The sequence below is a fragment of the Pseudomonas sp. Irchel s3h14 genome (genome assembly GCF_900187425.1).
Taxonomy (GTDB): domain Bacteria; phylum Pseudomonadota; class Gammaproteobacteria; order Pseudomonadales; family Pseudomonadaceae; genus Aquipseudomonas.
The window spans coordinates 489015-537541 of the sequence record NZ_FYDJ01000003.1 but is presented as its reverse complement, the minus strand read 5'-3'; the positions used below and the strand labels follow the sequence as shown (position 1 = coordinate 537541).

The following is a 48527-nucleotide window of genomic DNA, read 5'->3' as shown; positions in this document are numbered from 1 at the left end:
TTGCTTTTGATTTTGATCTGTTGCCCCTTTCCCAGAGGCCGAACGCAGGCGTTGCGCAGGGGGCACCGCGGCAAGGATGCCGCGGTAGCCGCCCCCGGCCATGGATGGCCGATGGCGGCGGGCCCCCGGAGCAATGCCGGAGTGAGGGCATGCCGAGCCTAGGCGAGGCACCGAATGGCGGGGCAAGAGCCCTTGGTTACTTGGGGCTTTTCCAAGTGACTCGCTGTAAAAGCGAAACCGTAATCAGCCATAACCGCAGAAACGGATATGTACCCCACCAATCCCAATCCCCAATCCCAAAACTTTCTCGGGCGAACAGCATTCCCATCGTCGTCTGCTTGTAAGAACCGCTTTACAGCGGCACTCTCTAACTCAAGAGCATGGACACCAAGTCACCCGGATTTTCGCTGGAGAACTGCTGATGACCGATATTGATGCACGCTTGCGCGAGGACGTTCACCTATTGGGTGAGCTGCTGGGCAACACCATTCGTGAACAGTACGGGGACGGTTTTCTCGACAAGATCGAGCAGATCCGCAAAGGCGCCAAGGCCGACCGTCGCGGTTCGATGGACGCTGAACTGAGCGCCAGCCTCAATCAATTGAGCGAAGAAGAGTTGCTGCCGGTGGCGCGGGCGTTCAACCAGTTTCTCAACCTGGCCAATATCGCCGAGCAATATCAGCTGATTCACCGTCGCGAAGAGTCACAGCCTGCGCCGTTCGAAGCGCGGGTACTGCCGGAACTGCTCGCCCGCCTGAGTGCTGAAGGTCATGGCGCCGAATCCCTGGCCCGGCAACTGGGACGGCTGGAGATCGAACTGGTCCTCACCGCGCACCCGACCGAAGTGGCGCGCCGTACGCTGATCCAGAAGTACGACGCCATTGCCGCTCAACTGGCCGCCCAGGATCATCGCGATCTGACCACTGCCGAACGTGAGCAGATCCACACGAAGTTGCAGCGCCTGATCGCCGAAGCCTGGCACACCGAAGAAATCCGTCGCACCCGCCCAACCCCCGTGGATGAAGCCAAATGGGGCTTCGCGGTGATCGAACATTCGCTGTGGCAGGCGATCCCCAATTATTTGCGCAAGGCCGATAAAGCCCTGCATGACGCCACTGGCCTGCACCTCCCACTGGAGGCAGCGCCGATTCGCTTTGCCTCGTGGATGGGCGGCGACCGGGACGGCAACCCCAACGTGACCGCTGCCGTGACCCGTGAAGTCTTGCTGCTGGCGCGGTGGATGGCCGCGGACTTGTACCTGCGCGATGTCGATCACCTGGCGGCCGAGTTGTCGATGCAGCAGGCCAGCGACGACTTGAGGGCCAAGGCCGGGGACAGCGCCGAACCTTACCGTGCGGTGCTTAAACAGCTGCGTGAACGCCTGCGCGCGACGCGTAACTGGGCTCACGCCGCTTTGACGACGACCACGCCGGCACCTGCCGATGTGTTGCAAAGCAACCGCGAGCTGCTTGATCCGCTGGAGTTGTGCTACCACTCGCTGCATGAGTGCGGCATGGGCGTGATCGCTGATGGTCCGCTGCTCGATTGCCTGCGCCGGGCGGTGACGTTCGGGTTGTTCCTGGTGCGGCTCGATGTGCGTCAGGACTCGACGCGACATACCGCTGCCATGACCGAGATCACCGATTACCTGGGCCTGGGGCGGTACGAGGACTGGAGCGAGGAAGAGCGCATCGCTTTCCTGATGCGCGAACTGAACAACCGCCGGCCGTTACTGCCGGCGTACTTCAAGCCATCGGCCGACACCGCCGAAGTGTTGGCGACCTGTCGGGAAATCGCTGCCGCACCGGGCGCATCGCTCGGTTCTTATGTGATCTCCATGGCCGGCGCCGCTTCCGACGTGTTGGCCGTGCAACTGCTGCTCAAAGAGTCTGGCGTGTTGCGGCCGATGCGCGTGGTGCCGCTGTTCGAAACCCTTGCCGACCTCGACAACGCCGGCCCGGTGATTGAAAAACTGTTGCTGCTGCCCGGTTATCGCTCGCGCCTGCAAGGGCCGCAGGAAGTGATGATCGGCTACTCCGATTCGGCCAAGGACGCCGGCACGACGGCGGCGGCCTGGGCGCAGTATCGGGCGCAGGAGCGCTTGGTCGACATCTGCCGCGAGCAGCAAGTGGAACTGCTGTTGTTCCACGGTCGCGGTGGCACCGTGGGTCGCGGCGGTGGCCCGGCACACGCGGCGATTCTGTCGCAGCCGCCGGGCTCAGTGGCGGGGCGTTTCCGTACCACCGAGCAGGGGGAAATGATTCGTTTCAAATTTGGCCTGCCGGACATCGCCGAACAAAACCTCAATCTGTACCTGGCAGCGGTATTGGAAGCGACCTTGCTGCCGCCACCGCCACCAGAGCCAGCCTGGCGCAATCTGATGGACGAATTGGCCGCCGACGGTGTCAGCGCTTATCGCGCCGTGGTGCGGGAAAACCCGCAGTTCGTTGAATATTTCCGCCAGTCCACTCCAGAGCAGGAACTGGGACGCTTGCCGCTGGGCAGTCGCCCGGCCAAGCGCCGCGCCGGCGGGATTGAAAGCCTGCGAGCGATCCCGTGGATCTTCGGCTGGACCCAGACGCGTCTGATGTTGCCAGCGTGGCTCGGCTGGGAAGCTGCGCTGAGCAAGGCGCTGGAGCGCGGCGAAGGCGAGTTGCTGGGGCAGATGCGCGAGCAGTGGCCGTTCTTCCGCACGCGCATCGATATGCTGGAAATGGTGTTGGCCAAGGCCGATGCCGATATCGCCCGGTCCTACGATGAGCGTCTGGTCGAGCCGGAACTGCTCCCTTTGGGTGCGCATTTACGCGACCTATTGTCGCAGGCCTGCTCGGTGGTCCTTGGGTTGACTGGTCAGTCGCAGCTACTGGCACATAGCCCAGCCACGCTTGAATTCATCCGCTTGCGCAACACTTACCTCGACCCTCTTCATCTATTGCAGGCTGAGTTGTTGGCGCGTTCGCGACTACAGGAAGTGGCGCAGGGCAGCCCGGTAGAACAGGCGCTGCTGGTGTCTGTGGCGGGGATTGCCGCCGGTTTGCGTAATACCGGCTAAGGTTTTCGTCGTGGGACAAGGCACTCGGCGCGAGCGTCGGGTGCCTGTGGGCGAGGGGGTTGAAAAGTGCTGCCAGGCGACAGTTAGTGATGGGGTTGCGACTAGGGTTACCCCGACGAAAGGTCACATCAGGCGTGGGTTTCTCCGACTTTCGGCGGCTTGTGTGCGTAGGATCTGCTGTGTATCTTGATCAGCCTTTGACCGTTTGGGCGGTCACGACCCTTATTTTGAGATTGGCCCCACGAGGCGAATCTGACGTTATCCATATAAAAAATTGAGGAGCACATCGATGCGCGTCATTCTGCTGGGAGCTCCCGGGGCCGGTAAAGGTACTCAGGCTAAGTTCATCACCGAAAAATTCGGCATTCCGCAAATCTCCACCGGCGACATGCTGCGTGCCGCGGTCAAGGCCGGCACCGAGCTGGGCCTGATCGCCAAGAGCGTCATGGACAGCGGTGGTCTGGTTTCCGATGACCTGATCATCAATCTGGTCAAGGAACGCATCAGCCAGGCTGATTGCGCCAACGGTTTCCTGTTCGACGGTTTCCCGCGCACCATTCCTCAGGCTGAAGCCCTGGTGAAGGCCGGCGTCGAGCTGGACCACGTGTTGGAAATCGACGTTAAAGACGAAGACATCGTTCAGCGTATCGCTGGCCGTCGTGTTCACGAGGCCAGCGGCCGCGTGTACCACATCGTCTACAACCCGCCAAAAATTGCCGGTAAAGACGACATCACCGGCGACGAGCTGGTGCAGCGCAAAGACGACACTGAAGAAACCGTGCGTCATCGCCTGTCGGTCTACCACGCCCAGACCGAGCCTCTGGTGAAGTTTTACCAGGAGCTGTCCGCCGCTCAAGGCAAACCGAAGTACAGCCACGTCGAAGGTGTTGGCTCGGTTGAAGCGATCACCGGCAAGGTGCTTGAAGCGCTGAGCTGAAAAGTCTGAATCGCTTCATCTTCTACGGCCCGCTTGCGGGCCGTAGTTGTTTATACTGGCGCACTTTTTCTGACCTCTCTTACGGAAACATCGATGAGCACCTTGCTGGCCCTGGACACCGCGACTGAAGCTTGCTCCGTTGCCTTGCTGCATGACGGTAAAGTCACGAGCCATTACGAGGTGATCCCGCGCCTGCATGCGCAGAAGCTGCTGCCGATGATTCAGCAACTGCTGGCGGATGCCGGGACCACCCTGCAAGCGGTCGATGCCATCGCGTTCGGACGTGGTCCGGGTGCGTTCACCGGCGTGCGGATCGCCATCGGCGTGGTGCAGGGGCTGGCGTTTGCGCTGGATCGTCCGGTGTTGCCGGTGTCGAACCTGGCCGTGCTGGCGCAGCGGGCCTATCGCGAACATGGCGTGAGCCAGGTCGCGGCCGCCATCGATGCGCGCATGGACGAAGTGTATTGGGGTTGCTACCGCGAAACAGCGGGGGAGATGCGGCTGGTCGGCAATGAAGCGGTGCTGCCACCGGAAGTGGCCGCGTTGCCGGCTGACGCCAGCGGTGAGTGGTTTGGCGCCGGCACTGGCTGGGGTTATGCCGAGCGAATCGCCGTCAGCCTGACCGGTCAGGATGCGGGCATGCTGCCTCACGCTGAGGACCTGCTAACCCTGGCGCGTTTTGCCTGGGCGCGAGGCGAGGCGATCGTGGCTGATGAGGCTCAGCCGGTGTATTTGCGCGATAAAGTGGCGACGCCGAAAGCACGATAATCCGCATTGCTTTTGTGGCGAGGGAGCAAGCTCCCTCGCCACAAAGTGTACCAACGCAGCCAATCGTCGTTTTGTATCCCCAGCTTTTAAACCTTTTCCATTTTCTGTGTTCTAGTTATCACTCGGCGGTTTGCGAAGTGGGCTATGCGCCACTAAACTGCCATCATTGATACCGGACATGTACTCATGCGTATAGACGGCGTTCCCTCTCAGTCCTACCCCATCAAACGCAAGCCTCGCAAAGGGCCTGTGGCGGATGACGACTACGTCGATATCGACGGCGAGCTGGAAATTCCATCCGAAGAGCAAATGGCTGCCCGCGCAGCCAAAGCCTCTGCGCAACGCTTGAGCAATCTCCCCGCCCGTCAACAAGACATGCTTTATCACCGAGCCATGAGCAACAGTGTCGCGAAGGCCCTGGCCAGCTACCTGAGCACCGCCGGTTTTGTCGATTGGGATTCGGATGTACTGGGCCTCGATCTGTACATCTGATGCGGCTGCCTTACTACCTGGGCTGTCCATCCTGGAGTGAAAACGCCTGGCGCGACTACCTGTATCCGCAAGACGCAAAACCCGCCGAATTTCTGAGTCTCTATTCCCAAGTGTTCAATGCCGTGGAAGGCAATACGACCTTCTACGCGAGCCCGGCTGCGACCACCGTGCAGCGTTGGGCTGAGACCATGCCCGAACACTTTCGCTTCACGGCCAAGTTCCCCGGCGACATCAGCCACAGCGGCGACCTGCGCGAACAATTGACCGCGGCCGAAACCTTCCTGCAATTGCTCAGCCCCCTCGGCGAACGGGTTTCACCGCTGTGGCTGCAACTGTCCAAAAGCTTCACGCCGCAGCGGCTGTCGGAGCTTGCCGGTTTTATTGATGCTGTGGACCGGCCTCTGGCGGTTGAAGTGCGGCATGACGAGTTTTTCGCCAAGGGCGATGCCGAGAAAATGCTCAATCGCCTGCTACTGGATCGCGGTGTCGAGCGTATCTGCCTCGATCCCCGCGCGCTGTTCAGCTGCACATCGACCGATCCCTCGGTACTTCACGCCCAATCGAAAAAGCCCCGGGTGCCGCCGCGTCCGGCCGCCTTCACGCAATGTCCGCAGGTGCGCTTCATCGGCCATCCGCAGCTTGAGGCCAACGACCCGTTCCTGGTGCCGTGGGTCGAGAAAATCGCCGTGTGGATCGAAGAGGGCCGTACGCCTTATATCTTCCTGCACACCGCCGACAATTTGCTGGCCGCCAAACTGGCGCAACGTTTTCACGCAAAACTGATGCTGCGTTTGCCTGGCCTGCCGCCGCTGCCTGAGCTATACAGAGAGCCCGCTGCCGAGCAACTTGGCCTGCTCTGAAGCGGATTCCTTGTCTTTTTCAGGAGCCTGCCAATGGATGCGCAAACCCTTCGAGCCCAAACGTTCAAAGCACTGCACGAACGCGCGGGGGCTTTTGTCATTCCCAACCCGTGGGACGCCGGCTCGGCGAAAATGCTTGCCAGCCTTGGTTTCGAAGCGCTGGCGACCACCAGTGCCGGTTACGCTTTTTCCAACGCCCGCCCCGATGGCGCGCTGACGCTGGACGACACCCTGGCAAACGTTCGGGCGATAGTCGCGGCAACTGATCTGCCCGTCGCCGTCGATCTGGAAAACGGCTTCGCTGACGATCCAGCCGAATGCGCGCAGAGTATTTTGCGTGCGGCAGAGGCCGGCGCTGTCGGCGGCTCGATCGAAGATGCCACCGGCCGTGAAGAATCCCCTATTTACTGCTTCGAGCATGCTGTCGCGCGCATTGAGGCTGCCGTGGCAGCGGCTCGCAGCTTGCCGTTTTCCTTTATGTTGACCGCTCGCGCGGAGAACTTTCTGCACGGCAATCCTGATCTCGCCGATACCATTCGCCGCTTGCAGGCGTTTGCCGAGGCGGGTGCCGACGTGTTGTACGCGCCGGGTCTGCGCAGTGCTGAAGATGTGTTGGCGGTGGTTCGTGCCGTGGCGCCGAAACCGGTCAATGTGTTGATGTCCGGTGGGCTCAAACTGACGGTCGAGCAGTTGAGCGAAATGGGCGTCAAACGTATCAGTGTCGGTTCGGCACTGGCCCTGGCGGCGTATGGCGAGTTCTTCCGCGCTGCCGAAGAGATCAAGACGTCGGGCACGTTCGGCTTCACATCGCGATCCATGCCGTACGCCCAGGCCAATCAATTGTTCAAAGGCTGACGATGCGGTTTCGGTGGTGGCTGCTGTTGATGCTGTTGATCATCGGCACGGCGGCGGTGAGCGTCTGGCGCGGCTGGATCTCACTGCCACCACAGTGGAACCCTTGGGCGCCGCTGGACGTGAAAGCGGCGCCCAATTTTCTGACCCGCTACAAACTGATGCGCTTGAGCGATGATCCGCAGTTGTGCGATCAAGCCCTGAGCAGCTCTGGATTGCGCGTAACCCATCAGGCCGACAGCCCCGACGTGACGTGCCCGTTGATCAACACCCTGCGTGTACAAGGCGGCGAGGTGGCGCTGAGCAGCAGCTTCCTCGCCAGTTGCCGCCTGGCGGTGTCGTTCGCCCTGTTCGAACACCACGCCCTGCAACCAGCGGCACAGGCGGTGTACGGTCAAGCGGTAACGCGCGTCGACCATCTCGGCAGCTTTGCCTGTCGCAACGTCTACAGCCGCGAAAATGGCAGACGCAGCCAGCATGCCAGCGCCGATGCGCTGGATATCGCCGGTTTTCGCTTGGCCGATGGCCGCTCCATCAACGTGCTCAAGGATTGGCCGAAGGATAATCAGGGCGCGCGGTTTTTACGTCAGGTCCGCGATGGCGCCTGCGACATGTTCAGTGTGGTCTTGAGCCCGGATTACAACGCCGCCCATCGCAATCACTTTCATGTGGATGTCGGGCCATGGTGGGTGTGTCGCTGAGGGCTTGTTATTGAAAGTCAGGCGGCGATGCGCAGGTTCTGCAGGACGATCGGGCGAGCCCAGCCGTTATCGAAATCGAGTTGTTTCTGTTGCTCCACCAGCTCTTCGGGCGAGAACGGCGGGAAGGGCTTGTCCAGCAGATCGAGTTCGAATTCGGCGATCGGCAGGTGCAGCGGACGCGGTTGCGGCGCCGGGCCTGCTTCCGGCACAGGCTGACCTGCGGTGAGCACGATCGGGCGCACCCAGCGACTTTCGAAGTCCTGTTGCTTCTGTTGAGCGACGATTTCTTGTGCCGGGAACGGTGGGAAAGGTTTGTCGGCCAGGTCCATTTCGAACTCGGCAATCGGCAGGAACAGTGGCTCGGGCGGGCGGACCTCGGTTTCTTTCACATCGCATTCGCGCTGGGAAATGATGTGCGCCAGCAGTTCGCTGCCAACGGTGGGTTCGACCGGGCTGTCGAGATCGACCGGTGGAAAGTTGAGAGAAGCCGGTACGACATCGCCCGACTGATCGGCCAGGGCCTGGGCAAAGAAATCCTGCCACAGGTGACTGACGCCGCTCAGTGCTTGGGAGTTTCGTAGACCAAAATCGCCGTGGGGCGAGATGTAGCCTATCGATGTGCGTTGAATGTCTGACATTTCTCTCGGTCGACGCTCAGCTCTGGCAAAATGCTCGATAGTTTTGTTATCGGCCGTTTTTGCCGATCATTAATTTTTTGAGTGTGTTTTCTCATGATTGAGCAACCTGCGGCCTGCCGCATCCACGTCGAGGCCTTGGCCGCGACTTTTCAGCCACAGGCCGAACAATGGGCCGAGCGCCTGGGTTTGCCGATGCAGGTGGATGACGGTGAGTTTGCCTTGCAGGTCGGCGACCAGGGTTTGCAGCTGCAGCAACTGGGCCCGGACGCGCCGGGGCCGGTGCGGGTGGACTTTGTCGAGGGCGGTGCGGCCCATCGCCGCTTGTACGGCGGCGGTAGCGGTCAGATGATCGCCAAGGCTGTCGGGGTTGCCCAAGGCGTGCGTCCGCGCGTGCTGGATGCCACGGCGGGGCTGGGCAAAGATGCGTTCGTGCTGGCGAGCCTGGGCTGCGAGATGAGCCTGATCGAGCGTCAGCCGCTGATTGGTGCGTTGCTTGAAGATGGCCTGGCACGCGGCGCGGAAGACTTTGAGGTGGCGCCAATCGTGGCGCGGATGCGCTTGCTCAAGGGCAACTCGATCGAGGTAATGCGCAATTGGGAAGGCGAGCCGCCGCAGGTGATCTACCTCGATCCGATGTTTCCCCATCGTGAGAAAACGGCCTTGGTGAAGAAGGAAATGCGCCTGTTCCGGCCGCTGGTAGGCGATGACCCGGATGCGCCGGCACTGCTCGAAGCGGCGTTGGCGTTGGCCAGCCATCGAGTGGTGGTCAAGCGCCCGCGCAAGGCGCCATGCATCGAAGGACCGAAACCGAGTCATGCGCTGGATGGTAAATCGAGCCGGTATGACATTTATCCGAAAAAAGCGCTGAAGCCTTAAGACCGAGTCGCCCCTATCGCGAGCAAGCTTTGCTCCTACGGATTGATGTCGTTTACACATTTTGTGATCGCTTCAAACCTGTAGGAGCAAGGCTTGCCCGCGATGGCGTCGGTCCTGGCGCTACAAATCCATCAGGCTGTCTCTGGCCGATACGCCCGCATAAACAACTCCACCACTTCCTGCACATGGCTCTCGGCCGCATCCCCGGTCAGCGGCTCGCCACAGCCATAAAGCAGCCTGAAATTCCCCGCACCCTTGAGCAGGCAGAAGAAGTGCTCGGCCGCATTGCGCGGTTTGTCGATGCTCAACGCGCCGCTCTGATCAACCTTGGTCAGCAACCGCTCCATGCCATGCAGCATGCGTTCAGGCCCGGCCTCGAAGAAGATCAGCGAGAGTTTCGGGTCCTGGCTGCCCAGCGTCATCATCAGCCGATGCAGGTTGACCGATTCGTCGCTGTTGATCAGCTGATGAAAGCCACGCGCGATGTTCAACAGCACGGTTTCTACGGCAGTGCCGTCCGGCAATTCGAAAAACAGCGTCGGCAATTGCTCTTCGCACTTGGCCATCACAGCGGCGGAGAACAGCGTCTCCTTGTCGTTGAAATGGCTGTAGACCGTCAACTTCGACACACCGGCCTCGGCCGCGACGGCGTCCATGCTGGTATTCGCATAACCCTTGCTCAGAAACAGAATTTTCGCCGCATCGAGGATCGCCTGGCGCTTGGCCAGATCCTTGGGACGGCCCGGGCCGTTGGGTACTGAAAGATTGTTAGGCATATGCGCTTTTATTACTGGACTGGTGAGTTTGCTATTAATAACATACTGCTCAGTATAATTATTCCAAGCACCATTAGCGAAAGGTCCTTCACCATGTTCCGCTATGCCTTGCCCCTCGCGTTGCCGGTCAGTCTGGCGTTTTTATTGTCTGCGTGTGGTCACGAAGAGGCGCCTCAAGTCACCGTTCGCCCGGCCATGGTCGTGCAGCCAGAGCCTTCGGCCCAGGCGATGGAAAGTTTTCCCGGTGAAGTCCGCGCACGGTATGAGCCGGACCTGGCGTTTCGCATTGGCGGTAAAGTCAGTCGACGACTGGTCGAAGAGGGGCAGCGGGTCAAGGCCGACCAACCTCTGGCGGAGCTCGATCCTCAAGACGTGCGCCTGCAACTGGAAGCCACCCGTGCCCAGGTCGCCGCTGCCGAGGCCAATCTGAGCCTGGTGCGCGCCGAACGTGATCGTTACAAGACCCTGATGGACCGTCAGATGGTCAGCCGTTCGCAGTACGACAATTCCGAAAACCTTTACCGATCCGGTGAAGCACGTCTCAAGCAAATCAAAGCCGAATTCAACGTTTCGACCAATCAGGCCAGTTATGCCGTGCTGCGTGCGCCTCAGGATGGGGTTGTGGCTAAACGCGCGGTTGAAGTCGGGCAAGTGGTGGCGGCGGGGCAAACCGTATTTACCCTCGCCACCGATGGCGAACGTGAAGTGTTGATCAGCTTGCCGGAGCAGAGCTTTGGCCGCTTCAAGGTCGGTCAGCCAGTGTCAGTCGAACTCTGGACCCAACCTGACCAACGTTTCGCCGGGCGCATCCGTGAGCTGTCGCCCGCTGCCGATCCAAAATCGCGCACCTTTGCCGCCCGCATCGCCTTCACTGCCGGCAAGGTCCCCGCTGAACTTGGCCAGAGTGCCCGGGTGTTCGTTCAGACCTCCGATGTGGTGCCGCTGTCGGTGCCGCTTTCCGCACTGACCGCAGAAAACGGCGCGACCTACGTCTGGGTCGTCAACGCCAACAACACCCTGAAGAAAACCCCGGTACGGGTCGGAGCCTTCGGCGAGAAAACCGTACCGGTGCTCGAAGGCCTGAATGCCAGCGACTGGGTGGTGGCCGCTGGCGTCCATGTGCTGCTTGAAGGACAACAGGTGCGTCCGGTGGATCGCTCCAACCGCGTGGTCAATCTGGCGGGCAAGGAGTAATCCCCGATGGGTTTCAATCTTTCCGAATGGGCGCTGCGTAATCGCCAGATCGTACTGTTCCTGATGCTCTTGCTGGCGGTTGTCGGCGCACTGTCCTACACCAAACTCGGCCAAAGTGAAGACCCTCCGTTCACCTTCAAGGCCATGGTGATTCGGACCAACTGGCCGGGGGCCACGGCGCAAGAGGTATCGCGCCAGGTCACCGAGCGCATTGAAAAGAAGCTGATGGAAACCGGCGAGTACGAACGCATCGTTTCGTTCTCCCGTCCGGGTGAATCACAAGTGACGTTCGTCGCCCGCGATTCCATGCACTCGGTGGAAATCCCGGACCTCTGGTATCAGGTTCGCAAGAAGATCGGCGACATTCGTCAGACCCTGCCACCGGGCATCCAGGGGCCATTCTTCAATGATGAGTTCGGCACAACGTTTGGCAACATCTACGCGCTGACCGGCGAAGGTTTTGATTACGCGGTACTCAAGGACTACGCCGACCGCGTGCAGATTCAGCTGCAACGGGTCAAGGATGTGGGCAAGGTCGATCTGCTCGGGTTACAGGACGAGAAGATCTGGATCGAACTCTCCAACGTCAAACTCGCCACCCTCGGCCTGCCTTTGTCGGCGGTGCAGCAGGCCCTTGAAGAGCAGAACGCGGTGTCCACCGCCGGGTTCTTTGAAACCAGCAGTGAGCGCTTGCAACTACGCGTCTCGGGGAATTTTCAGACCGTCGAAGAGATCAAGAGCTTCCCGATCCGCGTCGGTGATCGTACGTTCCGCATCGCCGATGTGGCGGATGTGCGTCGGGGTTTCAACGATCCGCCGGCGCCGAGCATGCGCTTCATGGCGGAAAACGCCATCGGTCTGGCCGTGGCCATGAAGGACGGTGGCGACATTCTGGTGCTGGGCAAGGCGTTGGAAATCGAGTTCGACCGGATCCAGAAAAATCTTCCTGCCGGTATGCAGCTGCGCAAGGTCTCCGACCAGCCCGCCGCTGTGAAAAGTAGTGTCGGCGAATTTGTTCAGGTGCTGGTGGAAGCGCTGGCAATCGTTCTGTTAGTGAGCTTTTTCTCCCTCGGTGTGCGCACCGGCATGGTGGTCGCGCTGGCGATTCCATTGGTATTGGCGATGACGTTCGCCTGCATGTATTACCTGGGAATCGGCCTGCACAAAATTTCCCTCGGGGCATTGGTACTGGCGCTGGGTTTGTTGGTGGATGACGCGATCATCGCCGTGGAAATGATGGCGATCAAAATGGAGCAGGGCTTCGACCGGATCAAGGCGGCCAGTTACGCCTGGACCAGCACCGCATTCCCGATGCTCACCGGTACGCTGATCACCGCCGCTGGCTTCCTGCCGATTGCCACTGCGCAATCGGGCACGGGTGAATACACCCGTTCGATCTTCCAGGTAGTGACCATCGCGTTGCTGGCCTCGTGGGTTGCCGCCGTTGTATTTGTGCCTTATCTGGGGGAAAAACTTCTGCCGGATCTGGCGAAGATTCATGCAGCCAAACATGGCACCGGCGACGGCCAGCCCGACCCTTACGGCACGCCGTTCTATCAGCGCGTCAGACGCCTGGTGGAGTGGTGCGTACGGCGGCGCAAGACGGTCATTGTCCTTACGGCCGTGTTGTTTATCGGTTCTGTCATCCTGTTTCGCTTCGTGCCGCAACAGTTCTTCCCGGCATCGGGTCGCCTGGAGTTGATGGTCGATCTGAAACTGGCGGAAGGCGCCTCGTTGAGCAACACCCGCGATGAGGTCAAACGCCTCGAAGCACTGCTGAAGGATCACGCCGGTATCGACAACTATGTCGCTTATGTTGGCACCGGTTCGCCACGTTTTTACCTGCCGCTGGATCAACAACTTCCTGCAGCAAGCTTCGCGCAGTTTGTAGTCCTGGCCAAAACCATTGAGGAGCGCGAAGTCCTGCGCACCTGGCTGATCGAAGCCCTCAAGGAACAATTCCCGGCCCTGCGCGCGCGGGTGACACGTCTGGAGAACGGGCCACCGGTTGGCTATCCGGTGCAGTTCCGGGTGACCGGTGAGCACATCGAGGAAGTCCGTGCGCTGGCCCGTAAAGTCGCGGCCAAGGTTCGCGAGAACCCGCACGTGGTCAACGTCCATCTGGATTGGGAAGAACCGAGCAAAGTCGTTTATCTGAACATCGATCAGGACCGCGCACGGGCGCTTGGCGTGAGCACTGCGAACCTGTCGACGTTCCTGCGAAGCTCTCTGACCGGTTCCAGCGTCAGCCAGTACCGTGAAGACAACGAGTTGATCGAGATTCTGTTGCGCGGCACGTTGCACGAACGCACCGAACTGTCGCTGCTGCCAAGCCTGGCGGTGCCAACTGACAACGGTCGCAGCGTAGCGTTGTCGCAAATTGCGACCCTGGAATACGGCTTCGAAGAAGGCGTCATCTGGCACCGCAACCGCTTGCCGAACGTGACGGTGCGTGCCGACATCTACGGTAAGGAGCAACCGGCGACGCTGGTGAAGCAGATCATGCCGACCCTCGATCCGATTCGCGCCGAACTGCCGGACGGGTATTTGCTGGAGGTCGGTGGCACGGTGGAAGACTCGGCTCGCGGGCAGAATTCGGTGAAGGCCGGTGTGCCGCTTTTCATCGTGGTGGTGTTGACGTTACTGATGCTGCAACTGCGCAGTTTCTCACGCACGGTCATGGTGTTTCTGACGGCGCCTTTGGGTTTGATCGGTGTGACCTTGTTCCTGATGGTGTTCCGTCAGCCGTTCGGTTTCGTCGCCATGCTCGGGACGATCGCGCTGTCCGGGATGATCATGCGTAACTCGGTGATTCTTGTGGACCAGATCGAGCAGGACATTGCTTCCGGGCTCAAGCCTTGGCAGGCGATTATTGAAGCCACGGTGCGGCGCTTCCGGCCGATTGTGTTGACTGCACTCGCGGCGGTGCTGGCGATGATTCCGCTGTCGCGTAGCGTTTTTTTCGGTCCGATGGCGGTGGCGATCATGGGCGGGTTGATTGTGGCGACGGCGCTGACATTGCTGTTTCTGCCGGCGCTGTATGCGGCGTGGTTCCGGATCAAGAAAGACCCAGCCTGACCTCTGTAGGAGCAAAGCTTGCTCGCGATGGCTGCACCTCGGTCAAACATTTGAACCGAGGCGCCTGCATCGCGAGCAAGCTTTGCTCCTACAGTTATTTCAGAACCTTCTGATATTGAGTCAGAGAGGTCTGAGTGCTGTACTCAAGACTCAGTTTTACGAGTTTTTGAGACAGCAATAATGAAAAAGCCGCCCATTTTGAGGGGAAGGACCGACCCGGTATTCGACCTGTTGGGGAAGTCGCCCCACAAGGAACGCCTCTCGGACTACCTTGGCCTGCTCAAGCCGCTGGACGATCAGGGGCGCTATCTGCCTTTCGATGAGTTGCGCTACCGCTGGGCGCCGGGGCTGGATTCGAATCTGTGCTGGGCGCTGGTGAAGAAAGCCCGGACTGCGCAGTACTCAAGTCTTTTGCCGCTGGGCGAGCCGCTTCAATGGGGCAAATTCATGCTCACGCCGTTGGCGCAGAAAGCTATTTCCGCCGTCGATCGGCAAGCCACAACGGCCGCGTTGGAGTACATGACCAGTCAGATTGGTGAGCACGCGCACTTCAGCTATCTGCTCAACGATTTGATCGAAGACGAAGCCATCAGCAGCAGCCAGCTCGAAGGCGCGGCGACCACCACGCGCGTGGCCAAGGACATGCTCAAGCGCAATCGCCTGCCGCGCACGCCGGATGAGCGAATGGTGATCGGCAACTTCAAGATGATGAATTTCGCCTGGGAAAAGCGTCATGACGCCCTGAGTGTCGAACTGATTTCAGCCATGCACCGGGTGGGTGTCGAGGGCATTGATGACACGCAATATTCGCCGGGGGCGTTCAGGGGCAACGATGATGTAGTGGTGCAGGACGGCGAGGGCAACACCGTGCATACACCGCCGCCCGCAGCAGGGCTGGTGTCACGATTGCGGGTGCTGTCGATGTGGATCAATCAGCCCCACAACGATCCCGATCAAGTGGATTACCTTCATCCACTGATCAAAGGCATCGCACTGCATTTTGCACTGGGCTATGAGCATCCTTTCCGCGACGGCAACGGCCGGGTGGCGCGGGCGCTGTTTTATTGGTTCATGTTCAAGAATGACTACTCTGCCTTTCGCTACATTGCGATCAGCATTTTGCTGCGTAGTGCGCCGGTGAAATACGGACGGTCTTATCTGAACACTGAGGCTGATGACCTCGATCTGACTTATTTCATCGACTTTCAATGCTCGGTGATCCTGCGGGCTGTCAGCGGTTTCACCGAGGCATATCGGAAAAGTCTGGCGTATGCCGAAAGCTTTGATCGCTGGTTGTTGGAGTCCGGCTTTTTTGACCGATTGACCGAGAAGCAGCGAGCCGTGTTCCAAGTGGCCAAGAGCGGGATGGCCAAGGAGTTTACGGCGGTCAATGTGAAGGAGAATCTGGACTGTTCTTACAACACCGCGTCGGCCACATTGAATGGGCTGGTCGAATTGGAGGTGTTTGAGAAGCGGAAGATGGGGCGGGAGTGGGTGTTCTTTCTGCGGGCTCAAAACACAACCCCGCTCTGATCGTTCCCACGCTCCGCGTGGGAATGCCGCCACGGACGCTCCGCGTCCGCTGTGACGCAGAGCGTCACGGGATGCATTCCTTTGCTGCGCGTGGGAACGATCAGCGGGAGAGTGTATTAGAGGGTGCCAAACACCTTCTTCGCCAAACTCGTCGCTGCCGCCGCAGGATTCTGGCGAATGGCTTCTTCCTGTTTACCAATCATTTCGAACAAACCGTTCAACGCCTGCTCGGTCACATAACTTTCGATGTTGGCGCTCTTCGCATCCACCACACCCATCGTCGCGGCTTGTCCGGCGAACGAGTTGTACTGCTTGGCCAGGCCCACCTGGTCGGTAGCTTGCTTGACGATTGGCAGGAACTTGACGCGGATCTGTTCGCGGCTGGTTTTGCTCAGGTACTGAGTGGCCGAGTCCTTGCCGCCGCTGAGAATGCCCTTGGCATCCTCCACGCTCATCTTCTTCACCGCGTCCACCAGGATTGGCTGGGCCTGGGTCACGGCGGTTTCAGCCGCTTTGTTCATGCTGGTTTCCAGCTGATCGACCTGGTCGCCCATGCCGAACTGTTTCATCTTGCTGGCGACTTTGCCCAGTTTGCCCGGCAGTTCGATTTTCACGTCCGGGTTGTTGCTGAACCCGCCCGGCGTGCCGAGTTGTTTCACGGCCAGTTGCGCACCTTGAGTCAGGGCATCCTTGAGGCCGCCGGTGGCGTCGTTTTGCGACAGGTCGTTGAGCGACAGCGCCAGTGCGCTGGCAGAGATCATCAAGCCTGCGCACAGGCCGGCGAAGCGAAGGGTAGGGCGGAACATGGCAGCTTCCTTGTTCAAAATAGAGAATTAGCGGGCGGAGTCGACGCGGATTTTCAGTGGCTGCGGGTCGCTGCCATCAAGCTGCACGGCGTGATGTTCGGTGGTGATGAACATCAGTTCGCCATTCACTTCGATCCGTGCGCTGACCGAATAACGATGGCCTGGTTTGACCTGCGTTGGATCGTAACTCAGATGAAACGGCAACGGCACCTGGCCCTTGACCGGGCCTTTCTGTTCGTCGAGGACCACGGCAGGCGCATCGGCCAGGGAAACGTCCTGCAAACTGACGCTTAAGGTAGCGCTCGGCGGCAGGGCAATGCGTTGCAGGTAGAAGACTTCACCATCGAGGCTGGTTTTGGCGGCAGGTTGCATCGACTGACAGGCGCCCAGCAGGGTGGTCATGGCCAATAGAGAGAGTTTTTTCATCGCAGATCTCCAGTAAATGTGGGAGCGGCGGTGCGACGTTTCGACTTGCTCGCGAAGGCGGTGTGTCAGACAACAGAGATGTTGAAAGTTAAACCGCTTTCGCGAGCAAGTCGAAACGTCGCACCGCCGCTCCCACAGGTATTGCATTAAGCCTCCGGCTGTGTGGCGACCTGATCCGCCGCATCCTCACTGCGATGCAACGCGACCTGACGGATCGACAAGCGAATCTCCGCCGGCAACACTCGCTTGGCCGCGCCTTCGGCCAGTTCGCCGAGCAATTCGTGATAGCTCAGCTTGCCGGCCTCGTCGCGCTTGAGCACGTCGAGGTCCAGCATGGTCTGGATGAAGTGGCGGAACAGGCTCTTGTCGAAGAATTCCGGGGCGTTGAGTCCATGGAGGATCGACAGGCGCTGGGCCATGACCGTGCACAGGTCTTCCAGCTCTTCGGCGCTGATGCTGTTCTGACCGCTGTTGAGCAGCAGCGAGACCGTCATGTAAAAGCGTTGCAAAGTCTGGGCGATGCTCTTCGACAGCAAGGTCAGCAGCACGAAATGCCGCGAGCTCGGCGCCGGACGCAGGTAGACGTCATTCTCAAAACGCAGCAGACCTTGCTCGACGAAGGCTTCAAGCCATTGGTCGATCACCGCATCCAGCTCGTCCATCGACCAGCGAATGAACAGCTCCGATTGCAGGTACGGATAGAGCGCGCGAGTGTAGCGCAGGATCTGTTCGCGGCTCATGCGCGAGGCGCTCTGGAAGAAACTTGCCAACAGCGCCGGCAGGGCGAAGATGTGTAAAACGTTGTTGCGGTAGTAGGTCATCAGGACGGCGTTCTGCTCGTCCAGGTACAGAATCTTGCCCAGGGCATCGCTCTGCTCGGACAGCAGATCCATGTCCTTCACATGCTCGATCAGCACCCGGCCGTCACCTTCCGGCAGCGTGGTGTGCGGCGAATACGGGACCTTGCGCAACAGCGCCAGATACAGATCAAGCACCCGCGCCATAGCGCGATCATCCAGCGCCAGACGGCTGGTGGACAGCAGCGCCAGGGCCACGAGGTTGACCGGGTTGATCGCCGCCGCTTCGTTCAGATGCTGCGCGACTTTCTCGCCCAACCGGTTGGTAGTTTCGTTGAGCCAGGCCGGTTTGAACTGCGGGCCGAGTTCCTGTTTACGCCAGTCCGGCTGCTCGCTGTCGAGGAATTCCGCCAGTTTGATCGGCTCGCCGAAGTTCACCGCCACTTGGCCGAAACGCTGCTTGAGCGCGCCGATGACTTTGAAAATGTCGAAGATCGATTCTTTCTTCTTGGTCGCGCCACGCAGTTCGCCGAGGTAGGTCCGGCCTTCCAGCACACGCTCGTAACCGATGTAGACCGGGATGAAAACGATCGGCATCCGCGACGAACGCAGGAAGCTGCGCAGGGTGATTGCCAGCATCCCGGTTTTTGGTTGCAGCATGCGCCCGGTGCGCGAACGGCCACCCTCGACGAAGTACTCCACCGGGAAACCTTTGGTAAACAGGGTGTGCAGGTATTCGTTGAACACCGAGGTGTACAGCGGGTTGCCCTTGAAGGTGCGGCGCATGAAGAACGCACCGCCGCGACGCAGCAGGCCGCCGATCCCAGGCATGTTGAGGTTGATCCCGGCGGCAATGTGCGGCGGGGTCAGGCCGTTGCGAAACAGCAAATAGGACAGCAGCAGGTAGTCGATGTGGCTGCGGTGGCAGGGTACGTAGATCACTTCGTAACCCGGGGCGACCTTTTGCACGCCTTCGATGTTGTTGACCTTGATGCCGTCGTAGATTTTGTTCCAGAACCAGCTCAGCACTACTTCCATGAAGCGGATCGCGGTGTAGGTGTAGTCGGAGGCGATCTCGTTGCCATAGCGCAGGGCCTGGGCCTTGGCTTTCTCCGGGGAAATGTTTTCACGCTCGGCTTCGTCGAGGATCGCTTGCTTGACCAGCGGCTGATTCAGCAGGCCTTTGACCAGGTTGCGACGGTGGGAAATGTCCGGACCGATCACCGCCGCTTTCAGGTTGCGGAAGTGCACCCGCAGAATTCTCTGGGCCATGCGCACGGTGCGCTCGTGGCCCTTGTTGTGGTCGATCAGCTCGCGCAAATGGATCGGCGCGGAGAACTGCACCCGGGTTTTGCGCCCCAGGACAATGATGCTCAACAACCGACGCAGGCGCCCGGTGACCGCCCAGCTGTCGGCGAAGAGCAGTTTCCACGGGCTCGATTCGCTGTCTGGCGACTGACCCCAGAACACGCTGACCGGGATGATCTGCGCGTCTTCGACGGCGTTTTGGCTCAGGGCACTGACCAGACGAGTCAATGTCGGCGGTGCACCACGCTTGTCCTGACGGCCGAGCCAATCGGGCTCTGGCGTCAGGTAAAAGAACGCCGCGGGTTCCTCCAGCGTACCTACCGATACCGGCAACACCGGGCGCGGCAAACCTGCCTTGCTGCACTCGGTATCGACCACGGCCAGGTCGGTCAGCGAAGGGTTTTGCAGGACGTAGAACACCGGACGGCTGCGGTCGAGGTTGAGGGTGAACGACGACTGATTGATCGTCTCCGAGCGAACCCAGAGGTAGAGCAGTCGGCGCAGGGTGCCAAACACAAGACGGCGGAACGGGGAACGGGTCATACGGCATCTGCATGAGTGAATAAAACCGAGCGTTTGCTCGGGCGGCCGATAGTGTGCCGTATTCGCCGAAAATCGGCAAAAAAGCGGCTAAGTAAACTTGAGTTGAGAGTTTTGGCGGCTGTCATATACTCGGCCGTTCAAAATAAAAACAAGGGGGTACTGACATGGCTACGCGCGAAACCGGCAATGTGAAGTGGTTCAACGATGCCAAGGGTTACGGCTTCATTCAGCGCGAGGACGGGGTAGACGTGTTCGTGCATTACCGCGCGATTCGCGGCGAAGGGCACCGCTCGTTGGCTGAAGGTCAGCAGGTTGAATACGGCGTGGTGACCGGCGAGAAGGGTTTGCAGGCTGAGGATGTTGTAGGCCTGTAAAGATCGTTCCCACGCTCTGCGTGGGAATGCAGCCCGGGACGCTCCGCGTCCCTTTCAAGCCGAACGCAGAGCGTCCGTTGAGGCATTCCCACGCGGAGCGTGGGAACGATCAGCGTGTCAGACGGTTTTCCAGGTGATTTCTTCTTCACCATCAGCGCTGATGCGCATCCAGCGATCAGCTGTCTCTTCACCTTCTTCCTCGACCCAGCTACCCGGTGCGCAACGCACTTCAACGTTCAGCGCGGCAAACGCGGCGCGGGCGCAGGCGATGTCGTCTTCCCACGGGGTCTGGTCGCTGTCCAGGAACAGGCTGTTCCATTTGCCCACGGCTTTCGGCAGCCAGGTGACCGACACGTTGCCGGCCTTGCACTTGTAGGTCTGGCCTTTCTGGACCCAGTCGGTGCATGGGCCCAAAGCAGTGCCGAGCCAGGCCGCGACGGCCTTGTAGTCGACGTCGGCGTCTTTCAGGTAAATCTCGATATCGGGTTGGCGCATGGATGTCCTCACTGCGGGTCTGAAAAATCCATTCGCGGATTTAGCCGGCCTACGGCAAATGCCGAAGACCAAAAAATTAAAAATTATTGAAGTACGAAGTAATCGTAGCGCATTGAAACAGTGACCTCGAACGGCTCGACCTGTTCGATGACCGCCGCCCGGCGTTCAGCACTGGCGCGCCAGCCGTGGGGCGTCATGGCCAACAGGTTCGCACGGTCTTGACCCTTTTCCAGCGTCAGTTTGAACTCCAGGGTTTCGCTGTGCTGCAGCGTCATGCCTTCCGGCACCAGGGCCAGATGCTTGTCATCGGTGTATTCACGGACTTCGTCGTACAGACGCTCGCGCAATTCCATCAGATGGCCACTGGTCGGCCCGACTTTCATCAAACCGCCACCGGGGCTGAGCAGGCGCTTGGCTTCCTCCCAATCCAGCGGGCTGAAGACGCTGGCGAGAAACTGGCAGCTGCCAGAGGCCAACGGCACCCGCGCCATGCTGGCGATCAACCAGGTCAGCTGCGGGTTGCGTTTGCAGGCGCGTTTGACCGCTTCCCGGGAAATATCCAATGCGTAACCGTCGGCGTTCGGCAAAGCCTCGGCGATTTGCGCGGTGTAGTAACCCTCGCCACAACCGATGTCCAGCCAGCGCTGCGGTGCGTACTGAGCGGCCAGTTCCGCCAGACGCTTGGCCACCGGCGCGTAATGGCCGGCGTTCAAAAAGTCGCGTCGGGCTTCGACCATCGCCAGGTTATCCCCAGGGTCGCGGCTGTTCTTGTGCTGCACCGGCAACAGGTTCAGGTAACCCTGGCGCGCACGGTCGAAACGATGCCCGGCGGGGCAGGCCACGCCGTTGTCCACCGCATTCAGCGGTTCGCTGCAGATCGGGCAGGCGAGCATCAGGCGAGCAACTTGATCAGGGTCTGGTAGTAAATTTCGGTCAGCACGTCGAGGTCGGCAGCCAACACACGCTCGTTGACCTGGTGGATCGTCGCGTTGACCGGGCCCAGTTCAACAACCTGAGTACCCATGGTCGCAATGAAGCGCCCGTCGGAGGTGCCGCCGCTGGTGGACGCCTTGGTTTCACGACCGGTGATGTCCTTGATGCTCGACGCGACAGCATCCAGCAACGCACCCGGTTCGGTGAGGAACGGCAGACCGGACAGCGCCCAGTCGATGTGCCAGTCCAGGCCATGCTTGTCGAGGATGTCAGCGACGCGCTTTTGCAGGCCTTCCACAGTGGATTCGGTGGAGAAGCGGAAGTTGAACACCGCCACCAGGTCGCCCGGGATTACGTTGGTCGCGCCAGTGCCGGAGTTCACGTTGGAGATCTGGAAGCTGGTTGGCGGGAAGAAATCGTTGCCGTGGTCCCAGTGCTCGGCGGCCAGTTCGGCCAGCGCCGGGGCGGCGAGGTGGATCGGGTTCTTCGCCAGGTGCGGATACGCCACGTGACCTTGCACGCCGCGCACGGTCAGCTTGGCACCGAGGGAGCCGCGACGGCCGTTCTTGACCACATCGCCCACCAGGGTGGTGCTCGACGGTTCGCCGACGATGCACCAGTCCAGACGCTCCTTACGGGCGGCAAGGCGTTCGATCACGGCTTTGGTGCCGTGGTGCGCCGGGCCTTCTTCGTCGCTGGTGATCAGGAAAGCGACCTTGCCCTTGTGATCCGGGTAGTCGGTGACGAAACGCTCAGCCGCCACGGTCATGGAAGCGAGGCTGCCTTTCATGTCCGCCGCGCCACGGCCGCAGAGCATGCCGTGTTCGTCGATCACCGCGTTGAACGGGTCGATCTGCCACGCGGTCACCGGGCCGGTCGGCACCACGTCGGTGTGGCCGGCGAAGCACAGTACCGGACCGTCGTGTTTACCGTGGGTCGCCCAGAAGTTATCCACATCTTCGATGCGCATTGGCTCAAGCGCAAAACCGGCATCGCCCAGGCGCTGCATCATCTGCTTCTGGCAATCGGCGTCGACCGGCGTCACGGACGGACGGCGGATCAGGTCGATGGCGAGTTGAAGGGTCGGCGAAAGGTCGGCGTGGGCCGTCATGGAAAACTCCGAAAACATAAAATATGGGCGCGGGCTAAATGTGGGAGCGGGCTTGCTCGCGAATGCGGTGTGTCAGTCAGCATAAAAGTTGATTGTTACACCGCATTCGCGAGCAAGCCCGCTCCCACAGGTTTTGAGTACGGTCAGAAAGACCGTATATCACGCCAAGCCCTGCAAAATGGCGGTTATCTTAAAGCAAAACGGCGGCCATTGGCCGCCGTTTAGTGCATCTGGAACGATTTAGACCGCCGGTGCCGGTTCGGCCTCGACCGAAGGTTTCGGCAGCGAAGACAGGAACGCCATGATCAGCGCCGCCAGGTATGGCAATGATTGCACAAGCAACATCGTCACCCAGAAGCGCATGTCGTTGCTCGGCAGGCCGTTCACCAGGAAAATCCCCAGCGCCGCGCTCCACAACAGCAGCATGATGAACATTTCTTCGCGAGCTTCCGAAATCGCCACCCAGAAGCCGTGGTTATCGGCGTTTTTCGGGGTGCGGAAGAACGGAATGCTGCTGGTGAAGAAGCCGTACAGCACCGCTTTGGCGATGGTGTGCGACAACGCCAGCCCTGCCAATGCCGCGCAGAAAGCGTCCTTCAGGTTGACCCCGACCGCACGGCGGTACAGGAAGATGATCTTGCCAACCTTGAACACGAACAGCGCCAATGGCGGGATTGCGAAAATCAGCAACGGTGGATCGACCCGCTGCGGCACGATGATCATCGCCGCCGACCACAACAACGCGCCAACGGTGAAGAAGATGTTCATGCCATCCGCCACCCACGGTAACCAGCCCGCGAGGAAGTGGTAACGCTGGCCACGGGTCAGCTCGGTGTCCTTGCCGCGCAGCAAACTGGCGGTGTGACGCTTGATGATCTGAATCGCACCGTAAGCCCAGCGGAAACGCTGTTTCTTGAAGTCGATAAAGGTATCGGGCATCAGGCCTTTGCCGTAGCTGGTGTGGTAATACGCCGCTGACAAGCCTTTCTCGAACACGCGCAGACCCAACTCGGCGTCTTCACAGATGCACCAGTCAGCCCAGCCCAGTTCCTCGAGCACCGAGCGCCGGGTCATGGTCATGGTGCCGTGCTGGATGATCGCGTCACGGTCGTTACGGGTAACCATGCCGATGTGGAAGAAACCTTTGTATTCCGCGTAGCAGAGCTTCTTGAAGGTGCTTTCGTTCTGGTCGCGGTAATCCTGTGGCGACTGCACCACGGCGATTTTCGGATCGGCGAAGTGCGGCACCATGTGCTTGAGCCAGTTCGGGTCGACGCAGTAGTCCGAGTCGATCACCGCAATCACTTCGGCATCCTTGGCGGTGTGCGGAATCAGGTAATTCAGCGCGCCACCCTTGAAGCCGGCCAGTGGTGCAACGTGGAAGAACTTGAAGCGCGGGCCGAGGGTTTCGCAATAGTCGCGCACCGGCTCCCAGACCGCCGGGTCCTTGGTGTTGTTGTCGATGATCAGGACTTCGAAGTCCGGATAATCGAGATTGGCCAGGGCGTTGAGGGTCTGTTTGACCATCTCCGGCGGCTCGTTGTAGCAAGGCACGTGAATCGAGACTTTCGGTCGGTAGTCCGAATCGCCGACCACTGGCAGGAATTCACGTCGACGCTTGTGAGTCCAGACCGCTTCGGCCAGTTCATGCGCCTCGGTCAGCAGCACGATAAACACCCCGAGTGCGCCGAGCGCGAGTAAGAAGCCCACCGTCAGGCTGAACCAGGTGCTGTATTGCTGACTGTAGTCGTAACCGATCCACACCAGCACCGAACCACAGAGGAATGCGATGAAGGTCAGGAAGGTGCGGCCACGTTGGCGCAGGGCCGAGCCGTCGATCATCAGCAGGGTCAGGGACAGCAGAGCCAATACCACCGAACCGATGGCCAGCACGCGCCATTGCGGGATCGCGACGACCGGGCCTTCAAAGTTGAATTTCTGCTGGCGCGCGGCGTTGAAAACGCCCCAGTAAGCGCCCACGGAACCTTCGTCACTGGCCTTCCACGGTTGGTCAAAGGCTTCGATCACGAAGTAGTTGAAGCCCTGGCGATTGAGCTTGTTGACCAAGGTCCGCAGATAAATTGCCTGGTCTGCCGGCGACGCGTCGGCGCCACCGCGCATACGGCCGTTGCTCGGCCAGCCGACTTCCGACAGCAGCAGCGGTTTTTTCGGGAACATCTTTTTCAGGTCCCGGGCGCGGTCGAGTACGAACTGCCCGGACTGCTCCATCGGAACATGTTCCCAGTACGGCAGGACGTGGGCGGCGATCAGGTCGACGTGCTTGGCCAGGCTCGGGTTTTCTTTCCAGATGTGCCATTGCTCGGAGGTCGTCACCGGTACTTTCACTGCCGCGCGGACGCGATCAAGGATCACGCTCAGTTCGGCGGCGGTAATTTCCTTACGGAAGATCGCCTCGTTGCCCACCACCACGCGAACCACGCTGCGGGAGGTATTGGCCAGGTCAATGGCGCGCAGGATTTCACGCTCGTTGCGCGCAAGATCCGGGCTGATCCAGATACCCAGCGTCACGCGCAAACCGAATTCTTCGGCGAGCTTGGGAATATCCCCCAAGCTGGCATCGACCGAGTAAGTACGGATGTTGTCCGTCAGCTTGCTCATGATCTCCAGATCGCGACGCATTTCATCGTCGGTCGGATATTGCTCTTTTTGTGGGTACTGCCCTTGCTGGAACGGCGAGTACGAAAAGCCGGAGATCTGTTCAGGCCAGTTGGGGGCGGTGACCGGGCGATTGATCAGCGCCCAGAAGCCGGTAAACAAGGCTGCGATGGCGAGCACCACGACCAGGTTGAGTCCAAATTTACGCGATGACATAGCTTTTTCAGGTTCCAGGGGCTGCTGAACGAAGGAACGGTCGGCGGCCGATTGCCAAGAGGCTGGGGGCGCGCATCCTACACCGGGCGTTCACTGACCGTACAGCGGACAGGGAAATGCCGGACGTTGGGCAATCCAACTCGGTTTAAGTTCTTTCGTTGGACCTTGTAGGTTAAATCTTGGTTCTGTGTAGGCTGATTAAATAGGTCAAGACGCCCGTTCATAGCCCAAAGATGCTCTTGGCCGCTGACGGCCCTATAATGCGCGCCGGTTTTTGGGGTAATGGTCATGAGTACAGAAGATCCGCGGTTTGCAGGCATCGCCCGTTTGTATGGCATCGACGGCCTGGAGCGCTTGCGCGCGGCCCACGTGGCGATCGTCGGCGTTGGTGGCGTCGGTTCCTGGGCGGCGGAAGCCGTCGCCCGTTGTGGCGTGGGCGAGATTTCGCTGTTCGACCTGGACGACGTCTGCGTCAGCAACGCCAACCGTCAGTTGCACGCGCTGGACAGCACCGTCGGCAAACCCAAGGTTGACGTGATGGCCGAGCGCCTGCGCGGGATCAACCCGGACTGCACCGTGCACGCGGTGGCGGATTTCGTCACCCGCGAGACCATGGCCGAATACATCACGCCGAACATCGACTGCGTCATTGATTGCATCGACAGCGTGAATGCCAAGGCGGCGCTGATTGCCTGGTGCAAGCGCCGCAAGATTCAGATCATCACCACCGGCGGTGCGGGCGGGCAGATTGATCCGACGTTGATTCAAGTGTGCGATTTGAACCGGACCTTCAATGATCCGCTGGCTTCGAAAGTGCGCTCGACCTTGCGCCGGGATTACAACTTCTCACGCACCGTGACCCGTCATTACAGCGTGCCGTGCGTGTTTTCCACCGAACAACTGCGCTACCCGAAACCGGATGGCAGCATTTGCTTGCAGAAGAGTTTTGTCGGTGACGGTGTGAAGCTCGACTGCGCCGGAGGGTTTGGTGCGGTGATGATGGTGACGGCGACGTTTGGCATGGTCGCGGCGACCAAGGCTGTGGATAAGATTGTTGCCGGAGTGCGGCGTCCCGCGGATCGGGTTAAACCTGAGGTTTAGGGGGCTGCAGATGGCCCCTTCGCGAGCAAGTCGAATCGTCGCACCGCCGCTCCCACATTTGATCTGCGTCGGATGCAAAATCCAGGTGCACCTCAAATCAAATGTGGGAGCGGGCTTGCTCGCGAAGGCGGTTAACCAGCCAACTCATTCATTCGCTGTAACACGGCGTTGAGGCCATTGCTGCGCGACGGGGAGAGCTGACGACTCAGTCCAAGCTGATCAAACCACTCCGGCAAATCCACCTGCTGCAACTCAACCGCTGACAACCCGTTAACCCGCGACAGCAGCAACGCCACCAACCCGCGAATCAACCGTGCATCGCTGCTCGCGGCAAACTGCCAGTGACCATCCTCTAACGCACCCACCAACCACACCTGGCTTTCACAGCCATGCACGCGGTTGGCGTCGACTTTATCCACATCGCTCAAAGCGGGCAGACGGTCGCCCCATTGCATCAACAGCCGCGCCCGTTGTTCCCAACCGGCAGCCTTCTGAAAAGTCTCCAGCGCCGTAGCGGCATCGGCAGGCAAGTTCATCGCAACAGCTCCAGCGCCTGATCCAGCGCTTCAAAGAACCGTTCCAAATCTTCGGAATCGTTGTACAGCGCCAACGACACCCGGATGGCCCCAGCCAGCTCAAAACGCTTGAGCAACGGCATGGCGCAGTGATGACCGGCGCGCACCGCGATCCCCTGTTCGGTCAGCAAATGCGCCAAATCAGAGTTATGCACACCCTCGACGACAAAACTGGCCAGCGCCAGTTGCGGCTTGCCCAACAGCCGAATGCCGTTCCGTGCTTCAAGGCCTTTGAGCAAATAGTCATGCAGCGCTGCTTCATGGGCGCAAACCGCGTCCTGATCGAGCCCCGCCAGATAATCCAGCGTCGCCCCCAAACCAATCACACCGGCAATCGGCGGCGTACCCGCCTCGAAACCCAGTGGCGCCGGGCGGAACCGTGCGCTGTGGTAATCCGCATCCAGCACCATTTCGCCGCCGAATTGCCAGTGGCGCAGTTGCTCAAGCGCTTCATTGCGACCGAACAGCACGCCCAGACCATCGGGGCCGTAGAGCTTGTGGCTGGAAAACACATAGAAGTCGCAGCCCAGCGCCTGCACGTCGTGCCGGCCATGAACCACGCCTTGGGCGCCATCGACCACGGTCAGCGCGTTATGCGCCTTGGCCATCGTCAAGAGGGCGGGCAACGGCTGCCAGGCGCCGAGTACGTTGGACAGCTGACTGACCGCCAGCAAGCGGGTTCGAGGACCGATGAGCTGCGCGGCAGCATCAAGGTCAATCAAACCGTCGGCGTCCAGTGGCAGGATCACCAGCTTCAGGTCGCAACGATGGGCCAGTTGCTGCCATGGCAACAGGTTGGCGTGATGCTCCAGGGCGCTGATGACAACTTCATCGCCCGGATTGAATAGATGTTCCAGGCCGTAAGCCAGGAGGTTCAGCGCAGACGTTGCGCCGTGGGTAAAGATGATCTGCCCGCAATCGCCGGCATTGAGCCAGTGGGCGACTTTGCTGCGGCTGGCCTCGAACGCCTGGGTGGCGTGGGCGCCGGGCAAGTGTTGCGCCCGATGCACGTTCGCCGCGCCGTTGGCGTAGTAGTGCGCCAGGGCATCCAGCAGGGCTTGAGGTTTTTGCGTGGTGGCGGCGTTGTCCAGATACGTCTGGTCTTGCCGTTGCAATGCGGCGATGGCCGGAAAATCGGCGCGCCAGGGAGAGGGAATCATCATGTTGTTCGGCCCTGGTAAACATGGGCGGATGTACGCCTGACCTTGACCTTGTAGGAGCGAAGCTTGCTCGCGAAGGCGTCATCACTGGCGCCAAAAGCTTCGCGAGCAAGCTTCGCTCCTACAGGTCAGGTGATCGTTCGACGCTCTGCTTAGTTGTGAGCGTGCAGCGCTTCGTTCAGTTCGATCGCCGATTTGTGGGTTTTGCATTCCACCGCGCCGGTTTCCGAATTGCGGCGGAACAGCAGGTCAGGTTGACCGGCCAGTTCACGGGCCTTCACGACTTTGACCAGTGCGTTGTTTTCGTCCAGCAGCGCCACTTTGGTACCAGCGGTCACGTACAGGCCCGACTCAACGGTGTTGCGGTCGCCCAACGGAATGCCAATACCGGCGTTCGCGCCGATCAGGCAGCCTTCGCCGACCTTGATCACGATGTTGCCGCCACCCGACAGGGTGCCCATGGTCGAGCAACCGCCGCCCAGGTCCGAACCCTTGCCGACGAATACACCAGCGGAAACGCGACCTTCGATCATGCCCGGGCCTTCGGTGCCGGCGTTGAAGTTGACGAAACCTTCGTGCATCACGGTGGTGCCTTCGCCGACGTAAGCGCCCAGACGAATACGTGCCGCGTCAGCGATACGCACGCCGGCCGGAACCACGTAGTCAGTCATTTTCGGGAATTTGTCCACCGAGAACACTTCCAGCAACTCGCCACGCAGACGGGCTTCCAGTTGATGTTCGGCCAGTTCGGCCAGGTCGATTGCGCCCTGGCTGGTCCATGCCACGTTCGGCAGCAGCGGGAACACACCGGCCAGGTTCAGGCCGTGCGGCTTGACCAGACGATGGGACAGCAGGTGCAGCTTGAGGTAAGCCTCAGGGGTGGAGGTCAGCTGAGCGTCCTCGGCCAGAATGGTCGCGACCAGCGGCTTGTGGCTCTCGGCCAGACGGGTCAGCAAGGCAGCCTGGGCAGCGTCGACGCTTTTCAGCGCTTCAGCCAGTTGCGACGCCTGAGCGGTAGTGAACGCGATGGCCTGATTGCCTTCGGTGTAGCCCAGAACCGGCGCGATGGCAGCGACCAGTTCGGCCGACGGGTTGAGCAGTGGCTGCGCGTAAAACACTTCCAGCCATGCACCTTGACGGTTTTGAGTGCCGACACCAAAGGCCAGGCTGAACAGGGTAGTGGACATGTTGATACCTCTAAAAAATGGAACGGGCTGCCTTACTTGAGCGCTGCCGCGTAGATATCTGGCTTGAAGCCAATCAGGGTTCGGTCACCGAGATCAAGCACCGGGCGCTTGATCATCGAGGGTTGTGCGAGCATCAGTTCGATGGCTTTCGGCTGGTCGAGATCGGCTTTGCGTTCGTCGTCGAGCTTGCGAAAGGTCGTGCCTGCACGGTTCAACACCACTTGCCAGCCGTGCTCGTCGCACCATTGGGTCAGGTGTTCACGGTCGATTCCGGCCGCTTTGTAATCATGGAAGTTATAGCTGACAGCGTGTTCATCGAGCCAGGTGCGCGCCTTTTTCATGGTGTCGCAGGCTTTGATGCCGAAAAGGTGCAACGTTTTGCTTGAAACGGTCAAGGAATTGCCCCCTTTGCAGGTGCTGGAAATTAATGGTGACGGATTATGCCATGACCAGACGGTTTCGCGTCGGTCGTGGTCGGGTTTGTCTGTAGGTCATGCCGATCATCTGTTGCGTGCGACATTGGTGTAACGGCTCGCCCGCAGTCTAAGCGGCTAATATGGCGCTTCAATGCTGTCGATTGCCTGGAAAACGCGCTTTATGCACATCGTCCGCCGCCCAAACTGCGTTGGCCGCCGAACTGAAGGTGCGGATCATGTCCGAGTATCGTCATCAACTGGAAGTGTTCAATGATTTGGTTGAAGCCCAGGCGCTGGCGTTTCAGATGGGTTTGCTGGCGCGGCGTCTCTGGTTGAAGGCGCTGCGAGCGCAGCGTCTGGAGTTATATAAGCTCAGTCGTCATCACCAGATTGGTGATGACGTGTTACGAGAAGTGTTGGGTGAACTGGATTTGAGTGAGGCCAATCTTGGGCTAGTTAAATAGTCTAGCCATGCTCACTAAAATCTATGGATAGCTTGATTGATAACGTTTTGGATAAAGCAACTTCATCAGTTTTTTATCTTTTTTACTTATCTTTCGGTTGATAGGGATTTCCCAATCACCCAATGTCAGGGTGTTCGCCACTGGATGGTGCATGACCGACTTTCTGTCGTACGGCGTATAAATCGCTTCGATTGTATCGAAGGGCTGAAACAGGTTCCTATCGACTTGTTCTATGGTCAGCGGATTCATTTCTCGATTCTGGTAGAACGCATACACTTTCGGTTTATCCCAGGGAATATTAGCCTCAGGGTGTTGGTGTTCATGCATGGCGCCTAAGGCATGTCCAAACTCATGAGTCACGATCACGGCGAAATCTTCATGTTCAGGGTTGACCCCCAGATCCATGGTCGGCCAGTCCGGATGAATCAACAGCGCATCGGTGCCCAGCATTGAGCTGTTGACGTTGTTTTTTGTCGCAATCCGGATGTCACCTTCAAGTCCATCGACAAAATCGAACCTCAGATTGATGTAAGGCAGCCACTGGCTGGCAGCGTCGATGATCTTCTGTTTGTGCTCATCATCGGGGCCGTCGATAAAGGCGATTTTGAGCGTCCGTCCGTTAGCCCACAGTTTTGAGTAATTGATCAGCGAGCGCTTGCGGCGAGTACGGCTGGAGGAGTTTGCGTTTGCGGGGTTTTCGTTGACGGCAGCATCGTAGGATTGCTGATCATCAGGCCATTGGATAAGAGAACAGTTTTCAATGCAGTTCATTCGTTACTTCTTCCATGAAGTGGGTGTAAAGGTTTATTAGTGCACACAATTATGTGCTGCATGAGAGTAAGGGGAGCTTTGCAGTGTGGTGAGCTTTAATTGTGGACGAAATGTAACTGGCTATATAAGAGTGCCCGCACTGCGTTGCACAGTGCGGGCTGGGATATTTACTTGTTGCGGGTAATAAACTCGCGAATTCTCTTGGCCGCTTCCACACATTCGGCCAGTGGCGCGACCAGTGCCAGGCGCACGCGTCCGGCGCCCGGATTGAAGCCATCAACTTCACGAGATAGATAAGAACCCGGCACCACGGTCACGTGTTCTTCCACAAACAGATCACGGCAGAACGCCTCATCGTCGCCTTCAACATTCGGCCACAAGTAGAAACCGCCATCCGGGCGCTGCACGTCCATCACCGGGCTGAGGATCTCCAGCACCGCATCGTATTTCTCGCGATACAGCGCACGGTTGGCGCGCACGTGCACTTCGTCATTCCACGCGGCAACACTGGCCAGTTGGGTCTGAACCGGCATCGCGCAGCCGTGGTAGGTGCGATAGAGCAGGAAGCCTTTGAGAATGTCCGCGTCACCGGCCACGAAGCCTGAACGCAGACCTGGCAGGTTGGAGCGCTTGGACAGGCTGTGAAACACCACGCAACGCTTGAAGTCCTTGCGGCCCAGTTCCACACAGGCGCTGAGCAGGCCGGCCGGCGGGGTTTGTTCGTCGAAATACAGTTCGCTGTAGCACTCGTCCGCGGCGATCACGAAGTCGTATTCGTCGGCCAGGGCGATCAGCTTCTTCAGGGTTTCGACCGGGATCAAGGCGCCGGTCGGGTTACCTGGCGAGCACAGGAACAGGATCTGGCAGCGTTTCCAGATGTCCGGTGAGACGGCGTCGAAATCCGGGTTGAAGCCGTTTTCGTCCAGGCATGGCAGGTAATGCGGCTTGGCACCGGCGAGGAACGCTGCGCCTTCGTAGATCTGATAGAACGGGTTCGGGCTGACCACCAGTGCATCGTCGCCACGGTTGACGACGGTCTGGGTGAAGGCGAACAGCGCTTCACGAGTGCCGTTGACCGGCAGCACATTTCGCGCCGGGTCGAGCCAGCCGTTCGGAACGCTGAAACGACGTTCGCACCACGCGGCGATGGCTTCACGCAGGGCCGGAATTCCGAGGGTGGTCGGGTACACGGCCATCTTATCCAGATTGCTTGCCAGGGCTTCGGCGACAAAGCTTGGCGAACGGTGTTTCGGCTCGCCGATGGACAGCGCAATGGCACGCTTGTCCGGGTTTGGCGTGACGCTGCCGAGCAGGGCGCGGAGCTTCTCGAACGGGTAGGGCTGGAGCTGGGTCAGAGCGTTGTTCATCGGTACGGGGTCTCGTTCAAAGCTGCTGAATCCTGACGCGCAATCAGATGCTGATGCGCGACAGTTTGATATCGGGTTCGTTGCTGACGGTCAGCTGTTCGACGATTGCATCCTGCAAGCGGCTGCACAGCAATGGGTCGGACAACGGCTGGTTGTTCGCGTCGGTGATGAAGAACACGTCTTCCACGCGCTCGCCGAGGGTGGCGATCTTGGCGTTCTGCAACGACAGATCGAACTCGAGGAAGATCGTGCCGATGCGTGCCAGCAGGCCTGGGCGGTCGGGGGCGCTGAGTTCCAGCACGGTCACCGGACGCTGGGCGTCGTTGTGGATCGTCACCTGTGGCGCAAACGCGAAATGCTTGAGTTGGCGCGGTACCCGACGCTGAATGATGGTCGGGTAGTCGTCCGGGTTGCGCAGGGCTTCGGTCAGGCCCTCGCGAATCTGTTTGACCCGCGCCGGGTTATCACCGATCGAGTCGCCATCGGTGTCGAGCACGATGTAGGTGTCGAGGGTGAACTGGCTGCTGGAGGTGATAACCCGGGCGTCGTGAATGTTCAGGTTGAGCTGGTCCATTGCAGCCACGGTCACGGCGAAGAAGTCGTGCTGATCCGGCGCATAGATGAAGATCTGGGTGCCGCCTTCGAACTCGCGCTGGGTGGTTTCCTTGATCAGCACCAGCGGCCCGCCATCGGCCGGCTGCTGGAGGATCGCGTCACTGTGCCAGGCCACGTCGCCAGCGGTGTGGCGCAGGAAGTAGTCATCGCCCAATTGCGACCACAGCTGCTCGACGTCGTCCGGATCGGTGCCGCCGCGCACCAGAATGTCCAGTGCTGCGCTCTGGGTCTGGCGAATCTGCTCTTCGCGGTCCACCGGGTTCTCCAGGCCACGGCGCAAGGCACGCTTGGTCTCGGTGTAGAGCTGGCGCAACAGGCTGGCGCGCCAGGAGTTCCACAGCGTCGGATTGGTGGCGTTGATGTCGGCGACGGTCAGCACGTACAGATAATCGAGGTGAGTTTCGTCGCCGACGATCTGCGCGAAATCGTGAATGACTTGCGGGTCGGACAAGTCCTTGCGCTGGGCAGTGGTCGACATCACCAAATGGTTCTGCACCAGCCAGACGACCAGGCGACTGTCCCACACCGGCAACTGGTGGCGCTGGCAAAAGGCTTCGGCATCCACGGCACCGATTTCCGAGTGATCACCATGCCGACCCTTGCCGATGTCGTGGTACAGACCGGCAAGGTAGATCAGCTCAGGTTTGGGTAGTTTGCCCATGAGCTTGCTGGCCAGCGGGAATTTTTCCGACACCTGGGTGTACTGCAACTTACGCAGGTGTTTGATCAGGTTCAGGGTGTGAGCGTCGACCGTATAGATGTGGAACAGGTCGTGCTGCATCTGCCCGACGATGAAGCCAAACTCCGGCAAGTAGCGTCCGAGGATGCCGTAACGGTTCATCCGTCGCAGATTGCGATGGATGCCGATCTTGCACTTGAACAGCTCGATAAACAGGCTGGTATTGCGGATGTCGTTGCGGAAATCGTCGTCGATCAGGTGACGGTGTTCTCGCAGCAGGCGAATGGTGTCGGCGCGCACGCCTTTGATTTCCGGCTGCTGGGCCATCAGTACGAAGATTTCCAGCATGGCGAACGGAGTTCGGCGGAACACGTTGTCGTTGCGCGCCTCGATGTAACCGTCGTGCAGCTGGAATCGCGAGTTGATCGGCTGCGGCGGCGCTTGGTCTTCCGGCGCGAGGATGACTTCCTCGAAGTGCTGGATGATCAGGTCGCTGAGCTGGGCAATGCTCATGACTACCCGGTAATACTGCTGCATGAAGTTTTCGATGGCTTGCTTGGCATCATCGCCTTTGAAGCCCAGCAGCCCGGCAATGGTGCGCTGGTGATCGAACAGCAAGCGGTCTTCGGAACGGCCGGCGAGCATGTGCAGGGCGTAACGAACCTTCCACAGAAATTCCTGGGAGGAGGCCAGCAGCGCGTTTTCGCTCTCGACCAGGAAACCTTCGCCGGCCAGGGCCCGCAGGTTCAGGGTGCCGTACTCGCGACGGGCCACCCACAGAATCGTCTGAATATCCCGTAGGCCGCCGGGAGAGCCTTTGACGTTGGGTTCCAGGTTGTATTCGGTGTCGTTGTATTTGTGGTGACGGGCCTTCTGCTCGGCGCGTTTGGCCAGGAAGAAGTCCTTGCTCGGCCACATGTGCGCGGTGCTGGTGACGTCCAGCATGCGCTGGCGCAAGCGCTCGGGGCCGCAGATGGTGCGGCTTTCCATCAGGTTGGTGACGACCGTCAGGTCGGCGCGGGCCTCCTGGACGCATTCGTCCACGGAGCGAACGCTCTGACCGACTTCAAGGCCGATGTCCCACAACAGCGTCAGAAAACGCTCGATGGAATCTCGGAAAACTTCGTGATCGGCGCTGTCCAGCAGGATCAGCAAATCGATGTCGGAATAAGGGTGCAACTCGCCGCGACCGTAGCCGCCGACCGCGACCAGCGCGATGTCGGCGTCTTCGCTCCAGTTGAACTGCTCCCAGGCCTTTTGCAGGATGTTATCGACGAACCAGGCGCGATCCTCGATCAACCGGCGAATGTCGCGGCCGCTGCGAAAGCGCTCGTCGAGCACCTCGCGGGCCTGGCGAATCGCCTTCTTGAAGGCCGCGATCGGGCTTGCCTTCAGGGCCAGTTCAGCCTGGAACTGACCACGGTCGAAGAGTTCGGGATCCACCTGCGGCATCGATTGGCTTTCCTGTCTATAAGGCTGAGGAGCTGCGCGCCCGGATCAGGCCGAAACGCGCGGGATGGTGTCGTCGGCGCGCAGGGTGAAAATCTCGTAACCGGTTTCGGTTACCAGCAGGGTGTGTTCCCACTGTGCCGACAGCTTGCGGTCCTTGGTGATCGCGGTCCAGCCGTCGCCCAATACCTTGGTGTCGGCTTTGCCCTGGTTGATCATCGGCTCGATGGTGAAGGTCATGCCGGCCTTCAGTTCCATGCCGGTGCCCGCGCGGCCGTAGTGCAGGATCTGCGGCTCTTCGTGGAACACCTTGCCGATGCCGTGACCGCAGAACTCGCGAACCACCGAGAAACCGTTTTTCTCTGCGTGTTTCTGGATGATTTCACCGATGTCGCCCAGGCGGCAGCCGGGTTTGACGATTTCGATGGCCTTGTACATGCATTCCTGGGTCACTTGCGACAGGCGCTCGGCCCAGACCGGCACCGTGCCGACATGGAACATGCGGCTGGTGTCGCCGTGGTAGCCGTCCTTGATGACGGTGACGTCGATGTTCAGCGTATCGCCATCCTTCAAGGCCTTCTCGTTCGGAATGCCGTGGCAGACCACGTGGTTGATCGAGGTGCAGATCGACTTCGGGAAGCCCTTGTAGTTGAGCGGGGCAGGGATGGCTTTCTGCTCGTTGACGATGTAGTCGTGGCAGATGCGGTCCAGTTCTTCAGTGGTAATGCCCGGCTTGACATGTTCGGCAATCATTTCCAGCACATCGGCGGCCAGTTTGCCGGCGATGCGCATTTTTGCGATGTCCTCTGGGGTTTTGAGGGTGACGGTCATACAGGCTCTCTCTGCGCTCGATGGCGCCTTCTAAAACGGAATGGGCGTTGCGCGGTCGATCTTCGCGGCCCTGAAAAACGCGATTCTAACAGACGAGCAGCGCAAATCTGAGCCTCTGTGCATCGCTTCTCCTTATAGAATGGAGCATTCTTGGAGGATTCCAAGGGACGGAACCAAGGCTCGCACCAGGATTTAACAATCCGGGTTCCGTTTTTTTCAGCCTTGTGGTATAAAATGCGCCGCTTTCCGGGGATCCCCTGAAAAGCCTAAATCCACACACGTGTCGACACGATGACCTGGGTGCCTTCAGCTGATGCTGCTGGTTGGTCATTGGGATACGTGGAGGCCAAACCCGACTTATTAAGGAACTATCATGTCCCAAGTCAACATGCGCGATATGCTGAAGGCCGGTGTGCACTTCGGTCACCAGACCCGTTACTGGAACCCGAAAATGGGTAAGTACATTTTCGGCGCGCGTAACAAGATCCACATCATCAACCTTGAAAAAACCCTGCCAATGTTCAACGAAGCTCTGACTTTCGTAGAGCGTCTGGCCCAGGGCAAAAACAAGATCCTGTTCGTCGGCACCAAGCGTTCCGCTGGCAAGATCGTTGCTGAAGAAGCAGCACGTTGCGGTTCGCCGTACGTCGATCACCGCTGGTTGGGCGGCATGCTGACCAACTTCAAAACCATCCGTGCTTCCATCAAGCGTCTGCGTGACCTTGAAGTGCAAGCCGAAGACGGTACTTTCGCCAAGCTGACCAAGAAAGAAGCGCTGATGCGCACTCGCGATCTTGAGAAGCTCGATCGTTCCCTGGGTGGTATCAAGGACATGGGCGGTCTGCCAGACGCTCTGTTCGTTATCGACGTTGATCACGAGCGCATCGCGATCACCGAAGCCAACAAGCTGGGCATCCCGGTTATCGGCGTAGTCGATACCAACAGCAGCCCGGAAGGCGTTGACTACATCATCCCAGGCAACGATGACGCAATCCGCGCTATCCAGCTGTACATGGGTTCGATGGCTGACGCTGTAATCCGCGGTCGCAATCACGTTGCTGGCGGCACCGAGCAGTTCGTTGAAGAAGCTCCGGTAGCAGCAGCTGAGTAATTGACGCCTTGGCGTTGACTCAGTAAGCAAAAAGGGGGCTTGGCCCCCTTTTTGCCACCTCGAAAACCGTTTGTCGGCAGCGCAGTTACAGCCTTTGTAACCTGCAGCAGCCAGCAAGGGTGGTTCGGGAAGAATTGATCGCCCGTTCGATCGGGTGGAATGGTTGAAAACCTATCCAAGAGGAATTTTGAAATGGCAGAGATTACTGCAGCGTTGGTCAAAGAACTGCGCGAGCGTACTGGCGAAGGCATGATGGACTGCAAAAAGGCCTTGACCAAGGCCGGCGGCGACATCGAAAAAGCCATTGATGACATGCGTGCTTCGGGCGCCATCAAGGCTGCCAAAAAAGCAGGCAACGTGGCTGCTGAAGGCGCAATCGCTCTGAAGGAAGACGGTAAATCCGCCGTTCTGCTGGAAGTGAACTCGCAGACCGACTTCCTGGCTCTGCAGGACGACTTCAAGGCATTTGTCGCTTCCAGCGTTGAAAAAGCGTTCGCTGACAAACTGACAGACGTTGCTCCTCTGATCGCCGCTCAAGAAGCCGATCGCCTGGTTCTGGTCGGCAAGGTTGGCGAAAACGTCAACATCCGTCGCCTGGCTCGCGTTGAAGGTGGCGTTGTTGGTGGTTACCTGCACGGCAACAAGATCGGTGTTGTGGTTGCCCTTAAAGGCGGCAGCGTTGAGCTGGCCAAGGACATCGCCATGCACGTAGCGGCGACCAACCCTGAATTCCTGCTGCCATCGGAAGTTTCCGCTGAAGCGGTCGAGCGTGAGAAGGGCGTGTTCCTGACCCTCAACGCTGACAAGATCGCCGGCAAGCCAGAAAACATTGTTGAAAACATGGTCAAAGGCCGTATCAGCAAGTTCCTGGCTGAAGCGAGCCTGGTTGAGCAGGCGTTCGTCAAGAACCCTGAAATCAAGGTTGGCGAACTGGCCAAGAAAGCCGGTGCTGAAATCGTTTCCTTCACCTACTTCAAAGTAGGCGACGGCATCGAGAAGCCGGTCGACAACTTCGCTGAAGAAGTTGCTGCCCAGCTGGCTGCCGCCAAGCAATAAGACGGTTTTTTAACTGTCGCCCTGAAGAGGCTGCCCGCTCACGCGCGCAGCCTCTTTTCAGATGGGGCACCAATTTTTAATTGGTTTCCTTTTGGAACTGGCTTACAAAGCCATGTTCCGATGGCGCTGAAGCAGCGCCAAGTTAGAGTGAACGCCAGCTGTAAACAGCTCGCAAAGAATTTTTAAAATACGCCGCAGGAGAGATTCGCAATGGCTCAGCAGGGCAGTGGTTATCAGGCTCGCTATAAACGCATTCTACTCAAGCTTAGCGGCGAGGCCCTGATGGGCTCGGAAGAGTTCGGGATCGATCCGAAAGTTCTGGATCGCATGGCGCTGGAAGTCGGCCAACTGGTCGGCATCGGTGTTCAGGTCGGTCTGGTGATCGGCGGCGGCAACCTGTTCCGCGGTGCAGCGCTGAGCGCGGCCGGCATGGATCGGGTCACCGGCGACCACATGGGCATGCTGGCCACTGTGATGAACGCCCTGGCCATGCGCGATGCGCTGGAACGTGCCAATATCTCGGCCATCGTGATGTCGGCCATTTCCATGGTTGGCGTAACCGATCACTATGATCGCCGCAAAGCCATGCGCCACTTGAACGCCAAGGAAGTCGTGATTTTCGCGGCCGGTACCGGCAATCCGTTCTTCACCACGGATTCGGCGGCGTGCTTGCGTGCAATCGAAATCGATGCCGATGTCGTGCTCAAGGCGACCAAGGTCGATGGCGTCTACACCGCTGACCCATTCAAAGACCCGCATGCCGAGAAGTTCGATCATCTGACTTACGATGAAGTGCTGGATCGCAAGCTGGGTGTGATGGATCTGACCGCCATTTGCCTGTGCCGCGACCACAAGATGCCGTTGCGCGTATTTAACATGAACAAGCCCGGCGCCCTGCTGAATATCGTGCATGGCGGCGCTGAAGGGACCCTGATCGAGGAAGGCCAACAATGATCAACGAAATCAAGAAAGACGCTAAAGAGCGTATGCAGAAATCCGTCGAATCGCTGATGCACAACTTCGGCCGTATTCGTACTGGCCAGGCGCACCCAAGCATTCTGGAAGGCGTGATGGTGCCGTATTACGGTTCCGACACTCCGATCAAGCAGGTGGCGAACATCACCGTCAAAGACGCCCGTACCCTGCAAGTCGTTGCCTTTGAGCGCAACATGCTGGGTGCTGTCGACAAAGCCATCGGTAGCGCGGGTCTGAACCTCAACCCGACCAACCTGGGTGAATTGCTGCTGATCTCCATGCCGGCCCTGACCGAAGAAACCCGTAAGGGCTTCACCAAGCAGGCTCGCGATGTCGCTGAAGATGCCCGTGTTGCGGTGCGCAACATCCGTCGTGACGCGAACAGCCAGCTCAAGGATCTGGTCAAGGAAAAAGAAATCAGCGAAGACGAAGAGCGCCGCGCCACTGGTGAGGTCGATGATCTGACCAAAAAGTACGTGGCTGAAATCGACGCGAATCTGGCGCAGAAAGAAAAAGACCTGATGGCCGTATAAGGGTCGCGTTTTCATGGAAAAGACCAAGCAGACTGCGCCGTCCGCGGTGCCGCGCCATGTCGCGATCATCATGGATGGTAATAATCGCTGGGCGAAAAAGCGCTTTATGCCGGGTGTCGCCGGTCATAAAGCGGGCGTGGATGCGGTTCGTGCGGTGATCGAGGTGTGTGCTGAGGCCGGGGTCGAAGTATTGACCCTGTTCGCCTTCTCCAGCGAGAACTGGCAGCGCCCGGCCGACGAGGTCAGCGCCTTGATGGATCTGTTCTTCAAGGCATTGCGTCGCGAGGCCAAGCGCCTGAACGAAAACAACATCAGTTTGCGCATCATTGGCGACCGTTCACGCTTTCATCCAGAGCTTCAGGCTGCCATGCGTGAAGCTGAGGCAATGACGGCGGGCACCAATCGCTTCGTTCTGCAGATCGCTGCCAACTATGGCGGACAGTGGGATATCGCGCAGGCCGCACAGCGTCTGGCTCGGGAAGTTCAGGCCGGGCACCTGCGTCCGGAGGACATTACCCCGGAACTGCTGCAAACCTGTCTGGCTACCGGCGATCTGCCGTTGCCGGACTTGTGCATCCGTACCGGTGGCGAGCACCGCATCAGTAACTTCCTGCTGTGGCAACTGGCTTACGCCGAGTTGTACTTCTCCGACCTGTTCTGGCCGGACTTCAAACACGATGCCATGCGTACCGCGCTGGCCGATTTTGCTTCTCGGCAGCGCCGCTTCGGTAAAACGAGCGAGCAGGTCGAGGCTGGAGCCCGGTTTTAATGCTTAAACAACGAATCATCACCGCGCTGATCCTGCTGCCGATTGCCCTGTGCGGGTTTTTCCTGCTCGAAGGCACCGGTTTTGCGCTGTTCATCGGGCTGGTCGTGACCCTCGGTGCATGGGAGTGGGCTCGTCTGGCGGGCTTCACTGAGCAGCCGATCCGCGTTGCCTATGCGGCTGTCGTCGCGTTGATGCTGTTTGTCATGCATATCCTGCCTGGGCTCGCGCCTTGGGTATTGGGCGCGTCGGTACTTTGGTGGGGTGTTGCAACCTATCTGGTGCTGACGTATCCGCGCTCCAGCGAACTTTGGTCCAGCGCTGCCTGCAAGCTGGTGATCGGTCTGCTGATCCTGCTGCCCGCCTGGCAAGGTCTGGTTCAGATCAAGCAGGAGCCTTTGGGCAACTGGCTGATCATGGCGGTGATGGTGCTGGTCTGGGGTGCTGATATCGGTGCTTACTTCTCTGGCCGGGCCTTTGGCAAGCGCAAGCTGGCGCCACAGGTCAGTCCCGGCAAAAGCTGGGAGGGCGTCTACGGCGGCCTCGCGGTGAGTCTGGTCATTACTGTCATTGTCGGTCTGGTTCGAGACTGGACGGTGGCGCAGCTGTTCAAAGGTCTGATGGGTGCAGCCATCATCGTGTTTATCTCGGTGGTAGGTGATCTCACCGAAAGCATGTTCAAGCGTCAGTCCGGGATCAAGGACAGCAGCAATCTGCTGCCGGGTCACGGCGGCGTGCTGGACCGAATCGACAGCCTGACTGCAGCGATTCCAGTGTTTGCCGTGCTGCTGTGGATGGCGGCACCGTGAGCCGCCCGCAGCAGATTACCGTTCTGGGGGCGACCGGTTCGATTGGTCTGAGCACGCTTGACGTCATCGCTCGCCATCCCGAGCGTTATCAGGCTTTCGCCTTGAGCGGTTTTACTCGTCTGAGTGAGCTGTTGGCGCTGTGTGTTCGTCATACGCCGCGGTTCGCCGTGGTACCTGAGGCGGGTGCCGCCCGAGGCTTGCAGGACGACTTGCACGCCGCAGGTCTGTCGACTCGTGTGCTGGTGGGTGAGGAGGGCCTGTGTCAGGTTGCTTCCGATCCTGAGGTCGATGCGGTCATGGCGGCCATCGTTGGCGCTGCGGGCTTGCGACCGACTCTGGCGGCGGTCGAAGCCGGCAAGAAAATCCTCCTGGCCAACAAAGAAGCACTGGTGATGTCCGGTGCGCTGTTCATGCAGGCGGTGCGCAAGAGTGGTTCGGTGTTGCTGCCGATCGACAGCGAGCACAACGCGATTTTCCAGTGCATGCCACAGGATTTCGCTCGTGGGCTGGGTGCCGTCGGGGTGCGTCGGATTTTACTCACGGCCTCTGGCGGTCCGTTCCGACAGACACCTATGGCTGAACTGGTGCATGTTTCCCCTGAGCAAGCGTGTGCCCACCCGAACTGGTCCATGGGGCGCAAGATTTCGGTGGATTCGGCCAGCATGATGAACAAGGGGCTGGAGCTGATCGAAGCCTGCTGGCTGTTTGATGCCAAGCCGTCCCAGGTCGAAGTGGTGATTCATCCTCAAAGCGTGATTCATTCGCTGGTCGATTATATCGACGGTTCGGTATTGGCCCAGTTAGGTAACCCTGACATGCGCACGCCGATCGCTAACGCGCTGGCCTGGCCGGAGCGAATCGACTCGGGTGTTGCGCCGCTGGACCTGTTTGCAATTGCGCGGCTGGACTTCCAGGCGCCTGATGAAGAGCGATTCCCTTGTCTGCGCCTTGCGCGTCAGGCGGCTGAATCCGGCAATAGCGCGCCGGCCATGCTGAATGCGGCGAATGAAGTGGCGGTCGCGGCCTTTCTCGACGGGCGGGTTCGCTATCCGGAAATCGCGAGTATCATCGAAGAAGTGTTGAATCTCGAGCCCGTGGTTGCGGTTGACGATCTCGAGGCAGTGTTCACGGCCGACGCGAAAGCGCGAGTACTGGCCGAACAATGGTTGAGTCGTCACGGGCGGTAAGTGCTGCAATACGTTGACCCATGCGGCACTGGACAGGATTGCGGAGAAAGTAGATGAGCGCGCTCTATATGATTGTCGGCACCCTGGTGGCTTTGGGTGTGCTGGTCACCTTCCACGAATTCGGCCATTTTTGGGTCGCACGTCGCTGTGGGGTCAAAGTGCTGCGTTTCTCCGTGGGCTTCGGTATGCCGTTGCTGCGCTGGCACGACAAGAAAGGCACTGAGTTCGTCGTTGCCGCGATCCCGCTGGGCGGTTACGTGAAAATGCTCGACGAGCGCGAAGGCGAAGTGTCGGCCGATCAGCTTGATCAATCCTTCAATCGCAAATCTGTCCGCCAGCGTATCGCTATCGTATCGGCGGGTCCGATTGCCAACTTTTTACTGGCGATGATTTTTTTCTGGGCGCTCGCCATGCTCGGCAGCGAGCAAGTGCGCCCGGTCATTGGCGCAGTCGAATCCGGCAGCATCGCCGCCAAGGCTGGTTTGAGCGCAGGCCAGGAAATCATTGCCATCGATGGCGAGCCAACTTCCGGCTGGGCCGAGGTGAACCTGCAGTTGGTCCGTCGTCTTGGGGAGAGCGGTTCCCTGCAGTTGCTGGTCCGTGATCAGGGTTCCACAGTGGATTCGCCCCGTGAACTGATGCTGGATAAATGGCTCAAGGGTGCCGATGAGCCAGATCCGATTCGTTCGCTGGGTTTACGCCCTTGGCGTCCGGCGCTGCCACCGGTCCTGGCTGAACTTGACCCGAAAGGCCCGGCACAGGCTGCTGGCCTGAAGACCGGTGACCGACTGTTGGCTCTGGACGGTAAGTCGCTTGATGACTGGCAGCAGGTGGTGGACACGGTCCGTATGCACCCTGATACCAAAATCATGCTGCGCGTCGAGCGTGATGGTGCTCAAATCGACGTCCCTGTGACGCTGGCCGCTCGCGGCGAGAAGAAGGCACCCAGTGGTTATCTGGGAGCTGGCGTGAAGGCAGTTGATTGGCCGCCAGAGATGATTCGCGAAGTGAGTTATGGTCCTGTGGCAGCGATTGGGGAGGGTGCTCGACGCACCTGGACCATGAGCGTACTGACCCTCGATTCGCTCAAGAAAATGTTGTTCGGTGAGCTCTCGGTAAAAAACTTGAGTGGACCGATAACCATTGCTAAAGTGGCGGGCGCTTCTGCCCAGTCGGGTGTCGCTGATTTCCTGAATTTCCTTGCATATCTGAGTATTAGCTTGGGAGTTCTGAATTTGTTGCCCATTCCTGTACTGGATGGGGGGCATTTGTTGTTTTATCTGATCGAGTGGGCGCGTGGTCGCCCCTTGTCGGATCGGGTGCAGGGTTGGGGGATACAGATCGGTATCAGTTTGGTGATCGGGGTGATGTTGCTTGCTCTTGTCAATGATCTGGGTCGACTGTAACGCTTCGCTGAATTGCGAATCTGCCGCATTTTGCGGCAGTTTGTTTATTGCCAGTTGGAATAAGAAAGGACTTCATGAAACGTCTGCTGCTAACTGCGGTTCTCACCGTATTGATGATCGCCGAAGTTCACGCCGAGTCCTTCACTATCTCTGATATTCGCGTCAATGGCCTCCAGCGGGTCTCCGCGGGTAGCGTCTTTGGTGCTTTGCCGTTGAACGTCGGTGAACAGGCGGATGATCGTCGCCTGGTGGAATCCACTCGTGCGTTGTTCAAAACCGGTTTCTTTCAAGATATCCAGCTGGGCCGCGATGGCAACGTCCTGGTCATCACGGTAGTCGAGCGCCCGTCGGTCGCCAGTATCGAGATCGAGGGTAACAAGGCGATCTCCACTGAAGACCTGATGAAAGGCCTCAAGCAATCCGGTCTGGCCGAAGGCGAGATCTTCCAGCGCGCCACCCTCGAAGGTGTGCGTAACGAGCTGCAGCGCCAATACGTCGCTCAGGGTCGCTACTCGGCTACCGTCGACACTGAAGTGGTGCCGCAGCCGCGTAACCGCGTTGCGTTGAAGGTCAATATCAACGAAGGCACCGTTGCTGCTATCCAGCACATCAACGTGGTGGGTAACACCGTCTTCCCCGATGAAGACCTGATCGACCTGTTTGAACTCAAGACCACCAACTGGCTGTCGTTCTTCAAGAACGATGACAAGTATGCTCGTGAAAAACTTTCCGGTGACCTGGAGCGTCTGCGCTCCTACTACCTGGACCGTGGCTATATCAACATGGATATCGCTTCGACCCAGGTCTCCATCACTCCGGACAAGAAACACGTCTATATCACCGTCAACGTCAATGAAGGCGAGAAGTACACCGTCCGTGACGTCAAGCTGAGCGGCGACCTGAAAGTCCCTGAAGACCAGGTCAAGTCTCTGCTGCTGGTCCAGAAAGGCCAGGTGTTCTCGCGCAAGTTGATGACCACCACGTCCGAACTGATCACCCGCCGTCTGGGTAACGAGGGTTACACCTTCGCCAACGTCAATGGCGTGCCTCAGCCTCACGATGAAGATAATACCGTCGACATCACGTTCGCCGTCGATCCGGGCAAGCGTGCTTACGTGAACCGCATCAACTTCCGTGGTAACACCAAGTCCGAAGACGAAGTGCTGCGCCGTGAAATGCGTCAGATGGAAGGCGGCTGGGCTTCGACTTACCTGATTGACCAATCCAAGACTCGTCTTGAACGTCTGGGCTTCTTCAAGGAAGTCAACGTCGAAACACCGGCCGTGCCGGGCGTCGACGACCAGGTAGACGTGAACTACAGCGTTGAAGAACAGGCTTCCGGTTCGATTACCGCCAGCGTTGGTTTTGCCCAGAGCGCCGGTCTGATCCTCGGTGGTTCGATCACCCAGAACAACTTCCTGGGTACGGGTAACAAGGTCAGCGTCGGCTTGACTCGCAGTGAATACCAGAGCCGTTATAACTTCGGTTATGTCGACCCGTACTGGACTGCTGATGGCGTGAGCCTGGGTTACAACGCGTTCTATCGCACCACTGACTACGACGACCTCGACGTCGATGTAGCCAGCTATGCCGTAGACAGCCTGGGTGCAGGCGTGAGCGTCGGTTATCCGATCAGCGAGACTTCGCGTCTGACCTTCGGCCTGACTGCGCAACAAGACAAGATCAAGACCGGCCAATACACCGTTGACGAGATCTTCGACTTCGTTAACAAGGAAGGCGATAACTACCTGAACTTCAAGGCTTCGGCCGGCTGGTCCGAATCCACACTGAACAAAGGTGTATTGGCGACCCGTGGTCATTCCCAAAGCCTGACACTGGAAACCACTACGCCTGGCAGCGACCTGTCGTTCTTCAAGCTTGATTACCGTGGCCAGTTGTTCCAGCCATTGTCTGAAAACTACACCATGCGCCTGCACACCGAACTGGGTTATGGCGATGGTTATGGTTCTACCGATGGCTTGCCGTTCTATGAAAACTACTATGCTGGTGGTTTCAACTCGGTTCGTGGCTTCAAGGACAGCACCCTCGGTCCTCGCAGTACCCCAAGTCGCGGTGCGGCTGTGACGGGTAACGCCGGTACGCTCGCCGACCCGGACCAGGATCCGCTGCCGTTCGGTGGTAACGTTTTGATTCAGGGTGGTGTCGAGGTTCTGTTCCCGCTGCCATTCGTCAAGGATCAGCGTTCCCTGCGTACTTCGGTATTCTGGGATGTGGGTAACGTATTCGACTCCAATTGCGAAAAAACCACGAACGCAAATGTCGGTTCAACCGCTCAAACAGAGTGTAACGAAATCAGCCTCAGCAACGTGGCCAGCTCCGTCGGTGTAGGCGTGACCTGGGTTACCGCACTGGGTCCTCTGAGCTTCGCGTTGGCCATGCCGATCAAGAAACCGGATGACGCTGAGACTCAAGTGTTCCAATTCTCCCTCGGCCAGACGTTCTAAGCGTCTGACCCAAGATAACGACAATGGATTTTGTAGGAGTGCATCGTGCGTAAGTTGACTCAATTGGTTCTCCTGGCGACCGTACTGGTAGCAGGTCCGGCTTTTGCCGACATGAAAATCGCCGTTCTGAACTATCAGATGGCTCTGCTGGAATCCGACGCGGCCAAGAAGTACGCCGTTGATGCCGAGAAGAAGTTCGGTCCACAGCTGTCCAAGCTCAAGACTCTGGAAAGCAGTGCCAAAGGTATCCAGGATCGTCTGATGGCTGGCGGCGACAAGATGCAGCAAGGCGAGCGTGAACGCCTGGAACTCGAGTTCAAGCAGAAGGCCCGTGATTTCCAGTTCCAGTCCAAGGAACTGAACGAAGCCAAAGCCGTTGCCGACCGTGAAATGCTGAAGCAGCTCAAGCCGAAACTGGACAGCGCTGTGGAAGAAGTCATCAAGAAAGGTGCTTTTGACCTGGTCTTCGAGCGTGGCGCAGTGATTGATGTCAAACCTCAGTACGACATCACTCGCCAGGTTATCGAGCGCATGAATCAGCTGAAGTAACCATGACAGCGACTATAAAGCTCGGCCAATTGGCCGAGTTCCTCGGCGCCACACTGCGTGGCGACCCGGAGAAAGAAATTACTGGGCTAGCCACTTTGCAAGAGGCTGGCCCAGCTCAGTTGAGCTTTCTCGCAAACCCCCAATACCGTAAATACCTGGCGGACAGCCGGGCCGCAGCGTTGTTGCTGAAGGCCGCTGACGCTGAAGGTTTTGCAGGTAATGCGCTGGTGGTGCCTGATCCGTATCTGGCCTACGCGCGGATTTCCCATCTGTTCGATCCCAAGCCAAAGGCCGCTGTCGGTGTTCATCCGACAGCCGTTGTGGCAGCGGATGCAGTGGTCGATCCGGCGGCGAGCATTGGTGCCTTTGCGGTGATCGAAAGCTGCGCGCGTATTGCTGCGGGTGTGACCGTTGGTGCGCACTGCTTCATCGGTGCCCGCTGCGAGATTGGCGAGGGCGGCTGGCTGGCCCCGCGAGTCACGCTGTACCACGATGTTCGCATCGGTAAGCGGGTGGTGATTCAATCGGGTGCCGTACTCGGTGGCGAAGGTTTCGGTTTTGCCAACGAGAAAGGTGTCTGGCAGAAGATCGCCCAGATCGGTGGTGTGCTGGTCGGTGACGACGTGGAGATTGGCGTGAATACCGCTATTGATCGCGGTGCACTGGCCGATACCGTTCTGGGTAACGGTGTGAAGCTCGACAACCAGATTCAGATCGCCCACAACGTGCAGGTTGGTGATCACACCGCCATGGCGGCGTGCGTGGGAATCTCCGGCAGCACCAAAATCGGCAAGCATTGCATGCTCGCCGGTGGCGTAGGGCTGGTGGGGCATATCGAAATTTGCGACAACGTTTTCATCACCGGGATGACCATGGTGACCCATTCGATTACCGAAAAGGGTTCCTATTCTTCCGGTACAGCCATGCAACCGGCAGCCGAATGGCGCAAAAGCGCGGCCCGTATCCGTCAGCTCGATGACATCGCGCGGCGTCTGCGACAGCTGGAAAAGCGTGTAGGGGAAGTGACCCCTGACGGTAATGCTTCATCAGATGGCTGATACCATTTCCATATCAAGTGTGCACAGCCGCTAGACTGCCTCCTTGATTTGCTAGAGGGGTGCGCGTCAGTCGCGCCTCCCAATCTTTACATAGGCTTCCCCCCGAAATGATGGACATCAACGAGATTCGCGAATACCTGCCTCACCGTTACCCGTTCCTGCTGGTGGACCGGGTCGTGGATCTGGATGTGGAAGGCAAGCGCATTCGCGCCTACAAGAATGTCAGCATCAACGAACCCTTCTTCAATGGTCACTTCCCTGCGCATCCAATCATGCCGGGCGTACTGATCATCGAAGCGATGGCTCAGGCTGCCGGCATCCTTGGCTTCAAAATGCTCGACGTGAAGCCTGCCGACGGCACGCTCTACTACTTCGTCGGCTCCGACAAGCTGCGTTTTCGCCAGCCCGTCACCCCAGGCGATCAGTTGATCCTCGAAGCCCGCTTCATCAGCTGCAAGCGTCAGATCTGGAAGTTCGAGTGCCAGGCTTCGGTCGATGGCAAGCCAGTCTGCTCTGCTGAAATCATCTGCGCGGAACGCAAACTATGAGTTTGATTGACCCTCGCGCAATCATCGATCCGGCGGCTATCCTGGCCGACGGCGTCGAGGTCGGCCC

General features: G+C 59.0%; 43 protein-coding genes and 1 pseudogene (1 of these 44 only partly in view). 27 read left to right on the top strand and 17 right to left on the bottom strand.

The window, feature by feature from the left end; translation table 11 throughout:
* Nucleotides 1-421 precede the first annotated feature (421 nt).
* From ppc to CKW16_RS09205, 7 genes are all read left to right on the top strand, one after another.
* Complete coding sequence (ppc, locus tag CKW16_RS09235; protein ID WP_095128124.1) at nt 422-3052, top strand: phosphoenolpyruvate carboxylase; 2631 nt, start codon at nt 422-424, stop codon at nt 3050-3052.
* A gap of 289 nt (nt 3053-3341) precedes the next feature.
* Complete coding sequence (gene adk, locus CKW16_RS09230; protein ID WP_027924949.1) at nt 3342-3989, top strand: adenylate kinase; 648 nt, start codon at nt 3342-3344, stop codon at nt 3987-3989.
* 93 nt (nt 3990-4082) lie between these two features.
* Entirely contained in the window at nt 4083-4757 is a 675-nt protein-coding gene (tsaB, locus tag CKW16_RS09225) for a tRNA (adenosine(37)-N6)-threonylcarbamoyltransferase complex dimerization subunit type 1 TsaB (protein ID WP_095128123.1), read from the top strand.
* Between the two features lie 186 nt (nt 4758-4943).
* Entirely contained in the window at nt 4944-5249 is a 306-nt protein-coding gene (locus tag CKW16_RS09220) for a hypothetical protein (RefSeq protein WP_095128122.1), read from the top strand.
* The gene (locus CKW16_RS09215; protein ID WP_095128121.1) at nt 5249-6109 is read left to right on the top strand and encodes a DUF72 domain-containing protein; all 861 of its coding nucleotides are present in this window, start codon (nt 5249-5251) and stop codon (nt 6107-6109) included. Before CKW16_RS09220 ends, CKW16_RS09215 begins: the two co-directional genes overlap by 1 nt.
* A 33-nt stretch (nt 6110-6142) precedes the next feature.
* Nucleotides 6143-6964: an oxaloacetate decarboxylase gene (locus tag CKW16_RS09210; protein WP_095128120.1), complete on the top strand. Its 822-nt coding sequence runs from the start codon at nt 6143-6145 to the stop codon at nt 6962-6964.
* Between the two features lie 2 nt (nt 6965-6966).
* Nucleotides 6967-7662, top strand: coding sequence for an extensin family protein (locus tag CKW16_RS09205; RefSeq protein WP_095128119.1), 696 nt, complete (start codon nt 6967-6969; stop codon nt 7660-7662).
* A gap of 17 nt (nt 7663-7679) precedes the next feature.
* Here CKW16_RS09205 and CKW16_RS09200 read toward each other — a convergent pair whose 3' ends face one another.
* Nucleotides 7680-8300 (bottom strand): energy transducer TonB, encoded by a 621-nt coding sequence (locus CKW16_RS09200; RefSeq protein WP_095128118.1) that lies wholly within the window; start codon nt 8298-8300, stop codon nt 7680-7682.
* A gap of 93 nt (nt 8301-8393) precedes the next feature.
* On the opposite strand from CKW16_RS09200, the gene CKW16_RS09195 reads away from it, so the two are divergent.
* Nucleotides 8394-9176: a class I SAM-dependent methyltransferase gene (locus CKW16_RS09195; protein ID WP_008146717.1), complete on the top strand. Its 783-nt coding sequence runs from the start codon at nt 8394-8396 to the stop codon at nt 9174-9176.
* 131 nt (nt 9177-9307) lie between these two features.
* Here CKW16_RS09195 and CKW16_RS09190 read toward each other — a convergent pair whose 3' ends face one another.
* Nucleotides 9308-9952: a TetR/AcrR family transcriptional regulator gene (locus CKW16_RS09190; RefSeq protein ID WP_095128117.1), complete on the bottom strand. Its 645-nt coding sequence runs from the start codon at nt 9950-9952 to the stop codon at nt 9308-9310.
* Nucleotides 9953-10045: 93 nt separating this feature from the next.
* On the opposite strand from CKW16_RS09190, the gene CKW16_RS09185 reads away from it, so the two are divergent.
* From CKW16_RS09185 to CKW16_RS09175, 3 genes are all read left to right on the top strand, one after another.
* Nucleotides 10046-11146 carry an efflux RND transporter periplasmic adaptor subunit gene (locus tag CKW16_RS09185; protein ID WP_095128116.1) on the top strand — a complete coding sequence of 367 codons (1101 nt, stop codon included), beginning with the start codon at nt 10046-10048 and terminating at the stop codon, nt 11144-11146.
* Nucleotides 11147-11152: 6 nt separating this feature from the next.
* A complete protein-coding gene (locus CKW16_RS09180) occupies nt 11153-14224 on the top strand; it encodes an efflux RND transporter permease subunit (protein WP_095128115.1) in 3072 nt (1023 codons plus the stop codon).
* Nucleotides 14225-14404: 180 nt separating this feature from the next.
* Nucleotides 14405-15757 carry a Fic family protein gene (locus tag CKW16_RS09175; RefSeq protein WP_095128114.1) on the top strand — a complete coding sequence of 451 codons (1353 nt, stop codon included), beginning with the start codon at nt 14405-14407 and terminating at the stop codon, nt 15755-15757.
* A gap of 116 nt (nt 15758-15873) precedes the next feature.
* On the opposite strand, the gene CKW16_RS09170 is transcribed toward CKW16_RS09175, so the two are convergent.
* From CKW16_RS09170 to plsB, 3 genes are all read right to left on the bottom strand, one after another.
* Nucleotides 15874-16563, bottom strand: a complete 690-nt coding sequence (locus CKW16_RS09170; protein WP_046046320.1) for a DUF4197 domain-containing protein — start codon at nt 16561-16563, stop codon at nt 15874-15876.
* A gap of 27 nt (nt 16564-16590) precedes the next feature.
* A complete protein-coding gene (locus CKW16_RS09165) occupies nt 16591-16989 on the bottom strand; it encodes a YbaY family lipoprotein (RefSeq protein ID WP_095128113.1) in 399 nt (132 codons plus the stop codon).
* A 146-nt stretch (nt 16990-17135) separates the two neighbouring features.
* Complete coding sequence (gene plsB, locus CKW16_RS09160; RefSeq protein WP_095128112.1) at nt 17136-19637, bottom strand: glycerol-3-phosphate 1-O-acyltransferase PlsB; 2502 nt, start codon at nt 19635-19637, stop codon at nt 17136-17138.
* Nucleotides 19638-19801: 164 nt separating this feature from the next.
* Here plsB and CKW16_RS09155 point away from each other — a divergent pair, with 164 nt between their 5' ends.
* Nucleotides 19802-20011: a cold-shock protein gene (locus CKW16_RS09155; RefSeq protein ID WP_008146705.1), complete on the top strand. Its 210-nt coding sequence runs from the start codon at nt 19802-19804 to the stop codon at nt 20009-20011.
* A gap of 117 nt (nt 20012-20128) precedes the next feature.
* On the opposite strand, the gene CKW16_RS09145 is transcribed toward CKW16_RS09155, so the two are convergent.
* From CKW16_RS09145 to CKW16_RS09125, 4 genes are all read right to left on the bottom strand, one after another.
* The gene (locus CKW16_RS09145; protein WP_008146702.1) at nt 20129-20506 is read right to left on the bottom strand and encodes a hypothetical protein; all 378 of its coding nucleotides are present in this window, start codon (nt 20504-20506) and stop codon (nt 20129-20131) included.
* An 83-nt stretch (nt 20507-20589) separates the two neighbouring features.
* Nucleotides 20590-21399 (bottom strand): putative RNA methyltransferase, encoded by an 810-nt coding sequence (locus CKW16_RS09140; RefSeq protein ID WP_056739139.1) that lies wholly within the window; start codon nt 21397-21399, stop codon nt 20590-20592.
* Nucleotides 21399-22550, bottom strand: coding sequence for a succinyl-diaminopimelate desuccinylase (gene dapE / locus CKW16_RS09135; RefSeq protein ID WP_008146697.1), 1152 nt, complete (start codon nt 22548-22550; stop codon nt 21399-21401). Before dapE ends, CKW16_RS09140 begins: the two co-directional genes overlap by 1 nt.
* 240 nt (nt 22551-22790) lie before the next feature.
* A complete protein-coding gene (locus CKW16_RS09125) occupies nt 22791-25382 on the bottom strand; it encodes a glycosyltransferase (RefSeq protein ID WP_095128109.1) in 2592 nt (863 codons plus the stop codon).
* Between the two features lie 288 nt (nt 25383-25670).
* On the opposite strand from CKW16_RS09125, the gene tcdA reads away from it, so the two are divergent.
* Entirely contained in the window at nt 25671-26483 is an 813-nt protein-coding gene (tcdA, locus tag CKW16_RS09120; RefSeq protein ID WP_371918014.1) for a tRNA cyclic N6-threonylcarbamoyladenosine(37) synthase TcdA, read from the top strand.
* A 131-nt stretch (nt 26484-26614) separates the two neighbouring features.
* Here tcdA and CKW16_RS09115 read toward each other — a convergent pair whose 3' ends face one another.
* The 4 genes from CKW16_RS09115 to CKW16_RS09100 all read right to left on the bottom strand — a co-directional run bounded on the left by CKW16_RS09115 (nt 26615) and on the right by CKW16_RS09100 (nt 29800).
* Nucleotides 26615-27019, bottom strand: coding sequence for a SufE family protein (locus tag CKW16_RS09115; RefSeq protein ID WP_095128108.1), 405 nt, complete (start codon nt 27017-27019; stop codon nt 26615-26617).
* Nucleotides 27016-28221 carry an aminotransferase class V-fold PLP-dependent enzyme gene (locus tag CKW16_RS09110; RefSeq protein ID WP_095128107.1) on the bottom strand — a complete coding sequence of 402 codons (1206 nt, stop codon included), beginning with the start codon at nt 28219-28221 and terminating at the stop codon, nt 27016-27018. The genes CKW16_RS09115 and CKW16_RS09110 overlap by 4 nt, the downstream gene beginning before the upstream one ends.
* A 149-nt stretch (nt 28222-28370) precedes the next feature.
* Entirely contained in the window at nt 28371-29405 is a 1035-nt protein-coding gene (gene dapD, locus CKW16_RS09105; protein ID WP_095128106.1) for a 2,3,4,5-tetrahydropyridine-2,6-dicarboxylate N-succinyltransferase, read from the bottom strand.
* Nucleotides 29406-29437: 32 nt separating this feature from the next.
* On the bottom strand, nt 29438-29800 hold the full coding sequence (locus CKW16_RS09100; RefSeq protein ID WP_149629936.1) for an ArsC family reductase: 363 nt from the start codon (nt 29798-29800) through the stop codon (nt 29438-29440).
* A 215-nt stretch (nt 29801-30015) separates the two neighbouring features.
* Between CKW16_RS09100 and CKW16_RS09095 the strand changes: the two are divergent.
* Nucleotides 30016-30285, top strand: a pseudogene (locus tag CKW16_RS09095) (Na+/H+ antiporter); the annotation flags it as partial.
* Nucleotides 30286-30306: 21 nt separating this feature from the next.
* Here the strand turns inward: CKW16_RS09095 and CKW16_RS09090 are convergent.
* The 4 genes from CKW16_RS09090 to map form a co-directional block, all read right to left on the bottom strand.
* Complete coding sequence (locus CKW16_RS09090; RefSeq protein ID WP_095128104.1) at nt 30307-31056, bottom strand: M12 family metallopeptidase; 750 nt, start codon at nt 31054-31056, stop codon at nt 30307-30309.
* Nucleotides 31057-31223: 167 nt separating this feature from the next.
* On the bottom strand, nt 31224-32423 hold the full coding sequence (gene dapC / locus CKW16_RS09085) for a succinyldiaminopimelate transaminase (protein ID WP_095128103.1): 1200 nt from the start codon (nt 32421-32423) through the stop codon (nt 31224-31226).
* A 43-nt stretch (nt 32424-32466) separates the two neighbouring features.
* Nucleotides 32467-35169, bottom strand: coding sequence for a [protein-PII] uridylyltransferase (locus tag CKW16_RS09080; protein ID WP_095128102.1), 2703 nt, complete (start codon nt 35167-35169; stop codon nt 32467-32469).
* Nucleotides 35170-35214: 45 nt separating this feature from the next.
* Nucleotides 35215-35997 carry a type I methionyl aminopeptidase gene (gene map, locus CKW16_RS09075; protein WP_046046303.1) on the bottom strand — a complete coding sequence of 261 codons (783 nt, stop codon included), beginning with the start codon at nt 35995-35997 and terminating at the stop codon, nt 35215-35217.
* 373 nt (nt 35998-36370) lie between these two features.
* Here map and rpsB point away from each other — a divergent pair, with 373 nt between their 5' ends.
* The 13 genes from rpsB to lpxA all read left to right on the top strand — a co-directional run.
* Nucleotides 36371-37108, top strand: a complete 738-nt coding sequence (gene rpsB, locus CKW16_RS09070) for a 30S ribosomal protein S2 (RefSeq protein WP_003219330.1) — start codon at nt 36371-36373, stop codon at nt 37106-37108.
* 192 nt (nt 37109-37300) lie between these two features.
* A complete protein-coding gene (tsf, locus tag CKW16_RS09065) occupies nt 37301-38164 on the top strand; it encodes a translation elongation factor Ts (RefSeq protein WP_095128101.1) in 864 nt (287 codons plus the stop codon).
* A 210-nt stretch (nt 38165-38374) separates the two neighbouring features.
* Complete coding sequence (gene pyrH, locus CKW16_RS09060) at nt 38375-39118, top strand: UMP kinase (protein WP_003172271.1); 744 nt, start codon at nt 38375-38377, stop codon at nt 39116-39118.
* Nucleotides 39115-39672: a ribosome recycling factor gene (gene frr / locus CKW16_RS09055; protein WP_095128100.1), complete on the top strand. Its 558-nt coding sequence runs from the start codon at nt 39115-39117 to the stop codon at nt 39670-39672. The genes pyrH and frr overlap by 4 nt, the downstream gene beginning before the upstream one ends.
* Before the next feature lie 13 nt (nt 39673-39685).
* A complete protein-coding gene (uppS, locus tag CKW16_RS09050) occupies nt 39686-40441 on the top strand; it encodes a polyprenyl diphosphate synthase (RefSeq protein ID WP_095128099.1) in 756 nt (251 codons plus the stop codon).
* A complete protein-coding gene (locus tag CKW16_RS09045; protein ID WP_095128098.1) occupies nt 40441-41247 on the top strand; it encodes a phosphatidate cytidylyltransferase in 807 nt (268 codons plus the stop codon). Before uppS ends, CKW16_RS09045 begins: the two co-directional genes overlap by 1 nt.
* Complete coding sequence (gene ispC, locus CKW16_RS09040) at nt 41244-42434, top strand: 1-deoxy-D-xylulose-5-phosphate reductoisomerase (protein WP_095128097.1); 1191 nt, start codon at nt 41244-41246, stop codon at nt 42432-42434. Before CKW16_RS09045 ends, ispC begins: the two co-directional genes overlap by 4 nt.
* A gap of 53 nt (nt 42435-42487) precedes the next feature.
* Nucleotides 42488-43840, top strand: coding sequence for a sigma E protease regulator RseP (gene rseP / locus CKW16_RS09035; RefSeq protein WP_095128096.1), 1353 nt, complete (start codon nt 42488-42490; stop codon nt 43838-43840).
* A gap of 74 nt (nt 43841-43914) precedes the next feature.
* The gene (bamA, locus tag CKW16_RS09030) at nt 43915-46305 is read left to right on the top strand and encodes an outer membrane protein assembly factor BamA (protein WP_095128095.1); all 2391 of its coding nucleotides are present in this window, start codon (nt 43915-43917) and stop codon (nt 46303-46305) included.
* Nucleotides 46306-46350: 45 nt separating this feature from the next.
* Entirely contained in the window at nt 46351-46854 is a 504-nt protein-coding gene (locus CKW16_RS09025; RefSeq protein WP_010462812.1) for an OmpH family outer membrane protein, read from the top strand.
* A 2-nt stretch (nt 46855-46856) separates the two neighbouring features.
* On the top strand, nt 46857-47912 hold the full coding sequence (gene lpxD / locus CKW16_RS09020; protein WP_095128094.1) for a UDP-3-O-(3-hydroxymyristoyl)glucosamine N-acyltransferase: 1056 nt from the start codon (nt 46857-46859) through the stop codon (nt 47910-47912).
* Between the two features lie 107 nt (nt 47913-48019).
* The gene (gene fabZ / locus CKW16_RS09015; protein ID WP_008154051.1) at nt 48020-48460 is read left to right on the top strand and encodes a 3-hydroxyacyl-ACP dehydratase FabZ; all 441 of its coding nucleotides are present in this window, start codon (nt 48020-48022) and stop codon (nt 48458-48460) included.
* Nucleotides 48457-48527: the 5' portion of an acyl-ACP--UDP-N-acetylglucosamine O-acyltransferase gene (gene lpxA, locus CKW16_RS09010; protein ID WP_095128093.1), read on the top strand. It continues 706 nt past the right edge of the window; only the first 71 of its 777 coding nucleotides appear in the window; its start codon is at nt 48457-48459; its stop codon lies off the right edge, out of view. The genes fabZ and lpxA overlap by 4 nt, the downstream gene beginning before the upstream one ends.

Bases quoted from the DNA above. Each gene is read 5' to 3' on its own strand.
- uppS (WP_095128099.1), top strand. From the start codon at position 39,686: ATGGAAAAGACCAAGCAGACTGCGCCGTCCGCGGTGCCGCGCCATGTC.
- pyrH (WP_003172271.1), top strand. From the start codon at position 38,375: ATGGCTCAGCAGGGCAGTGGTTATCAGGCTCGCTATAAACGCATTCTA.
- tsf (WP_095128101.1), top strand. From the start codon at position 37,301: ATGGCAGAGATTACTGCAGCGTTGGTCAAAGAACTGCGCGAGCGTACT.
- CKW16_RS09090 (WP_095128104.1), bottom strand. From the start codon at position 31,056: ATGAACTGCATTGAAAACTGTTCTCTTATCCAATGGCCTGATGATCAG.
- rpsB (WP_003219330.1), top strand. From the start codon at position 36,371: ATGTCCCAAGTCAACATGCGCGATATGCTGAAGGCCGGTGTGCACTTC.
- CKW16_RS09170 (WP_046046320.1), bottom strand. From the start codon at position 16,563: ATGTTCCGCCCTACCCTTCGCTTCGCCGGCCTGTGCGCAGGCTTGATG.
- CKW16_RS09180 (WP_095128115.1), top strand. From the start codon at position 11,153: ATGGGTTTCAATCTTTCCGAATGGGCGCTGCGTAATCGCCAGATCGTA.
- CKW16_RS09200 (WP_095128118.1), bottom strand. From the start codon at position 8,300: ATGTCAGACATTCAACGCACATCGATAGGCTACATCTCGCCCCACGGC.
- CKW16_RS09145 (WP_008146702.1), bottom strand. From the start codon at position 20,506: ATGCGCCAACCCGATATCGAGATTTACCTGAAAGACGCCGACGTCGAC.
- CKW16_RS09185 (WP_095128116.1), top strand. From the start codon at position 10,046: ATGTTCCGCTATGCCTTGCCCCTCGCGTTGCCGGTCAGTCTGGCGTTT.
- CKW16_RS09155 (WP_008146705.1), top strand. From the start codon at position 19,802: ATGGCTACGCGCGAAACCGGCAATGTGAAGTGGTTCAACGATGCCAAG.
- dapE (WP_008146697.1), bottom strand. From the start codon at position 22,550: ATGACGGCCCACGCCGACCTTTCGCCGACCCTTCAACTCGCCATCGAC.
- dapC (WP_095128103.1), bottom strand. From the start codon at position 32,423: ATGAACAACGCTCTGACCCAGCTCCAGCCCTACCCGTTCGAGAAGCTC.
- CKW16_RS09125 (WP_095128109.1), bottom strand. From the start codon at position 25,382: ATGTCATCGCGTAAATTTGGACTCAACCTGGTCGTGGTGCTCGCCATC.
- tsaB (WP_095128123.1), top strand. From the start codon at position 4,083: ATGAGCACCTTGCTGGCCCTGGACACCGCGACTGAAGCTTGCTCCGTT.
- CKW16_RS09045 (WP_095128098.1), top strand. From the start codon at position 40,441: ATGCTTAAACAACGAATCATCACCGCGCTGATCCTGCTGCCGATTGCC.
- bamA (WP_095128095.1), top strand. From the start codon at position 43,915: ATGAAACGTCTGCTGCTAACTGCGGTTCTCACCGTATTGATGATCGCC.
- CKW16_RS09110 (WP_095128107.1), bottom strand. From the start codon at position 28,221: ATGATGATTCCCTCTCCCTGGCGCGCCGATTTTCCGGCCATCGCCGCA.
- CKW16_RS09115 (WP_095128108.1), bottom strand. From the start codon at position 27,019: ATGAACTTGCCTGCCGATGCCGCTACGGCGCTGGAGACTTTTCAGAAG.
- plsB (WP_095128112.1), bottom strand. From the start codon at position 19,637: ATGACCCGTTCCCCGTTCCGCCGTCTTGTGTTTGGCACCCTGCGCCGA.
- CKW16_RS09190 (WP_095128117.1), bottom strand. From the start codon at position 9,952: ATGCCTAACAATCTTTCAGTACCCAACGGCCCGGGCCGTCCCAAGGAT.
- CKW16_RS09210 (WP_095128120.1), top strand. From the start codon at position 6,143: ATGGATGCGCAAACCCTTCGAGCCCAAACGTTCAAAGCACTGCACGAA.
- dapD (WP_095128106.1), bottom strand. From the start codon at position 29,405: ATGTCCACTACCCTGTTCAGCCTGGCCTTTGGTGTCGGCACTCAAAAC.
- ppc (WP_095128124.1), top strand. From the start codon at position 422: ATGACCGATATTGATGCACGCTTGCGCGAGGACGTTCACCTATTGGGT.
- CKW16_RS09220 (WP_095128122.1), top strand. From the start codon at position 4,944: ATGCGTATAGACGGCGTTCCCTCTCAGTCCTACCCCATCAAACGCAAG.
- CKW16_RS09205 (WP_095128119.1), top strand. From the start codon at position 6,967: ATGCGGTTTCGGTGGTGGCTGCTGTTGATGCTGTTGATCATCGGCACG.
- fabZ (WP_008154051.1), top strand. From the start codon at position 48,020: ATGATGGACATCAACGAGATTCGCGAATACCTGCCTCACCGTTACCCG.
- frr (WP_095128100.1), top strand. From the start codon at position 39,115: ATGATCAACGAAATCAAGAAAGACGCTAAAGAGCGTATGCAGAAATCC.
- CKW16_RS09175 (WP_095128114.1), top strand. From the start codon at position 14,405: ATGAAAAAGCCGCCCATTTTGAGGGGAAGGACCGACCCGGTATTCGAC.
- map (WP_046046303.1), bottom strand. From the start codon at position 35,997: ATGACCGTCACCCTCAAAACCCCAGAGGACATCGCAAAAATGCGCATC.
- CKW16_RS09140 (WP_056739139.1), bottom strand. From the start codon at position 21,399: ATGCTCGCCTGCCCGATCTGCAGCGAACCGCTGAATGCGGTGGACAAC.
- lpxD (WP_095128094.1), top strand. From the start codon at position 46,857: ATGACAGCGACTATAAAGCTCGGCCAATTGGCCGAGTTCCTCGGCGCC.
- CKW16_RS09215 (WP_095128121.1), top strand. From the start codon at position 5,249: ATGCGGCTGCCTTACTACCTGGGCTGTCCATCCTGGAGTGAAAACGCC.
- rseP (WP_095128096.1), top strand. From the start codon at position 42,488: ATGAGCGCGCTCTATATGATTGTCGGCACCCTGGTGGCTTTGGGTGTG.
- CKW16_RS09080 (WP_095128102.1), bottom strand. From the start codon at position 35,169: ATGCCGCAGGTGGATCCCGAACTCTTCGACCGTGGTCAGTTCCAGGCT.
- tcdA (WP_371918014.1), top strand. From the start codon at position 25,671: ATGAGTACAGAAGATCCGCGGTTTGCAGGCATCGCCCGTTTGTATGGC.
- CKW16_RS09165 (WP_095128113.1), bottom strand. From the start codon at position 16,989: ATGAAAAAACTCTCTCTATTGGCCATGACCACCCTGCTGGGCGCCTGT.
- adk (WP_027924949.1), top strand. From the start codon at position 3,342: ATGCGCGTCATTCTGCTGGGAGCTCCCGGGGCCGGTAAAGGTACTCAG.
- CKW16_RS09195 (WP_008146717.1), top strand. From the start codon at position 8,394: ATGATTGAGCAACCTGCGGCCTGCCGCATCCACGTCGAGGCCTTGGCC.